50 protein-coding genes, 1 tRNA gene and 1 pseudogene (2 of these 52 only partly in view) are annotated in these 56,163 nt (G+C 68.7%); 24 read left to right on the top strand and 28 right to left on the bottom strand.

Annotated features, from left to right (window positions below; all coding sequences use genetic code 11):
- The 14 genes and pseudogenes from ACFPFG_RS05545 to ACFPFG_RS05480 form a co-directional block, all read left to right on the top strand.
- Positions 1 to 1,016: the 3' portion of a hypothetical protein gene (locus tag ACFPFG_RS05545; RefSeq protein ID WP_380105467.1), read on the top strand. Its footprint begins 910 nt before the window's first position; the window shows 1,016 of its 1,926 coding nt (coding positions 911-1,926); its start codon lies beyond the left edge, outside the window; the stop codon is at positions 1,014 to 1,016.
- Positions 1,013 to 3,037, top strand: a complete 2,025-nt coding sequence (locus ACFPFG_RS05540; protein ID WP_380105465.1) for a hypothetical protein — start codon at positions 1,013 to 1,015, stop codon at positions 3,035 to 3,037. Before ACFPFG_RS05545 ends, ACFPFG_RS05540 begins: the two co-directional genes overlap by 4 nt.
- Positions 3,038 to 3,039: 2 nt before the next feature.
- Positions 3,040 to 4,452 carry a hypothetical protein gene (locus ACFPFG_RS05535; RefSeq protein ID WP_380105463.1) on the top strand — a complete coding sequence of 471 codons (1,413 nt, stop codon included), beginning with the start codon at positions 3,040 to 3,042 and terminating at the stop codon, positions 4,450 to 4,452.
- A 54-nt stretch (positions 4,453 to 4,506) separates the two neighbouring features.
- Positions 4,507 to 4,944: a hypothetical protein gene (locus ACFPFG_RS05530; protein WP_183020557.1), complete on the top strand. Its 438-nt coding sequence runs from the start codon at positions 4,507 to 4,509 to the stop codon at positions 4,942 to 4,944.
- Positions 4,941 to 5,471 carry a hypothetical protein gene (locus tag ACFPFG_RS05525; protein ID WP_380105461.1) on the top strand — a complete coding sequence of 177 codons (531 nt, stop codon included), beginning with the start codon at positions 4,941 to 4,943 and terminating at the stop codon, positions 5,469 to 5,471. The genes ACFPFG_RS05530 and ACFPFG_RS05525 overlap by 4 nt, the downstream gene beginning before the upstream one ends.
- A gap of 13 nt (positions 5,472 to 5,484) precedes the next feature.
- Positions 5,485 to 5,991 carry a hypothetical protein gene (locus ACFPFG_RS05520; RefSeq protein ID WP_380105460.1) on the top strand — a complete coding sequence of 169 codons (507 nt, stop codon included), beginning with the start codon at positions 5,485 to 5,487 and terminating at the stop codon, positions 5,989 to 5,991.
- A 1-nt stretch (position 5,992) separates the two neighbouring features.
- On the top strand, positions 5,993 to 7,150 hold the full coding sequence (locus ACFPFG_RS05515) for a GDSL-type esterase/lipase family protein (protein WP_380105458.1): 1,158 nt from the start codon (positions 5,993 to 5,995) through the stop codon (positions 7,148 to 7,150).
- A gap of 50 nt (positions 7,151 to 7,200) precedes the next feature.
- Complete coding sequence (locus ACFPFG_RS05510; RefSeq protein ID WP_374618014.1) at positions 7,201 to 7,527, top strand: phage holin family protein; 327 nt, start codon at positions 7,201 to 7,203, stop codon at positions 7,525 to 7,527.
- Positions 7,528 to 7,538: 11 nt separating this feature from the next.
- A complete protein-coding gene (locus ACFPFG_RS05505; protein WP_380105456.1) occupies positions 7,539 to 8,057 on the top strand; it encodes a lysozyme in 519 nt (172 codons plus the stop codon).
- A 46-nt stretch (positions 8,058 to 8,103) separates the two neighbouring features.
- Entirely contained in the window at positions 8,104 to 8,403 is a 300-nt protein-coding gene (locus ACFPFG_RS05500; protein ID WP_380105454.1) for a hypothetical protein, read from the top strand.
- A gap of 3 nt (positions 8,404 to 8,406) precedes the next feature.
- A complete protein-coding gene (locus tag ACFPFG_RS05495) occupies positions 8,407 to 8,796 on the top strand; it encodes a hypothetical protein (protein WP_380105452.1) in 390 nt (129 codons plus the stop codon).
- Positions 8,793 to 9,167, top strand: a complete 375-nt coding sequence (locus ACFPFG_RS05490; protein ID WP_380105450.1) for a hypothetical protein — start codon at positions 8,793 to 8,795, stop codon at positions 9,165 to 9,167. The genes ACFPFG_RS05495 and ACFPFG_RS05490 overlap by 4 nt, the downstream gene beginning before the upstream one ends.
- Before the next feature lies 1 nt (position 9,168).
- Positions 9,169 to 9,570: a crAss001_48 related protein gene (locus tag ACFPFG_RS05485; RefSeq protein WP_380105448.1), complete on the top strand. Its 402-nt coding sequence runs from the start codon at positions 9,169 to 9,171 to the stop codon at positions 9,568 to 9,570.
- A gap of 53 nt (positions 9,571 to 9,623) precedes the next feature.
- Positions 9,624 to 10,118, top strand: a pseudogene (locus ACFPFG_RS05480) (Gp49 family protein); the annotation flags it as partial.
- A gap of 586 nt (positions 10,119 to 10,704) precedes the next feature.
- Here ACFPFG_RS05480 and ACFPFG_RS05475 read toward each other — a convergent pair.
- The 4 genes from ACFPFG_RS05475 to ACFPFG_RS05460 form a co-directional block, all read right to left on the bottom strand.
- A tRNA-Arg gene (locus ACFPFG_RS05475) sits at positions 10,705 to 10,781 on the bottom strand.
- An 85-nt stretch (positions 10,782 to 10,866) separates the two neighbouring features.
- On the bottom strand, positions 10,867 to 12,624 hold the full coding sequence (locus ACFPFG_RS05470; protein WP_380105446.1) for a M14 family metallopeptidase: 1,758 nt from the start codon (positions 12,622 to 12,624) through the stop codon (positions 10,867 to 10,869).
- Positions 12,621 to 12,770 (bottom strand): hypothetical protein, encoded by a 150-nt coding sequence (locus ACFPFG_RS05465; RefSeq protein ID WP_156517002.1) that lies wholly within the window; start codon positions 12,768 to 12,770, stop codon positions 12,621 to 12,623. Before ACFPFG_RS05465 ends, ACFPFG_RS05470 begins: the two co-directional genes overlap by 4 nt.
- A 95-nt stretch (positions 12,771 to 12,865) precedes the next feature.
- Positions 12,866 to 14,662, bottom strand: a complete 1,797-nt coding sequence (locus ACFPFG_RS05460) for a DEAD/DEAH box helicase (protein WP_183018999.1) — start codon at positions 14,660 to 14,662, stop codon at positions 12,866 to 12,868.
- 267 nt (positions 14,663 to 14,929) lie between these two features.
- Between ACFPFG_RS05460 and ettA the strand changes: the two genes are divergently transcribed.
- The 3 genes from ettA (at position 14,930) to ACFPFG_RS05445 (ending at position 20,641) form a co-directional block, all read left to right on the top strand.
- Entirely contained in the window at positions 14,930 to 16,591 is a 1,662-nt protein-coding gene (gene ettA, locus ACFPFG_RS05455) for an energy-dependent translational throttle protein EttA (protein ID WP_183019000.1), read from the top strand.
- A gap of 60 nt (positions 16,592 to 16,651) precedes the next feature.
- Positions 16,652 to 19,264 carry a DUF1631 family protein gene (locus ACFPFG_RS05450; RefSeq protein WP_380105444.1) on the top strand — a complete coding sequence of 871 codons (2,613 nt, stop codon included), beginning with the start codon at positions 16,652 to 16,654 and terminating at the stop codon, positions 19,262 to 19,264.
- A 231-nt stretch (positions 19,265 to 19,495) separates the two neighbouring features.
- On the top strand, positions 19,496 to 20,641 hold the full coding sequence (locus ACFPFG_RS05445; RefSeq protein WP_197956731.1) for an FAD-dependent monooxygenase: 1,146 nt from the start codon (positions 19,496 to 19,498) through the stop codon (positions 20,639 to 20,641).
- A gap of 6 nt (positions 20,642 to 20,647) precedes the next feature.
- On the opposite strand, the gene ACFPFG_RS05440 is transcribed toward ACFPFG_RS05445, so the two are convergent.
- The 10 genes from ACFPFG_RS05440 to ACFPFG_RS05395 form a co-directional block, all read right to left on the bottom strand.
- On the bottom strand, positions 20,648 to 21,670 hold the full coding sequence (locus ACFPFG_RS05440) for a P1 family peptidase (protein WP_380105441.1): 1,023 nt from the start codon (positions 21,668 to 21,670) through the stop codon (positions 20,648 to 20,650).
- 67 nt (positions 21,671 to 21,737) lie between these two features.
- A complete protein-coding gene (locus ACFPFG_RS05435; protein ID WP_197956730.1) occupies positions 21,738 to 22,121 on the bottom strand; it encodes a copper-binding protein in 384 nt (127 codons plus the stop codon).
- Between the two features lie 15 nt (positions 22,122 to 22,136).
- A complete protein-coding gene (locus tag ACFPFG_RS05430; RefSeq protein ID WP_374618019.1) occupies positions 22,137 to 22,667 on the bottom strand; it encodes a DUF411 domain-containing protein in 531 nt (176 codons plus the stop codon).
- Between the two features lie 34 nt (positions 22,668 to 22,701).
- A complete protein-coding gene (locus tag ACFPFG_RS05425; protein WP_374618020.1) occupies positions 22,702 to 23,193 on the bottom strand; it encodes a cupredoxin domain-containing protein in 492 nt (163 codons plus the stop codon).
- A gap of 20 nt (positions 23,194 to 23,213) precedes the next feature.
- On the bottom strand, positions 23,214 to 24,596 hold the full coding sequence (locus ACFPFG_RS05420; RefSeq protein ID WP_183019007.1) for a multicopper oxidase family protein: 1,383 nt from the start codon (positions 24,594 to 24,596) through the stop codon (positions 23,214 to 23,216).
- A 1-nt stretch (position 24,597) separates the two neighbouring features.
- Positions 24,598 to 26,046 (bottom strand): TolC family protein, encoded by a 1,449-nt coding sequence (locus ACFPFG_RS05415; protein WP_380105438.1) that lies wholly within the window; start codon positions 26,044 to 26,046, stop codon positions 24,598 to 24,600.
- Entirely contained in the window at positions 26,043 to 26,402 is a 360-nt protein-coding gene (locus ACFPFG_RS05410; RefSeq protein ID WP_380105436.1) for a hypothetical protein, read from the bottom strand. Before ACFPFG_RS05410 ends, ACFPFG_RS05415 begins: the two co-directional genes overlap by 4 nt.
- 121 nt (positions 26,403 to 26,523) lie before the next feature.
- A complete protein-coding gene (locus ACFPFG_RS05405) occupies positions 26,524 to 27,027 on the bottom strand; it encodes a hypothetical protein (protein WP_259649176.1) in 504 nt (167 codons plus the stop codon).
- A gap of 48 nt (positions 27,028 to 27,075) precedes the next feature.
- A complete protein-coding gene (locus ACFPFG_RS05400; RefSeq protein WP_380105434.1) occupies positions 27,076 to 27,462 on the bottom strand; it encodes a DUF3703 domain-containing protein in 387 nt (128 codons plus the stop codon).
- The gene (locus ACFPFG_RS05395; protein WP_380105432.1) at positions 27,459 to 29,669 is read right to left on the bottom strand and encodes a heavy metal translocating P-type ATPase; all 2,211 of its coding nucleotides are present in this window, start codon (positions 29,667 to 29,669) and stop codon (positions 27,459 to 27,461) included. The genes ACFPFG_RS05400 and ACFPFG_RS05395 overlap by 4 nt, the downstream gene beginning before the upstream one ends.
- A 39-nt stretch (positions 29,670 to 29,708) precedes the next feature.
- Between ACFPFG_RS05395 and ACFPFG_RS05390 the strand changes: the two genes are divergently transcribed.
- From ACFPFG_RS05390 to ACFPFG_RS05375, 4 genes are all read left to right on the top strand, one after another.
- Positions 29,709 to 30,173 (top strand): Cd(II)/Pb(II)-responsive transcriptional regulator, encoded by a 465-nt coding sequence (locus tag ACFPFG_RS05390; RefSeq protein WP_183019013.1) that lies wholly within the window; start codon positions 29,709 to 29,711, stop codon positions 30,171 to 30,173.
- Between the two features lie 60 nt (positions 30,174 to 30,233).
- Positions 30,234 to 31,037, top strand: a complete 804-nt coding sequence (locus ACFPFG_RS05385; RefSeq protein ID WP_183019014.1) for an MlaE family ABC transporter permease — start codon at positions 30,234 to 30,236, stop codon at positions 31,035 to 31,037.
- A gap of 65 nt (positions 31,038 to 31,102) precedes the next feature.
- On the top strand, positions 31,103 to 32,095 hold the full coding sequence (locus ACFPFG_RS05380) for an MlaD family protein (RefSeq protein WP_312375098.1): 993 nt from the start codon (positions 31,103 to 31,105) through the stop codon (positions 32,093 to 32,095).
- Entirely contained in the window at positions 32,092 to 32,826 is a 735-nt protein-coding gene (locus tag ACFPFG_RS05375; RefSeq protein ID WP_380105430.1) for a hypothetical protein, read from the top strand. The genes ACFPFG_RS05380 and ACFPFG_RS05375 overlap by 4 nt, the downstream gene beginning before the upstream one ends.
- Before the next feature lie 59 nt (positions 32,827 to 32,885).
- On the opposite strand, the gene ACFPFG_RS05370 is transcribed toward ACFPFG_RS05375, so the two are convergent.
- Together ACFPFG_RS05370 and ACFPFG_RS05365 are read right to left on the bottom strand one after the other, a co-directional pair.
- Entirely contained in the window at positions 32,886 to 33,050 is a 165-nt protein-coding gene (locus ACFPFG_RS05370; protein ID WP_183019017.1) for a hypothetical protein, read from the bottom strand.
- 234 nt (positions 33,051 to 33,284) lie between these two features.
- The gene (locus ACFPFG_RS05365) at positions 33,285 to 34,313 is read right to left on the bottom strand and encodes a porin (RefSeq protein WP_312375106.1); all 1,029 of its coding nucleotides are present in this window, start codon (positions 34,311 to 34,313) and stop codon (positions 33,285 to 33,287) included.
- Between the two features lie 526 nt (positions 34,314 to 34,839).
- On the opposite strand from ACFPFG_RS05365, the gene ACFPFG_RS05360 reads away from it, so the two are divergent.
- Positions 34,840 to 35,478: a LuxR C-terminal-related transcriptional regulator gene (locus tag ACFPFG_RS05360; RefSeq protein WP_034392075.1), complete on the top strand. Its 639-nt coding sequence runs from the start codon at positions 34,840 to 34,842 to the stop codon at positions 35,476 to 35,478.
- 24 nt (positions 35,479 to 35,502) lie between these two features.
- On the opposite strand, the gene ACFPFG_RS05355 is transcribed toward ACFPFG_RS05360, so the two are convergent.
- Entirely contained in the window at positions 35,503 to 38,154 is a 2,652-nt protein-coding gene (locus tag ACFPFG_RS05355) for a hybrid sensor histidine kinase/response regulator (protein ID WP_380105427.1), read from the bottom strand.
- 213 nt (positions 38,155 to 38,367) lie between these two features.
- Between ACFPFG_RS05355 and ACFPFG_RS05350 the strand changes: the two genes are divergently transcribed.
- Positions 38,368 to 39,714: a dicarboxylate/amino acid:cation symporter gene (locus ACFPFG_RS05350; protein ID WP_380105425.1), complete on the top strand. Its 1,347-nt coding sequence runs from the start codon at positions 38,368 to 38,370 to the stop codon at positions 39,712 to 39,714.
- A 158-nt stretch (positions 39,715 to 39,872) separates the two neighbouring features.
- Positions 39,873 to 40,847 carry a DUF4434 domain-containing protein gene (locus ACFPFG_RS05345; RefSeq protein WP_380105423.1) on the top strand — a complete coding sequence of 325 codons (975 nt, stop codon included), beginning with the start codon at positions 39,873 to 39,875 and terminating at the stop codon, positions 40,845 to 40,847.
- A 17-nt stretch (positions 40,848 to 40,864) separates the two neighbouring features.
- On the opposite strand, the gene ACFPFG_RS05340 is transcribed toward ACFPFG_RS05345, so the two are convergent.
- The 11 genes from ACFPFG_RS05340 to wecB all read right to left on the bottom strand — a co-directional run.
- Entirely contained in the window at positions 40,865 to 42,010 is a 1,146-nt protein-coding gene (locus ACFPFG_RS05340; RefSeq protein ID WP_380105421.1) for an acyl-CoA dehydrogenase family protein, read from the bottom strand.
- A gap of 26 nt (positions 42,011 to 42,036) precedes the next feature.
- On the bottom strand, positions 42,037 to 42,738 hold the full coding sequence (locus tag ACFPFG_RS05335; protein ID WP_380105419.1) for an alginate O-acetyltransferase AlgF: 702 nt from the start codon (positions 42,736 to 42,738) through the stop codon (positions 42,037 to 42,039).
- Positions 42,735 to 44,219: an AMP-binding protein gene (locus ACFPFG_RS05330; RefSeq protein WP_380105417.1), complete on the bottom strand. Its 1,485-nt coding sequence runs from the start codon at positions 44,217 to 44,219 to the stop codon at positions 42,735 to 42,737. The genes ACFPFG_RS05335 and ACFPFG_RS05330 overlap by 4 nt, the downstream gene beginning before the upstream one ends.
- Positions 44,220 to 44,276: 57 nt before the next feature.
- Positions 44,277 to 44,516 carry an acyl carrier protein gene (locus tag ACFPFG_RS05325; protein WP_012204786.1) on the bottom strand — a complete coding sequence of 80 codons (240 nt, stop codon included), beginning with the start codon at positions 44,514 to 44,516 and terminating at the stop codon, positions 44,277 to 44,279.
- Positions 44,517 to 44,537: 21 nt separating this feature from the next.
- Positions 44,538 to 46,118: an MBOAT family O-acyltransferase gene (locus tag ACFPFG_RS05320; RefSeq protein WP_374618026.1), complete on the bottom strand. Its 1,581-nt coding sequence runs from the start codon at positions 46,116 to 46,118 to the stop codon at positions 44,538 to 44,540.
- A gap of 13 nt (positions 46,119 to 46,131) precedes the next feature.
- Entirely contained in the window at positions 46,132 to 47,265 is a 1,134-nt protein-coding gene (locus ACFPFG_RS05315) for an alginate O-acetyltransferase AlgX-related protein (protein ID WP_380105414.1), read from the bottom strand.
- Between the two features lie 4 nt (positions 47,266 to 47,269).
- On the bottom strand, positions 47,270 to 48,304 hold the full coding sequence (locus ACFPFG_RS05310) for an alginate O-acetyltransferase AlgX-related protein (protein ID WP_380105412.1): 1,035 nt from the start codon (positions 48,302 to 48,304) through the stop codon (positions 47,270 to 47,272).
- 54 nt (positions 48,305 to 48,358) lie between these two features.
- Positions 48,359 to 51,229: an NfrA family protein gene (locus ACFPFG_RS05305; protein ID WP_380105410.1), complete on the bottom strand. Its 2,871-nt coding sequence runs from the start codon at positions 51,227 to 51,229 to the stop codon at positions 48,359 to 48,361.
- Positions 51,226 to 52,947, bottom strand: a complete 1,722-nt coding sequence (locus ACFPFG_RS05300) for a glycosyl transferase family protein (RefSeq protein ID WP_183019029.1) — start codon at positions 52,945 to 52,947, stop codon at positions 51,226 to 51,228. Before ACFPFG_RS05300 ends, ACFPFG_RS05305 begins: the two co-directional genes overlap by 4 nt.
- A 42-nt stretch (positions 52,948 to 52,989) precedes the next feature.
- Entirely contained in the window at positions 52,990 to 55,215 is a 2,226-nt protein-coding gene (locus ACFPFG_RS05295; RefSeq protein ID WP_380105408.1) for a hypothetical protein, read from the bottom strand.
- A 79-nt stretch (positions 55,216 to 55,294) separates the two neighbouring features.
- On the bottom strand, positions 55,295 to 56,163 hold the 3' portion of the coding sequence (wecB, locus tag ACFPFG_RS05290) for a non-hydrolyzing UDP-N-acetylglucosamine 2-epimerase (RefSeq protein ID WP_183019031.1). The gene runs 334 nt beyond the window's last position; 869 of the gene's 1,203 nt are visible here — the last part of the coding sequence; the start codon falls outside the window, past its right edge; the stop codon is at positions 55,295 to 55,297.

Below are 56,163 nucleotides of genomic sequence, written 5' to 3'. Positions count from 1 at the left end.
GCCTGCCAGCGGGGTCGGCTCCGCGCCTGCTGCGCTCGCGCGACTTCGGCGAGACCTGGAGCATCGAGAGCGCCGATTTCCTGATTGCCGACGATCCGCCAGCGCCTGACCCCCTGTTCGACGGTGTGCTGACCCAGCGCGTGAGCTGGCAGTCCATGTTCATCGCCGCGCCATTCGGAGACGGCCGCGTGGCCCTGGCCGCCCATGGCAAGAGCCTGGGCAGCTTCTCCTATGAAACGGCCGAGAACGAGAACTTCGCATCCGCGCACCGGGCCTGGCGCTTCTACGTGGCCGACAGCCACGGCAGCGGCTTTCGCAACGTGCCCTGGCCGCTGGACCAGATGCGTGGCTACTTCGAGAGCGTGCTGGACCTGGGCGGCGAGGCCGAGCGCAGCTACGAGTACCCGCTGTTCTATCCGGACCAGCGCGCTGCGCGTGCGTACTCCTTCGGGCCGGGCAACTTCACGATCTGCACCATGCGCTCGCACCTGTCCGTGCCGGGCCTGGTCTGGGGCAGCTATCCCCAGGACTACCCGGTCACGGCATGGATGACCGGCGACTACGGCCTGACCTGGACAGCCCACCTGGTGCCCGACAGCTGCAAGCCCTATGCGACACGGCTGCAGGAGCTCAAGGACGCCTACGGCATGGGCACCGGCAACGGCAGCCCGCTCAGCGACGGCTGGGCGCTGAACTGGTTCAAGCTGGGGTTCTATGAGCCTGCCGTGCCAGCCGGCGCCGAGGCCGCGCAGCCGCCGCTGGTGACAGTGATGACGCACGACGTGGTGGGGCCGCTGCTGCTGTGTGCCAGCACCGACGTGGCCGCGCCCGTCGAGAGCCTGGTGCCCATCAAGGAGCCCAGCTCCATCGACATCACCGTGGCCGCTGACCCGACCAACATCTATGCGGAATTCAGCCGCGTGCCCTACGAGTGGTTCTACACAGGAGACGCGCTCAATCCCATGTACCCGGAGCTGGTCTACCCGGGCTATCCAGAATTCGAGGTGGAACCATGACGACGCTCATCAAGTCGGAGCGCTTCGACACGCCCGAGCCATTGCCGCCCGTGCCTCCGGTGGTGCGCCGATACACGGTCACCACCCAGGTGCCGAAGTACGGCCGTATCCCGGTTTTCACGCGCGCAGAGGCGGATGTGATCCTGTACCCCAAAGTGCCAACGGCATTGGCCAGGGCGGGCATGGACCTGAACGGCAACTGGATCCTGGTGCACAACTGGTACAAGACCGTCATCACTGGCTACACGACGGTGACGGAGGTGCGCACAGATGTGATCCCGCAGCCACAGCCCACCCAACCCACGGCGACGCCGGTGCCCGATGCCTGGGATGCCACGGCCCGCTCCATCGACGCCTTCGCGGACCCGGTGCGCGCCACGTTCGCATTGGGACCGGGGACGCGCGGGGCGGTGCGGGCTGGGCTGACCTTCCTGGAAGCCAAGCCGGGCACGGAGCAGAGCCACATCATCCACGGCTTCAAGATCGAGTCCGGCATGGCCTATGTGCAGACGCAGGCGCCCGCCGGTTTCCCGCCCTCTGACGCTGCCACGGAGACCATCATGCCGGCCCGCAGCGTGGTGCCCGGCGATGTGATGCGCATTGACGTGGTTGCCGGGGTGGTCAGCTACTTCGTCAACGACCAGTTGATGGCGCGCGGGCCGTCCTTTCTGTCCAACTTCCCGGTGCACCTGGGAGCCGCCCTGTACACCACGGCGGACTCCATCCAGGGCGCCGCCATAGAGCCGCTTGGCGCCACGGGCCGGGGCCAGGCCCAGCTGAAGGTGGTAGCGGTGGGCGGCCCCACCGATGCCGGCAGGCTGAAACTGCGCCTGCAGGCCAAAGGCGGCCAGACCGGCAACGGCTTCAAGCTGCGCCTACACGCCACCGGCGGCGACAGGCCACCCGGCTACGGCCAGGCCCGGCTGCCGGCACTGCGGGCCCAGGGGTTTGGCTACACCGGGGCGACGGCACAAGCCACAGTGCGCCTGTTCTCGCGGGTGGTGTCTTTTGGCAGTGACAGGCCCTACAGTGCGGGGGCTCTGGTACTGCAGCTGGCCACCCTTGCACGCACGGAGGCACCGGCCACCGAGGTGATCGGCTCGGTCCGGGGCGTGATGGCGGTGCTGGAGTCCACGGCCACATTCCCGCACGCCGGGGCCTACGAGGTGGTGCGCGGCGGGGCACAGTTCGAGGGGGCAATCTCTCCAGTGGTGCCGCACCATGCTGCAGGCCGGGCCGCTGCAGTGTTCAAGGGATCGCGCCGCCTGCTCGATGAGTTGCTGGTGCGCTGCAGGGGCGCGGCTACGTTTGGCGCTCAGCGCCTGCTGGACGCCGCGCTGCTGGCACAGGGCCAGCTTGGTGCGCAATGGCTGGGCCTGCTGCTGGTCTCGGAGTCGCTGCACACCGTTGGCGTGGCCGGCGTGGACCTGCTGGGCCAGCGCACCGTCGGTGAGGCCTTCACCACAGGCGCCACGGGCGACATCGCAGTGCAGGCCGGCCAGGTGCTGCAGGCCGCGCTGCAGGCGCTGGGCTATGCCGGCGTGGCGGTGGGCGAACCTGGCCGCAACCTGTCGGTCTGGTCGATCAACACCGCCACGGGCGCGAGCTCGGCCTATGAGGGCTATCCCTTCAACAGCTTCGCGCGCATCGGCGGCCGGTACTTCGGCGCCACGGCGGACGGAATCTACGAGCTGGAGGGCAACGACGACGCCGGCCAGCCCATCGCAGCCCACGCCAACCTGGGTCAGCGCAATTTCGGCTCCAACCGCCTGAAGGCCTGGCCTACAGCCTACCTGGGTGTGTCCAGCCGTGGGCACATGGTGGTGCGCGTGACAACAGAACGCGAGACGTACACCTACCGGGCGCGCAGCAGCGGCCGCGACATGCAGACCCAGCGCGTGGACTTCGGCCGGGGCCTGCGCGCCAACTACATCACGCTGGAACTCATGAACGAGTGCGGCGCCGACTTCGATCTCGATGGCATCGAGTTCACGGTCGTTGAACTTGGAAGGAGGATCTGACCATGGCCACCGAAAGCACGAACATCAGCATCATCATGCTGGAGCGGATATGGGAGCTGCTGAACGGCATCATCGATGAGAAGAACAGCGCCGCCGAATCGCAGCTCAATGCAGCACTGGGAGCTGCAGGCTCCGTCGCGGTAGAGTTCGACAAAGGCGCAGCCACAGCGGCCGCCTCTGCCATCAATGCGGTTACAGCCCCAGCACTGGGGCCGATGACATCGCCCGGCACTCCGGCATTGCTGCCCTCGGCGCCAGACCCGGGCCAGGCCCCGACACCCGTGGCGATCCTGACTCCGGGCCTGGGAGCTATCGACCCGATGGCGGACTACGGCCAGGCGCCTGCATTCGACGATGCCGATGCCTTCACCATGGACAGCCTGCGCAACCTCTACGAGAACGACCGGGCCGAAATGCTGCAGCAGCTGGAGTTCTCGTTCCAGGGCTTCATGGCCGAGTACTTCCCGCCGGGTGGCTACTTCGATAAGGCCACGGCCTGGCTGGAGCGCGTGCTCGACGCCCAGGGCACCGGCATTCCCATCGCCGTGGAAAGCGCCCTGTGGGAGCGCGACCGGGCCCGGTTGACGGCTGAGGCCAGCCGCGCCGAGGACGAGGCGCTGACGATGTGGGCAGGGCGTGGCTATGCGCTGCCGCCCGGCGCCCTGGTGCACAGCACGCAGTTGATCAGGTCCGGCCTGACCAACGCCCTGGCCCAGCAGTCTCGCGACATCGCCATCAAGGTCACGGACGTGCACGTCGAGAATGCGCGCTTCGCTGTCGGCCAAGCCGCCACGATCCGCTCGCAGGCCATAGGCGCTGCTGTCGAGTACATCAAGGCCTTGATGGTCAGCCCGCAGTACGTGGGCCAGTGGCTGGGCGCGCTGCTGGACGGCCGGGCCAAGCTGGTCGGCGCCCAGGCCGACGTGTTCCGCACGCGGGCCGGCGTGGCGGTGGACGTGTTCAAGGTCGGCGCGCAGACCCAGCTCGACAAGTTCAAGACCTCGGCCGATGTGGGGATCGAGTCCGCCAAGACGCAAAACGCCACAGGCCTGGAGGCCTATCGCGTCGGCGCCGACGTGGGCCGCCAGCAATTCCAGGCCGAATTGGACCTGTACCGCAGTTCCGAGCAATTCCGGCTGGAGCACTTCAAGACGGTCGAGGACCGGGCCCTGCGCTACTTCGAAGGCGAGCTGCGCGCGGCCCAGGTCAAGGGCGAGATGCTGACTCGGGCCGGCGAGTTGGGCGCCCGTGTCAGTGAAGGCGTCTCGAAGGTGGAGCTGGAGAAGGCGCAGATGAAGGTCCAAGCCATGATGGAGGCCGCCAAGATGCTGGCTACCCAGTGCGCCGCTGCCCTGAACAACATGCAGTTGTCGGCCCAGGCCAGCAATTCGTCCACGACCAGCGGACGCATGTAGCCTGCCCCCGGCTAGGGTTCGCCTCCGGGCGGCCCTGCCGGGACACTGCGGGGCATGACAACTCCTGCCCGGCTCCAGCTGAAGATCTACCAGGGCGCCACGTTCCGCGAGGCGCTGGAGCGGCTGACCGTGCCGTACCCGGTGCGCTGGGACTGCGGCCAACTGGTGGACGCCTGCTCCGGCTTGCGCGTGCCCGATGCGGACATCACCCGCGAGGACTACACCGGCTGCACTGCGCGCATGCAGCTGCGGCGCGACATCGATGACGCACAAGTGCTGCTCGAATTGACCACAGAGAACGGTGGTATCGAACTGGATGGCGCCTGGCTGCGCCTGGTGATGACGGCCACCCAGACGGCGGCCCTGGAGTTTGGCGATCTGCCGCCGGCCTGGACTTCATGCATCGGCCAGGTCGAAGTCACGCGCCCGGGCGGCGATGTCGAACGCCAGTACGAGCTGAGCTTCGTGCTTCTGCCGGAGGGCACCCGGTGACCACCGTCGTTTCGTCCGACCTCTCTGCCGTTGTCATTGAGCGGCAGGCCTCTGTCGTGGTGACGCGCGAGGGCGGGCCAACCGTGGTGGTGCAGCAGCCGGCGCTACGCCAGGTCGTGGTGACGCGGGGCATTGAAGGCCCGCGTGGCAAGCAGGGCCTGCCTGGACCAGCCGGTGGCGAAACCACCGTCAAGGTCGGCCCGCTGCCCATCAGCGGGCACAGCGTGGTGGCTTGCAACGCCCTGGGCGAGCTGATCGCGGCCGATGCGACCAATCCAGCCCATCGTGGCGCCGTGCTGGGCATGGTGGCCGACGCATACAGCCCTGGCGATGACGCCGTGGTGCAGACCGGCTATGTGCTCGAGCACGCCGGCTGGGCTTGGACGCCCGGCCCAGTGCTGGTCGGCCTGGCCGGCCAGCTCTCCCAAGCCCCGCCCGCTGGTGCCCTGTTCGGCCAGGTGGTCGGCCAGGCGCTTTCTTCCACGCGCGTCCTGATCGACGTGCAACCCCCCATCACACTTGCATGAACAGGAGGCCGCCATGGCTGCCAAGAAATTCCTCCGCTTTGTCGGCAACGCCATCACCGAAGTGTTTGGCATTCAGTCCTCAGCCGGCGCCGCCAATGCCGGCGACATCGTCGCGCTCGACGACACGGGCCGCATTGACAACAGCATGATGCCCGTGGGCATTGGCGCCGACACAGCCGTCATCGCCGCGAGCGAGGCCCTGGCCGCAGGCGACTTCGTCAACGTCTGGAACAGCACGGGCGCCAAGGTCCGCAAGGCCGATGCCACCACAGCCGGCAAGGAAGCGCACGGCTTCGTGCTGGCGGCTGTGTCCAGTGGCGCGAACGCCACCGTCTACTTCGAAGGCACCAACACCCAGGTGGCCGGACAGACCCCGGGCCCAGTCTTCCTGCAGGCCACGGCAGGCACTGGTGGTACCACTGCCCCCAGCGCCTCGGGCAACGTGGTCCAGCGCCTGGGCGTGGCTGTCAGCGCCACCTCCGTGAACTTCGAAAGCGGCGTGCCCGTGGTGCTGGCCTGACATGTTGACGCGACGACCCCTCGTCGTGGTGGCCGGCGGCATTGCCGAACTGCCCGCCGGCGATACGCTGCAGCTCGATGCCGCATCGGGCAGCCGCTTCCTCGGAGGATTCAGCCGCTGGACGACGGCCAAGGCCCGTGGCTCATCCAGCCCTGCACGATTTGCCGTGATCGGCGACAGCAACGTTGCCGGGGAGGGCGCTGGTTCCGGCCCTCGTGGTCTCACGGGCGGCGCGGCCGCATCGTTCCCGCGCCGGCTTGCCAATGCCTTGGGATTCCAGACCGCAAGCTTCTTCGGCGATCAGAACATCACAGTGAGCCCGGCCGTTGCCCTGGCAACCTACGACCCACGCCTGTCGCTAGGGTCGGGCTGGGCGCCCGATGCATCGGTCTCATCCATCGTGGGCGGGCGCTTCCTCGTTGCTGCAGCCGGCTCCTCGGGCAAACTGGCCTTTGCCCCGGGCTCGTCAATTACGGGATTCCGGCTCTGGTATCCCACGCTGTCGGGGCTCAATACTGCGCTGTCCGTGGCCGTCGATGGCACCACCATCGATACGATCAATCAGTCCAGCTCCCCGAGCATTGCCCACCGGGACTACACCGTCTCGCCTGGCATGCACACAATAAGCATAGGGGTCGGCGCAACCGGCAGTGCTTTTGTCTCGGGCATCGAATGCTGGGACGGCTCCGCAGCGCCCGTGCTCCTGCAGGGCGGGTTTTGCACAGCGCGCGCGGCAGATCTCAACGTTGCGAGCAACCCCTGGAACAGCCGCCCTGGCGCCACAGCGCTCGCGCCAGACTACGCTCTGCTGTACTGCACCATCAACGACGCCATCGCATCGACAGATGTGGCAGCCTATTACGCTGATACGGAAGCGCTGGTGCGCAGCTTGGCCGCTACGGCTGATGGCTGCCTGTGCGTTGGATTCCCAGCGAGCACCGCAGCCGTGACATCCGGGCGGTACGACGCCTACGCCCAGGCGTTGCGCAGCATTGCAGCAGATGCCAACTGGTCGTACTTCGATGCGCGGGCCGTGCTTGGACGCTCCTACACCGTGGCTTCAGCCAAAGGCTACGCATTCGACAACTACCATCCCAGCCCAGCCGGGGCTCAAGCGCTGGCCGATGGACTGTACGCATTCCTCGCGCCGCATCTGTAGCCCCCGTGTAGGGTTCGCCAGCGCGGCCCGGCCCCGGAATCATCGGGGCCATGAAGAAATACCTCGTATCCCTGCTCGCGCTGATGGGCATCCACCAGCACTTGAGCGCCGAGCAGCGGCAGGACATTGTCGGCGCCGTCATGCATGCCACGCCCGGCGCTGCCGCAGGCGGGGTGTTCAAGATTGCAGGCCTCCCATTGAGCGACTGGCTCGTCGTGGCGTCCCTGGCTTTCGTGATCCTGCAGGCCGGCTATCTGGTCTGGAAGTGGCGCCGAGACTACCAGCGGGACCAGCAGCGGCGCGCCGACCGCGAACGGCTGGCTGGCCTTGCTCGGCTGCAGCCGGAACCGGAAACTGACATGGGGCCGCTGGCATGACAGGGCCGCGCATGCCTGCCGCTCTGCTGCGAAAGGGAGCCATCCCCGCCACGTTGCTGGCGGCACTCACCAGCCCGCTGGCCTTCCAGACCCTGGAGCGCTGGGAGGGCAATGTGCTGCAGGTCTATGCGGACCATCTGGCCGGCGGCCTGCCCACCTACTGCGCTGGCCGCACGGACCCGACTGCGGTGGAGGGCACCAAGCTGACCAGCGACCAGTGCCAGGCCATCAACAAGACCACGCTCCTCGAATATGGCTATGCCGTGCTGGGCTGCGTGAACTGGGACTACCTGACGGCGCGGCGCTTGATCGGCCTGACGGTCTTCGCCATCAACGTGGGCAAGGACGGGGCCTGCGGCTCGCAGGCGGTGCGCCAGATCAACGCGGGCGCGGTGAAAGCGGGTTGCGACCTGATCGCGCGCACGCCCGACGGTCGGCCGAATTGGTCCTATGCGGGCGGTGTGTTCGTGCAGGGCCTGCAGAACCGGCGCCAGGCCGAGCGTGCGCTCTGCCTGGAGGGTCAGCCATGAGCCCGATCTGGATTGCCATGTGGTGGTACTGGTGGAGGGGAGGGCGATGACCGTTGTTGCCTTCAAACGTCCGGAGCGGCCTCCTCAATGTCCGGAGCAGACCGAGCAGCATGGAACCGGCCCGGCCTTCTGCGTCGGTTGTGGCCACACCTGGACGGCCGTCGCACCGACTGGCACCACACAACTTGAATGCCCGGCCTGCAAAGCGCTCAAGGGGCATTGGAAGTTCGAGTTCTACCCCAGCGAGGGCCAGATGGTTCGGGAGTGCAACTGCGGGAATCAGCTTTTCTACCTGACCACGGAAGGGCATCTGTGCGCCAACTGCGGCATTTATCAGAGGTACTGAGACATGCCAGTCATCACTCCGAAACTGCTTGCCGCCGTCGTCCTCGCCCTGCTGGCCAGCCTGCTCAGCAATGTGCTGTTGACCCGGGCCTACCTGGGCCAGCGCGATGCCGCCACCACCGCGCGCGCCAGCGTGGTCGAGATGACGCAGCAGCGGGACGGCGCCCGCTACCTGGCCGCCGCCTGCAGCGATGCAGTCGATGACCTGCGCGATCTGGCCGACCGGCGCAAGAAAGAGGGCGAGGCCGCGCGAACCAGCGCAGCAGCCCAGGCCCGGACGCACGAGCGGCGCGCCGACGAGATCCTGGCCGCGCCGCCGGCCGTGCCTGGCGATGCCTGCGCGAGCGCCCAGAACCGGGTGGACAGCTGGCTGCAAGGGAGAGCGAAACCATGAAATTTCGATTTTTCGCAATTCGGCAATTCGAGGGCAGTGCGCTGCAGCGCTTCTGCGAGCGCACGACCTGGGTGCCCCATGTGCTGGTGTTGCTGAGCCTGCTGGGCTGCCAGGCCGCGCCGGCCCGCGTCGAGTTGCAGCGCGTGAATGTTCCTGTGCCCGTGGCATGCGACGAGCCAGTGCCCGAGCGCCCGGCTATGCCTACCGAGCAGCTGCGCCCAGGTGCCACGGTGGACCAGTTCACCCAGGCCGCCCAGGCCGAGATCGAGCGGCGAGAAGCCTACGAGATCAGGCTGGCCGCCGCCCTGGCCAACTGCATCCGCCCCATTTCCCCGAGCCTGCCGGCCGCAGGCACTTTCCCCAAAGACTGATATGCCCTCTACCACCGCCAAATACTTCGCCCACGCTCACCTGCCGATGAAGCTGCAAGCCGTGGCCAAGCCCCTGGGCCTGCTGGCCGCGCAGCTGGAAAGCCTGCTGCCCGATGGTCCCGAAAAGAGCGCGGGCATGCGCAAACTGCTGGAGGCTAAGGACTGTTTCGTGCGCACGGCGCTGGACATGCCCGAGCTGGCGGCCAGCAATGTGCCGCCGCACCAGCAGCGCGTGCTTGATGAAAAGGCCGAACTGGATGACCGCTCCACCAAGCTGCAGGCCTTCTTCTCGAATCCCATCTTCTCGGGACTCCCGGCGGACGAGCAGGATCGCATGCAGAAACAGGCCGTTGCGATGCAAGCCTATTCCCAAGTGCTGGGCGAGCGCATCGCCGCATTCTGAGCCGCTTCGGTCCGACGCCTGCCGGCCGCAGGCACCACCACAGAGAGCCACCCATGACAGAACAACCCACCCAGAGCGCAGCCCTGGACGCCGCGAAGACCGGCGCGCAGATCCACGCCCAGATGTTCAGCAGCGCGCTGAGCCGCATCAGCAGCCATGCCTCATCCTGCGCAGTGCACAACGAGCCCGCCATGCCGGCCGGCCCCTGCGACTGCTCCGTTGAAGCCGAGATCCAGGCCAAGGGCAAGACAGCGGCGCGGGTCACCCCCGATGACATCCAGCGGGAGATCGTGGAGGAGACCTACTTCACTGCTGCCGAAGGTCGGCACGGGCACTCGCACAAGAACCACGGCTTCGAGTACGCCGAGCCGGCCAACAGTCCCCTCAACTTGCTGACGTTCTGTGTTCTGGAGCTGCGCAACGGCTTCACGGTGACCGGCGAAAGCGCGTGCGCCAGCCCCGAGAACTTCGACGCCGAGATCGGCCGCCGCATCGCGCGCGAGAACGCCGTTCAGAAGATCTGGCCGCTTCTGGGCTTCCGGCTGCGTGACAAGCTGGCGGGCATCAACGACCCCAGCAAGGCGGAGCAGGTCCTGGGCGAGGTGCTTTCTGTGGTGCAGCACTACCTTCCGCCGGATGGTGGCACGGTCCATGAGGCGATGGACAAGATCATCGGGCTGGTTGATCCCTGGCCTCTGCATGGTCGGCCCCTGCCTTGTGGCACCAAGCCGCGCGCAGCGCAGTCCCCCATCGACGTAGCAGCTGAAGAATATGCCCGCGCCGAGCAGAACCTGAGCATCTCCAAATTGCACAGCCGTGAAGCCCAGGATGCAGTCACAGCCGCCTTTGAAGCGGAGCGTGCAGCAGAAGCGGCCTGCAAGGCAGCTCTGGGCAAGCTGGCCGAGGCGGCGCTGCCCAAGCACCCGGGCGCAACACAGGGCTGATTTTCCCGGGTCGCCTGAGTGCCCTGGGATATGTTGATTTTCCCCAGGACAGATGTAGGTGCCGCAGAACGCAAAAAAGCCCCCTCGGCTGCCATCACGGCGCCGAGGGGGCTTTTTCGTTCAGAAAGCGGATTCTTCCCAAATTCTTCCCAGGGAGACTGGGAAAAAGTGCGTTTCAGAGGGGAAAGACTGGCCTGCCCGGAGGGACTCGAACCCCCGACCTATTGCTTAGAAGGCAATTGCTCTATCCGGTTGAGCTACGGGCAGGTAAGGCCGCCGACGGGCCAGCGCGGATCATACCCGCAATGGGCGGGCGCGCAGGGCTTGGCGGCGTGCCCTGGCGCCCTTGCCGTCATTCGGCGTCTTCTTCTTCCTCGAACACCACGGAAGGAGGCGCCATGACGCGCGCCATGTCGCTCATCGTGGGCACCAGGCCGCGGGCGAGGTAGCTGTAGGGCGTGTCGGGCTCCAGCGCCGCAGCGGCAAGATTGGCCATGGGCTGGTTCATCGTCAGGTAGTAGCTGCCCACGGGCGCTTCGACGGCGCCGCGCGTGAGCGCATAGGCGCCGCTGGCGGGCGTGGCCGAGCGGGCTTCGTTGTACGAGTCGGCCAGCAGCTGGCCGGGCTCGGCCACCTTGAGCACCTGCAGGCCCAACAGGCGCAGCCTGTCCACGGCGGGCTGGGCGCTGGCGGACAGCCAGTAGCCGCAGGAGCGCGGGCGCGACAGCGTGGTGCGCGGCTGTAGCGACGCGTTCCAGTCCACGCGCACCTGCTGGTCGGCGCCCGTGTCGGGCTGGATCATGGTGAGGGTGCGCTGCTCGGGTGTCTGCTCGGCCAGCACGGCAAGTTGCTGGTGGCAGGCGAGGGAGGCGGTCTCGCGGGCCACGAAGGCTTGCACCTGGGTGAGGTCCTTGGCGCGCTCGGCGCTGGAATGCAGCATGCGTGTGGCCGCGGTGACCAGGGTGTGCACGCGCCGCTGGATGTGGGCGCGACCCAGGTCCGAGCCACGGCTGCTGACCAGGTAGCCCACCGAGTTCTTGAGCCCGCTGATGTTGCGCAGCGAATCGGGCGCGAGGCTGCCCATGGAGATGGACTTGTCCTGCAGATCCTGGCTGGTGGTGTAGTACCAGTCGCTGCTCAGTCCGGCCTGCGACAGCGCGGTACGCAGCGGCGCCGTGTACCACTCGCGCGCAGCCTTGGTCACGAATTCATTCTGGTTGGCCGTGGCCGAGTACTGCAGCAGGGCGTCATAGCGCTGTATGGCCTGGTACTTCTGCAGGAAGATGCTGGCGGCGGGGAACTCCTGCAGGTCCACCACGGCGACGGGGCGGTAGTCGCGCGCCAGCGTGGCCAGGGCCTTGGCCTCGGGCGTGTTCAGGAGCAGATGGTCATGGGCGATGTCGGTGCCGTCGGCCGCATTGCGCGTGCCGGCTTCCACGGCGTCGGGGTTGGCGCGCGGCACGAGGATCACGTTGATCTGCTGCAGCAGCGGCTCCAGCAGGCCGCCGGGAGCCAGCTCGCGGGCGATGATGAGCAAGGCCTCCGTGCCCGCAGGTTCGTCGCCGTGCTGGCCGGCCACGAGCATGACCGTGGGGCGGCGGCTGTCATAGAGCGCCGACGGCTGAATGCCGGGTGCGCGCGTGGCCACCAGGGCCTGGATGGGGCTGCCGCGCTGCGAGCTTGCGGGCTGCACGATACCCAGGCGCGTGTCGCGGCCCAGGGATTTGTTGGCCTGGCTGTTCAGCCAGGAAGACAGTTCGCTGGCCGTGGTGAACTGGTTGCGCTGCGGCGCCAGGCCCGGTGTGTCGTAGCGGGTGGCTGGATCGGGAAAGCGCGCAGCCACGGCCGCGTTGTAGGGCAGCGGGACCAGGTTGTTGGCCGGCGCGATGGGCTGCGTGGTCGCCTGGGGCACTACCGGGGTGGCCGTTGCCGGCCGGGTGGGGGCGGGCGCCTGGGGCTTGGAGGTGGTGGGCCATGGCGGCAGCGGGGTGCTGGCGCAGGCGGAAAGCAGGGCTGCGCACGCCAGGGCCGACCACCGCAACCTGTCCTGTGGCAGCTCCGAATCGGGGCGCTGGCTGGAGGGGGTGGCGTGTGGGGTCTGCAGTGTCATGGCGTGGCCTTGAGGAACCAGTCGGGAGAGTCTTTGAAATCCGGGAAAAGGGCGCGGCCTTCAATCGCCGCAGGCCGCAATGCTATCGGGATGATAGCCATGCAGGCTTGCGGCGCGCTGTCGGCTGAATGCGCAATCTGCGCCATGTGAAAAGGGCTGCAGCCCCCGGGGAGATGCAGCCCTTTTTTGCTGGCGGATTCCTCGGCTTGCCGCAGGGCGTGCCGAGTAGCCGTGGTGCAGATCAGCGACCGTAGCCGCCGCGCGAGGGGCCGCCACGGCCACCGCCGCCGAAGCCGCCGCCACCGCCGCCATTGCCGCCGCGGTTGAAGCCGCCACGGCGGCCGCGTTCGGCCATGGTGTCCACGCTGGTGCGCATCGGATCGGGCTGGCCGCCACCTGCTGCGCTGCCACGGGGGCCGCTGCTGCGTGCATGGCCCAGCTGCGTGCCCAGGTGGGCATCAGCGCGCGGGGGTTGGTCATCGAAGCGACGGGCACCGCCGCCGCCTTCGCCGTCAGGGCGCGGGCCGCGCCTGGGGGCGTTCTGGGGTGCTGCCTTGGGGCGGTGGGCGGCGCCGGAGCCATTGCCCGGACCATCGAAGCGATCGCGGCGCGGCTTGTTGCTGGCGCTGGCTCCGGCGTGGTTGCGGCCACGGCCCTGGCCGCCGGCATTGCCTTCGGAGCGGCCTTCGTCCGAGCCGGCCTTGGGAGCCTGGCCCCGGCCGCCTGCGCGGCCGCCACGGTCGGGCTGGGTGGCCTTGGTGGTGCGGATGCGGTCCATCATTTCCTGGCGCGCAGCCTTGGCGGCGGCCTGCATGACGTCACGGCTGGGCGGCTTGCCTGCACCGCCCCAGATGGTCTGGCGGCCCATGGCGATGGGTTCGGCCACTTCGTCCTCTTCAGGGCCGAAGCCTTCGAGCACCTGCACAGGGATTTCCTGCTTGGTGAAGCGCTCGATGTCCATCATGAAGCCTTCTTCGTCCATGCAGACCAGGCTGACGGCGTGGCCTTCGCGACCGGCACGGCCCGTGCGGCCGATGCGGTGCACGTAGTCCTCGGACACGTTGGGGATCTCGTAGTTCACGACGTGCGGCAACTCGTCGATATCGATGCCGCGTGCAGCGATGTCGGTGGCGACCAGGGCGCGCAGCTCGCCGGTCTTGAAGCCGGCCAGGGCCTGGGTGCGGGCGCTCTGGCTCTTGTTGCCGTGCAGCGCCATGGCGCTGATGTTGTTCTTGGTCAGGAATTCGGCAACGTTGTTGGCGCCGAACTTGGTGCGCGTGAACACCAGAACCTGGCTCCAGTTGTTCTCGTTGATGATGTGCAGCAGCACCTGTTTTTTCTTGCCGCGGCCCACGGGGTGGATCACCTGGGTGATGCGCTGGACCGTGGTGTTGCTGGGCGTGACCTGGATGGACTGCGGGTTGCGCAGCAGGCCGTTGGCCAGGTCGCGGATCTCGTCGCTGAAGGTGGCCGAGAACAGCAGGCTTTGCTTGTCCTTGGGCACCAGGGCCAGCACCTTCTTGACGTCATGGATGAAGCCCATGTCCAGCATGCGGTCGGCTTCGTCGAGCACCAGGACTTCGACGGTGGACAGGTCCATGAAACCTTGCTGCTGCAGATCCAGCAGGCGGCCCGGCGTGGCGACCAGGATGTCCACGCCCTTTTTGATGCGGTCGATCTGGGGCTTCATGCCCACGCCGCCGAAGATGACGGTGGAGTTGATGTCCAGGTACTTGGCGTAGCTGCGCACCGATTCCTCGACCTGTGCGGCGAGTTCACGCGTGGGCGTCAGCACCAGGGCGCGAATTCCCTTGCCGCCGAACTTGTTGCGCGGCACCTGGCCTTGCGAGAGGCGGTGCAGCATGGGCAGGGTGAAGGCAGCGGTCTTGCCAGTGCCGGTCTGTGCGCCTGCCAGCAGGTCGTGGCCGGCGAGCACCGCGGGGATGGCCTGTGCCTGGATGGGAGTCGGGTTCTCGTAACCCTCCTCAAGCACGGCCTTCAGAATGGCGGGAGCCAGATTCAGTTCTTCAAATGTCATGTGATCAAAGATGCGCCCGTCCGGGGCGCTGGGTATCAGCCTGTCGAGGCAACCAGGGCGGTTGCCGGACCAGTCGTAGGCGGATGAGGTTCAATGTCGGGAGCCTGGAAAACAGCGTCCATCGTCCCCAGCTGGAATGCTGATGTCACGGGCAACTGGAACCCGTGACGCAGGGTATTGTCGCATGCGCGGATAATCACGGCTGGCGTGCAACCGATTTGTTGCCCGGTTTTTGCAGAAATCAACGATTCAAGTACTCGGACCAGAATGGCTCAATACGTTTTTTCGATGAACCACCTCACCAAGACCGTGCCGCCCAAGCGGCAGATCTTGAAGGACATCTCTCTCAGCTTTTTCCCGGGCGCCAAGATCGGCGTGCTGGGACTGAACGGCTCTGGCAAGTCCTCGCTGCTCAAGATCATGGCCGGGGTGGACAAGGAATTCGAAGGCGAGGCGCTGCCCATGCAGGGCCTGTCCATCGGCTACCTGCCGCAGGAGCCTCAGCTCAATGCGGAGCACACGGTGCGCCAGGCAGTGGAAGAGGCCATGGCCGAAGTCAACGCGGCCCGTGCGCGCCTCGATGAAATCTACGCCGCCTATGCCGAGCCCGACGCCGACTTCGACGCGCTGGCTGCCGAGCAAGGCGAGCTGGAAGCCAAGATCGCCGCTGCCGGCACCGACTCCGAGCACCAGCTGGAGATTGCTGCCGACGCCCTGCGCCTGCCGGCCTGGGACGCCGTGATCGGCAAGCTGTCCGGTGGCGAAAAGCGCCGCGTGGCCTTGTGCAAGCTGCTGCTGTCCAAGCCCGACATGCTGCTGCTTGACGAACCCACCAACCACTTGGACGCCGAGTCCGTGGAATGGCTGGAGCAGTTCCTGCACCGCTTCACCGGCACCGTGGTGGCCATCACCCACGATCGCTACTTCCTGGACAACGCTGCCGAGTGGATCCTGGAACTGGACCGTGGCCACGGCATTCCCTACAAGGGCAACTACTCCGAATGGCTGTTCCAGAAGCAAAGCCGCCTGGAGTCCGAACAAAAGGGCGAGGAAGCCCGCGCCAAGGCCCTGAAGAAGGAACTGGAGTGGGTTCGCCAGAACGCCAAGGGCCGCCAGACCAAGTCCAAGGCCCGTATCGCGCGCTTCGAGGAACTGAGCGATTTCGAATACCAAAAGCGCAACGAAACCCAGGAAATCTTCATTCCTGTGGCCGAGCGACTGGGCACCCAGGTCATCGAGTTCAACAACGTCACCAAGAGCTTCGGTGACCGCGTGCTCATCGACAACCTGACCATGAACATCCCCGCTGGCGCCATCGTCGGCATCATCGGCCCCAACGGCGCCGGCAAGTCCACGCTGTTCAAGCTGATCGCGGGACGCGAGCAGGCCGATTCCGGCGAAGTCATCGTGGGCCAGACCGTGAAGATGGCCTACGTGGAGCAGACGCGTGACGCGCTGGCCAACGACAAGACGGTGTGGGAAGACATCTCGGGCGGGCTGGACATCATCAACGTCGGCAAGTTCCAGATGGCTTCGCGCGCCTATGCGGGCCGCTTCAACTTCAACGGCCAGGACCAGCAAAAGAAGGTCGGCAACCTCTCCGGTGGTGAGCGCGGCCGCCTGCACCTGGCCAAGACGCTGATCCAGGGCGGCAACGTGCTGCTGCTGGACGAGCCCTCCAACGACCTGGACGTGGAAACCCTGCGCGCGCTGGAAGATGCGCTGCTGGAGTACGCGGGCACGGTGCTGGTGATCTCCCACGATCGCTGGTTCCTCGACCGTATCGCCACGCACATCCTGGCGGCCGAAGGCGATTCGCAATGGGTGTACTTCGACGGCAACTACCAGGAGTACGAAGCCGACAAGAAGAAGCGCCTGGGCGAAGAGGGCGCCAAGCCCAAGCGCATGCGCTACAAGGCACTGAAGTAAGCATCAAAGGCAAGCCTCAAAGCGCCTCCGGCACGGGCTGGAGCCTGTATTCTTCGGGCCATGAATCCTCCACCCGTTTCTGTTGCCGCGTTGCAAGCCTGCCTGGTGCAGGCCGTGCGTGGCTCGGAGGCGCTGATCCTGCGGCTGCTGCAGCGAACGGCCCATGCCATGGAGCAGGCCGACCAGCCCGGCTCCGGCCTGCCGCGCCGCGCTGAAATCCCCGAGGCGCTGGAACTGCTTGCCCGCCACCGGGCACCCATGCTCAAGGGCTATGGGCGGGCGCTGCTGGAATGCTTTGGTCAATCCGGTGGCGCTGCTGCATGGCCGCCCGTGCCTGGCGTGTCCGGTGTGCCCGGCGCCACCGATTTCGCCTCCCTCTCCCTCCTGGACGACTCCGTGCTGCAGTCGCAGCTGGCCCACCAGCGCCTGCTGCAGCATGTGGCGCCGCAGGTGGAGATCGCGCTGGCCGAGCTCGATGCCCTGGTCAGCGCCGTCCAGGGCCTGGACCGTGTCCAGCCCGAACGCAATCCGCTGCGGCCCCACAGCTATGTGCAGGCGCTGCAGCGCGTGATCGACGACACCGGGGTGGACCCCGGCTGCGCCGCCTGCTGGCTGGGCTTCATGCGCGAGCACCTGGGTGCGCTGCTGGTGTCCGAGTACGGTCATATCGCCCAATCCCTGCGTGACCAGGGGGTTCAGCCTGCGGCCTATGGCCTGGCGCCGGTACAGGCCCTATCGCCCGACGCGGGACGCCGCCATTCCGACCTGCCGGGGCAAAGCCGCTGGCGGGCACCTTCCCACTATGGCGATGCCGTGGCCCAGAGCCGCGCCTATGGCTCCTTTGGCCAGCAGGCCCAGGAAGATGAGCTGACGCGGCGCCTGGTGGCCGCCCTGCTGTCCGATCCACGCTGGATGGATTCGCACCGCGAGGCGCCCGCTTCGGCGCCTTCTTCCATGTTGGCGCTGGCCCACCCATCCGCCTATTCCGTGCCCGGGCAGTTCGCGTCGGCCATGGACGGCACAAGCCGCCTGCAGACCACCGCCTGGCAGGGCAGCGAGACGGCACCCACCGTGCTGGCGGCGCTGCCCGAAGGCTGGACTTCGCTGAGCTGCATGGCGCTGGAGTCCGTGCAGCACCACTCGGCCCAGCTGGAGCAACTGATGCAGGCGCTGCAGCCGCCCGAGCAGCAGGAGCCCGCACCCGGCGTGCGTGCCGACGACGGCGCCGCGCTGCACACCCTGCAGCGCATGATGCGTTTCATGGCGGCCGACACGCGCCTGCTGCCTTCCGTGCAGCGCACCGTGGGCCGTCTGGAGCCGCTGCTGCAGCAACTGGTGGTCCAGGACCCGCGATTTTTCGAGGACCGCAGCCACCCTGCGCGCCAACTGCTCGATGAGCTGACGGCACGCAGCCTGTGGTTCGACAGTGAATCCGCGCCGGGCTACGGTCAATTCCTGCAGGTGGCCGATTCCGCCGCCATGCGGCTGGCGGCCCTGCAGCGTGCCGATGCGTCGGCCTTTGCCACGGTGCTGCAGCAGCTGCGCGACGGTTGGGGCGGCAGCGGCATGCAGCCCGTGGGCCCTGGCGAAGTGCCGGAAGGCGGTACGGTGACCGGGCCTGTCTCGGCTGCGCTCAGGCATGTGGAAAGGCGTGGCGTGGACCCGCGCTGGCCCGAAACCGCCATGCCCAGGGCCGAGCAGATCGCAGCCGCCATCCGGCGCCTGCCCAGCGCCCAGGGCGTGCCCGATGACATTCTGGAATTCGCCACGGGGCCCTGGGCCGAAGTGATCGCCAGCGTGCAGGAACCCGTGGACGGCAGCGAGGCCCGGGACCCTGGCGGCTATCTGGCCCTGGTGCCCAGCCTGCTGTGGAGCGTGTCGGCCCACGCGGGCCGCGATACCGACCGCCTGGTGGCGCTGGCGCCGCGCCTGCAGGCCCGGCTGCGCGCCGGTCTGCGCAGCGTGGGGCGTACGGAAGAGGAAATCCAGGCCTTTGCCGCGCGCCTGGCCGGCCTGCACCAGGATGCGCTGGATGCCGGTGTGGTCCGCCAGCCCATTGAGAGCGTGGATATTTATCTGGACTCCGTACCGCCCACCATCTACGGGTCGGACTCGGTGCTCGCGTCCTTGTCTTCCTCGACTGGCGCGGCAACGCTTGGCCAGACAACGCCCGGCTCCCTGGCGGCCCGCCTGCCGCAGTCGTTGTTTGGTGTGGCGGCCTCCATGCCGGTGCCGCTTGATGCGCAGCAGCCGATGGCGGACGATATCGGCGCGCTGACCGCGCAGGACCTGGAATTGCCCGAGGCGCTGCAGGATGAGCTGCCTGCCACCCGGGCTGCAGAGGCACCGCAGGCCTTTGCGGGGCTTGCCGCGCAGGCTGCGTTGGCTGGTGGCGACACGGCCCCGACGCCCACCGAGCCCGCCGAGCCCGCCGAGCCCGCACTGCCCCTGGAGCCACCGCCGCCGGTGGCTCCAGGGGTGTCCGAAGACTGGGCGCTGGGCACCTGGGTGGAACTGTCCAACGCCCGGCAGTGCATCCGCACCCAGCTGACCTGGGTCAGCCCGCAGCAGACGCTGTTCCTGTTCACCGCAACCGATGGCAGCACCCAGTCCATGACGCGCCGCATGCGCGACAAGCTGCTGGCGCAAGGGCAGCTGCGGCGCGTGGACTGAGGCGCTGCTGCCTGCTGACTGGTGCCGGATTGCGGCGCTTGCGGGTCTGCAATGAATCCCAAGCCTGACTTGCCATCGACGCGCAAGCGTCGATGGGGACGAATCGTGCCCAATTCGGGCCTTGTGGAGGTTGAGGCCTGGGGCCTGTCAAAAAGACAATGTCCTGCATCGGTGCGCTCCGGATCACGGGGCGCATCACCGAATAGACCCCACCAGCAGGAGACAGGAACCATGGCGCGTTTGAGGATAGGCATCGTCGGAGCAGGCATTGGCGGACTGGCGGCAGCCAATGCGCTGCACCAGGCAGGGCATGAAGTATGGGTGTTCGAGCAAAGCCGGCAGTTCCTGCGCGTGGGCGCGGACATCAACCTCACGCCCAATGCCGTGCGCGCCCTCGATGGCCTGGGCTCCGACATTGCCGCCGCCGTGCGCGCCAGCGCCGCCCGGCCCACGCACCGCATCAGCCGCAACTGGGACACGGGCGAGGAAACCTCGCGCCTGACCATGGGTGACGAGGCCGAGCGCAAGTACGGCGCCCCGCAGTTGACCATCCACCGCGCCGATCTGCTGGCCGCGCTGGCCGATGCCTTTCCGCTGGACCAGGTGCAGCTGGGCAAGCGTGCCAGCCAGATCACGCAGACGGGGCAAGGCGTGGACATCGCCTTCACCGATGGCAGCGAAGTGGCCGGGCTGGACGCACTCATTGGGGCGGACGGCATCCACTCCGTGGTGCGCGCGGCCCTGTTCGGTGCCGAGAGCCCGCGCTTCACGGGTGTGGTGGCCTTCCGCGCGGTGGTGCCCACCGAGCGCGTGCGCCATGTGCCCGACATCCAGGCCTTCACCAAATGGTGGGGCGCCACGCCGCAAAGCCAGATCGTGACCTTTCCGCTGAACCAGGGCCGCGACACCTTCATCTTCGCCACCACGGCCCAGGATTCCTGGCACGAGGAATCGTGGACCACGCCCGGCAGCGTCGAGGAGTTGCGCGGCTTCTACGCCGATTTCCATCCCGACGCCCGGGCGCTGCTCGACGCCTGCGATGGCGTGCTCAAGACCGCGCTGTACGAGCGCGATCCCCTGCCTGCTTGGTCGCAGGACCGCATCACGCTGCTGGGCGATGCCTGCCACCCGATGATGCCCTTCATGGCCCAGGGCGCAGGCATGGCCATCGAAGACGCCGTGGTGCTGGCCCGCAACCTGGATGCCGCCCCGGGTCCGCAGCAGGTGCCCGAGGCCCTGGCGCGCTACCAGGCCATGCGCATGCAGCGCACCAGCGAGATCCAGATCGGCTCGCGCGGCAACAACTGGCTGCGCGCCGGTGGCAATGCCGATGGCGTCTACGGCTACGACGCCTGGGCGGTTGCGCTGCAGGCCTGAGCCCGGTCAGGGCCGGCAGGCGGCCAGCTCCCTGGCACAGGGCAGCTCCAGCCCTTCGGCCGTGGTCAGCGACTGCGCGGCCAGCACGGCGCGCACCGTGGCCAGGGCGACGGCCTCGGCGGCCATGGCGGACAGGGTCAGCATGCCCAGCGATTGCTCGGCCAGGCCGGTGCCCAGGGCGAACAGCGTGTCGCCATCGCTCATGGTGTGCACGGGGCGTATGGCGCGTGCCAGGCCGTCATGGGATACCACGGCCAGGCGCTGGGCCTGGACCTTGGTGATGCGTGCATCGGTGGCAATCACGCCGATGGTGGTGTTGGTGCCTGCCAGCAGCGGCCGCGGCTCTTCGCCGCGCAGCAGGGCGCGGCAGGTGTCGTGCAGCTGGCGGCCATCGGGGCTGCGCGCGCCGGCCAGCAGCGCGCCGCTGTGGGGGTCGACCACATCGCCCACGGCGTTGCAGGCGATCAGCGCGCCCACGGTGACGCCGTGCACGGTGAGCGAGGCCGTGCCAATGCCGCCCTTCATGGCACGCTCCATGCCGAAGACCTTGCCCACGCAGGCGCCCATGCCGGCGCCCACATTGCCCTCGGCTGGCCGCGCGGCGCTGGCGGCCTGGCAGGCCGCATGGCCGGCATCGGCACCCGGGCGGATGCGGCTGTCGCCCACCGCCAGGTCGAACAGCACGGCGGCCGGCACGATGGGCACGCGGCCGACGCCCACATCCAGCCCTATGCCCTGCTCATCGAGCCAGCGCATGGCGCCGCTGGCCGCGTCCAGCCCCCAGGCACTGCCTCCCGACAGCATGACCGCATGCACCTGCTGCACCAGGTTGGAGGGATGCAGCAGGTCGGTCTCGCGCGTGCCGGGGGCGGCGCCACGCACATCGCAGCCGCCCACCGCGCCGCCGCGCGCCAGCACGACGGTGCAGCCCGTGGGGCGGTGGGCATCGGTATGGTGGCCCACCTCGATGCCCCGTACGCGGGTGATGGAGCCGGTGTCTGAGCCGGTGTCGGAGTCGGTGCTTGGCATGCCTTGCTCTGCTCGGTGATGGAAAGGCCTTCACCTTAGCCGAAACGGCCGCCGCAGCACCCTGCCTTCAGCGCAGCACTTCCAGCTGCGTGACCACGAAGGCGCCCTGGTCCTGCTCGGCGCGAAAGCGCACCTTGTCGCCGGCCTTGAGGGCGGGCTCGGGCGCGGCCACGCGCAGCTGGAAGACCATGGTCATGGGCGGCATGCCCAGGTTCTTGAGTTCGCCGTGGCGCAGCGTGACCTTGTTGGTGCGTGCATCCCAGCGCGTGACCTCGCCTTCGCTGAGATCCTGGCTGGAGGCGGCGGACGCGGTTTCGGCAGATTGCGCGCCATGGCCTGCATGGTCATGGGCCGTGGCCTGTGCGGCTGTCCAGGCGGGGATCAGCGCGGCGGCCAGGGCCATGCGCACGGCAAGGGCGGTACGGGAGGCAAGGGGGACTGTGTTGTGCATGGTGTGCTCCAGGGTTCAGCGGTAGCTGGTGAAGGTTCGGGTGGAAACGTCGTTGTTCATGACGTTCTTGGTGATGAGCAGCACCTCGTAGGGGTCCTTGCGGCCGCCGTACTCGGGGCCGTCCATGCCAGGGCTGCCCACGGGCATGCCGGGCACGGCAATGCCCAGCGCCTTGGGCTTTTGCTTGATCAGCTTGTGCACGTCGGCCGCAGGCACGTGGCCTTCGAGCGCATAGCCTTCGACCAGGGCCGTGTGGCAGGAGCCCAGGCGCGCCGGAATGCCCAGCCTGGCGCGCACGGCGCTGTTGCCGGTGTCGTGCACGGTGACGGCAAAGCCGTTGTGCTCCATGTGCACCACCCAGTCCTGGCAGCAGCCGCAGTTGGGGTCCTTCCAGACCTCGACGGGGATGCGGGTACTGGGTGCTTCTTTGGGCGCCGTGGGTGCAGCCGCCCACAGAGAAGGGGCGGCGAATGCCGTGCAGGCCAGGGCCATGCGGTGCAGCGCACTGCGGCGCGGGTGGGCGGATGCCATGCGTTCATGTTTCATGGTGTGCTCCTGAAGGGGGGGGAAGCGGGCGCGCTCATCGCGTCACCGTGATGGTTCCGCGCATGCCGGCCTGGTAGTGGCCGGGGATGAGGCAGGCGAAGTCGAAGCTGCCTTCGCGGTTGAAATTCCAGACCAGGTCGCCGGACTTGCCGGGCGAGACATGGGCCATGTAGGGCTCGCCGTGCTCCATGGTGGGGAACTTGAGCATCATCTGCGCGTGCTCGTCCAGCGAGGCCGGCGTGCCCAGCACGATCTCGTGCATGATCTGGCCCTTGTTGGCCACGCGCAGGCGCACCGTCTCGCCGCGCTTGACGCTGATGCGCTCTGGCGTGAAGCGCATGTTGTCGCTCATGTCCAGCGTGATGGTGCGCCGGGCGGCCGAGGCATCGCCGGCAATGCCCCAGGGCTTTTGCTCCTTGACCGCGGCGGCCTTCGGAGGGCCATCGTGGGTTTCGCTGCCATGGGCGAAGACGGCAGCGGGGCTGGCGAGCAGTGCGGTGGCGAGGAGGAAGGCAAAGGTGTTCATGAGGTACTCCTTGGATGGCATCAGTGGTGCTCATGGCCCGCACCGGGCTTGCGCACACTGGGTGCGCCGGGGGACTGGCCGGGCGTGGTCTGGCGCGGTGCGGAAGCCTCGGCCGCCGGCCCCTTCCATTCATGGGCCACGCTGCCCTTGGGGTGGGTGAACCAGCCCGGGTCGCCATAGTCGTTGGCGCCCAGCTGCTCGCGCACCTTGAGGGTGGTGAACATGCCTCCCATCTCGATGGGGCCGAAGGGGCCCGTGCCGGTCATCATCGGGAAGGTGTTGTCGGGCAAAGGCATCTCCATGGAGGCCATGTCGCCCATGCCGCGCTCGCCCATGACCATGTAGTCGGGCACGATCTTCTGGATCTTGCCGACCAGGCCCCGGTGGTCCACGCCGATCATGGTCGGCGTGTCATGACCCATGGCGCCCATGGTGTGGTGGCTCTTGTGGCAGTGCAGGGCCCAGTCGCCCAGCTCGTCGGCGATGAACTCCACCTGGCGCATCTGGCCTACGGCCACATCGGTGGTCACTTCGGGCCAGCGCGCGGACCGGGGCACGGGGCCGCCGTCCGTGCCCGTGACCTCGAACTCATGGCCGTGCACGTGAATGGGGTGGTTGGTCATGGTCAGGTTGCCCACGCGCAGGCGCACCCGGTCGCCGCGCCTGGCGACGACGGGGCTGATGGCGGGGAACACCCGGCTGTTGAAGGTCCAGATGTTGAAGTCCGTCATCTCGGCCACGCGCGGCGTCATGGAGCCGGGCTCCACGTCGTAGGCCGACAGCAGGAAGGCGTAGTCGCGCTGGACCTCGGCGATCTGCGGGTGGGCCGCCTTCGGATGCGTGATCCACAGCCCCATCATGCCCATGGCCATCTGCACCATCTCGTCGGCATGCGGGTGGTACATGAAGGTGCCGGGGCGGCGCGCCGTGAACTCGTAGACGAAGGTCTTGCCGGGTGGGATGTGCGGCTGGGTCAAGCCGCCCACGCCATCCATGCCGTTGGGCAGGCGCTGGCCGTGCCAGTGCACGGTGGTGTGCTCGGGCAGGCGGTTGGTCACGAAGATGCGGACCTTGTCGCCTTCCACGACCTCGATGGTGGGGCCGGGGCTCTGGCCGTTGTAGCCCCACATGTTGACGAAGAAGCCCGGTGCCACCTCGCGCACCACGGGCTCGGCCACCAGGTGGAATTCCTTGACGCCTGCGTTCATGCGCCAGGGCGTGGTCCAGCCGTTGAGCGTGACCACGGGGCGGTAGGGGCGGCCGTTGGGCGGTGCCAGCGGGGCGGCGGTTTCGGCCGAGGACTGGGTCGCTGCCTCGGGCAGGGCGGCCAGGGCCACGCGGCTGACGGCGGCGCTGGAGACGGCGGCCACGGCCGCGCCGGTGAAGAAGTTGCGGCGGTTCATTTCAGTGGCTCGCTGTGTTCGTGGGAGTGGGGGCGGCGGCGCCGGATGCGGCCTCGACCGTGCCTGGCGAGGTTCCCGTCAGAGCCAGCTGCAGGTCGGTGTCGGCCAGCCAGAAGTCGCGCTGGGCGTCGGTGGCGGTGGCCACGGCCTGGGCGCTGTTGCGGGCCTCGGCCAGCAACTCCCAGACGCTGACGAACATGCCGTTGTAGCGGAGCATGGTTTCGTCCTGGATGAAGCGGCGCAGCGGAAGCACCTCGGCCTGCTGCTGGTGCGCAAGATCCCAGGCCGTGCGGTAGCGCATCCAGCTGCTGCGCGCCTCGGCCCGCGCCTGGATGGCGCCTTGCTGCAACTGGGCCGCGCTGCGCTGGACCTCGGCACGTGCGCGGCCGCTGGCGGCGCCACCCCAGTCGAACAGCGGCAGGGGCAAATCGATCTCCCAGCCGCGCGTCACATCGCTGTGGCCGGTGGCTTTGTCGGTGGCGGTGTTGCGGCTGTACCCCAGGCCGATGTCGCCGAACATGGCACCCAGGCGCGCCCAGCCACGGCGTTCGGCCAGTTGGTCCAGGTCGCGGCGCAGGGCGCGCAGGTCCAGGCGCTCGCGCAGCGCGGTGGCTTCGGCGTCGTCGCCGCTGCGCAGCGCCGTGGCGGCCTGCGGCAGGGGCGGCAACTGCTCGGGCAGGCGGAAATCGATGCGCCTGCCCCACAGGCCCATCAGGCGTGCCAGCTGTTCATGCTCGGCCGTGGCGGCCAGGCGCGCACGCGCCAGCTGGGCTGCGGTGTCCTGCTGGATGCTGAGCTCGCGTGCCTGCTGCAGCCGGCTGAAGTTGCCCACTCGGGCCATGCGCCGCGCCAGCTCGGCCCCGGCCTCGGCCGCCTCGTGCATGCGCTCGCTGGACGCCAGCTGCTGGCGCGCGGCCACGGCGCGCAGCCAGGCGCGGCGCGTGTCGGCGGCCAGCCGCAGCACATCCTGCGCGGCGGTCAGCGTGGCCTGTTCCATCTGCATGCCCTGCCAGCGGCTGCGCCAGGGCAGGGTGATCAGGCTGACCAGGCCAAAGCTCAGCTGGCGCTCGATCTCGCGCTCGTCGCTGTTGACCATGCGGCCCAGGGCCAGCGTGGGGTTGGGCAGGGTCAGGGCCTGGACGCGTTCGGCATCCTGCACGCCCAGTTGGGCCAGGCGCGCTTGCAGGCCGGGGTTGTTGAGCAGTGCGATGCGCACGGACTGGTCCATGTCCAGCGGCTGGCGCAGCCACTCGTCGATACGCTGCTGCGCCGTGTCGCGGGCCTGCGGTTCGGGTTGCGGCAGCTGGGCGCCGTCCGGCAGCCGGCTGGCGGTATGGGATTGGACCGCGCCGCGCAGGCCGTCGGGCGAGATGCTGGCGCAGCCGGCCAGGGCCAGCACGGCAGCCATGGCGCCGACCAGCCGGGTGGGGGCGAAGAGGGCGCGCTTCATGGCCGGCCTCCGTGCTGCATGTGAGAGCCGTGCGGGGACGGCGCCGGAGTGGATCGGCCGGCCTGGGCTGCCTCCCAGCGCAGGATGTCCATATGGCCGTTGGGAAACTCGCCCACGGCGGCATTGGCCTGGCGCCAGTCGGTCAGTTCGGTTTCCACGGCGCCACTGGCCGGCAGCGCGGCATGGCGCAGCGGCAGGCTGGCCGCAGCCGGATCGATGGCGCCGGTCAGGCCTGCGGAGGAAGAGGCCGGGGGGTGGCTGCCGTCATGGGCTTGGGCCCAGGCAGCGGGGCTGGATGCGGCAAGGGCCGCCAGCCCGAATTGGATGAGGGGGGCGAGAAAATGCGCACGGCGCATGGTGTTCTCCTGAATGCGAAACGGACAACGCATCCGCGGCCAGACGCCCCGCCATGCCCGCAAGCGGGCTGCCCATGGAGGGGCGGCAGGGATGGCGCGGACGCACTTCGGGCGTCAGGCTTCAGGAAATGGGTGGCTTGATGGCCTGCAGCTTGGCCGCGCTGGCAAAGCGCGCGCTGCCTTGGGGGCGCAGTGCGGCGGACGGCGCTGCGCCGTCCGAACCGATCTGGCCAGGAGTGAACAGGGCTGAATGGCAGATGCCGCACAGGGTGCAGCTGGGCCCATGTTCATGTTCGCCGCAGCTGCCGCCCGGATGGCCGCCGGCCTGGGGGGCGCAGCCTGCACTGTGCTCGGCGTGTGATGCGTGATCCGGGCCGTGATCTGCGACGTGCGCCGCGTGAAGCTGCTCGGGGCTGTCCGGCGATTGCGTGATTTCCAGCGCGACTTCCCGCGCGATTGCCGACGCAATTTCCGGCGCGTGGTGGTGGAGTGCAGACGCCGGATCCAACGCTGGCGCAGATGCGGCAGCCGGCGCCAGGGCCGACATGACGGGCGCAGCCCCCATGGCCATGGCGTCGCCCAGCAGGCCACGAAGGACCAGCAGCAAGACCAGGACAATGGACAAGGGGCGGCGCATAGGCTTGGATGATACCGGACGGCGGCGCGAAGTTCCTCAGGCGCGTGAGCTTTGCCGGGGCGTGTGGCGCGTGGCGCGCAGGGCCTCGGCAATCAGGGCCGATACGGCGGGCGGCATGTCCATGGGCAGGGTGGCCGGCACCGTGGCGCGGCCTGTGTTGCCGCGCGGCAGCCGGTCCAGCAGGTGGCCTGCAGGCACCAGGGCCAGGCGCAGCAACTGGCCTGCCACCTCCCCGCCATCGCGCAGCTGCAGCGCATGGCGCAGCATCCAGCAGTGGGATCGCCAGTGCAGGCCCAGCTGCTGCTGGCCCAGCACATGGCTGGCCTCCAGCAGCAGCCAGCGCTGTGCAGGCGCCTGGTCCTGGCTTGAACGGAAACTGTGCAGCAGGTGGGCGAAGGCGGCGCGGCGCTGGGCGTCGGTCATGCCGCCTCCCTGTCGCTGCCCCAGCGGCGCAACCTCAGGCCGTTGCCGACCACCAGCAGGCTCACGCCCATGTCCGCCAGCACGGCCAGCCACATGCTGGCGTTGCCGGCCAGTGCCAGCCCGAAGAACACCAGCTTGACGCCCAACGACAGGGCGATGTTCTGCCAGAGCACGGCGTGGGCGCTGCGCGACAGTTCCACCACCTCGGGCAGGCGGCGCAGGTCGTCGTTCATCAGCACCACATCGGCGGTTTCCATGGCCATGCCCGTGCTGTGCATGCCGCCCATGGCAAAGCCGATGTCGGCCTGGGCCAGTGCGGGTGCGTCGTTGATGCCGTCGCCGGTCATGGCCGTGGGGCCGCGTGTGCGTTGCAGCTCGGCCAGGGCGTCGAGCTTGTCCTGGGGCAGCAGGCCGCCGCGCGCATCCTGGATGCCGGCTTCGGCAGCGATGGAGCGCACGGTGGCCGTGTTGTCGCCGCTGAGCACCACGGGCTGCACGCCCAGGGCCTGCAGGCGTGCCACGGCCTCGCGGGCCTGGGGCCGCAGCGGGTCGGCCACGGCGAACAGGGCCCGCACGCCGCTGCTGTCGGCCAGCAGGGTCACGGTGCGGCCCTGGGCTTCGTGCATGGCCAGGCCGGCGCGCAGCGCGGCGCTGTCCCAGCCTTGCTCCTGCACCCAGCGCAGGTTGGCCAGGGTCCAGAGCTGGCCGTCGATCTCGGCCTGCACGCCACGGCCGGGCAGGGCCAGCAGCTTGCTGACCGAGGCCCGTGCGGCATCGGCGGCCACGGCGGCATCGGCCTGGAGGCCGGAGGCAATGGCGCGCGAGACCGGGTGGTCCGAGCGGCCGGCCAGGGCCAGGGCATATGCGGCGGGCGAGCTGGAGTCATGGGCCGCATCCTCTTCGCTCCAGGATTTCCACTCGACCAGCTTGGGGCTGCCCGTGGTCAGCGTGCCGGTCTTGTCCAGTGCGATGGCGCGCAGCTTGCGGGCCGATTCCAGCGCCTGGCCGCCCTTGATCAGCAGGCCACGCCGTGCAGCCGCCGTGAGTGCGCTGACCACGGTGACAGGGGTGGACAGCACCAGGGCGCAGGGGCAGGCGATGACCAGCAGGGCCAGGGCCTGGTAGGCCGCGTCATGCCAGCTCCAGTCCATGACCAGCGGTGCCAGCACCGCCAGCGCAATGGCCAGCACCAGCACGATGGGCGTGTAGACGGCGGCAAAGCGATCGACGAAGCGCTGGGTGGGCGCCTTGGAGGCCTGGGCCTGCTCCACGGCGTGGACGATGCGTGCAATCAGGCTGTCATTGGCCGCCGAGGTGACGCGCATCTGCAGCTCGCCATCCTGGTTGATGCTGCCGGCGTAGAGCTCGTCGCCCGGGGCCTTGTCTGCCAGTGCGCTTTCTCCGGTGATGGGCGCCTGGTTGACCGAGCTTTGGCCACGGATGACCACGCCGTCCAGCGGCACGCGCGCGCCGGGGGCCACGCGCACGGTGGCCTCCAGCGCCACGTCGGCGGCGGCCACGCGCTGCACGCTGCCGTCGGGCTGGAGGATGTCTGCCGTCTCGGGCGCCATCTGCAGCAGGCTGCGGATGGCATTGCGCGCCCGGTCCATGGCCTGGTCCTCGATGCGTTCTGCCGCGGCGTACAGGGCCATGACCATGGCGGCCTCGGGCCACTGGCCGATGGCGAAGGCACCCGTGACGGCGATGGCCATCAGCGCATGGATGCCCAGCTTCAGGCGCAGCACGTCGCGTATGCCGGCCTTGTAGACGCCCAGGCCCGACAGGGCAATGGCCAGCACGGCCACGGCCATGCCGCCGTATTGCAGGGCCGGCACGCCGCCCTGGGCGCCGCTGACCCAGTGGGCGGCTTCGGCCAGCACGGCCGCAATCAGCGCGGCCGTGATGCGCGGCCAGCCGGGCAGCACGCTGTGGTCGTGGCCGGCATGGGGGTCGCTCTCGTCGTGACCGTGTTCATGGTCATGGTCGTGGTCATTGGCGTGGGCGTGATCGTGGCCATGGCCTTCGCCGTGCGCATGCGAGTGGCCTTGGGCCTTCTTGCGGGCCGGCGTGTGCTGGGTGATGGTGAAGGGCGCGCAGCAATCGGTGCCGCAGGCGGAAGACGGCGAAGTCGAGGCGGGCTTGGAAAGGGCTGGGGAGGCTTTCAGGGCCTCGTTGCCCTGAGGGCTTGGCAGGCGATTGGAGTTCATGCGAGCATTGGAAACGGTGAAGTCACTTCAAGGTCAAGCATGTCACAGCATGAATCTGCGCGCTGGCGCATCGGCGAGGCTGCCAAACGCTCCGGCGTGGCCGCCGCCAACATCCGCTACTACGAAAAGGAAAGTCTGCTCAGTGCAGGCGTGCGCGAGGACAACCAGTACCGGCTGTACAGCGACAGCGATGTGCACCGGCTGCGCTTCATCCGCCTGTGCCGCGCCATGGACATGTCGCTGGACGAGGTCCGCACCCTGCTGGCGCTGGACGGGGCCAGCAAGGCCGACTGCGTGGCCGCCAACGAAACCCTGGATGCGCATCTGGGCCATGTGCGCGAGCGCCTGGCCGAGCTGCGCGCGCTGGAGCACGAGCTGATGCAGTTGCGCAGCCAGTGCGACGGATCGGACGGCTATTGCCACCTGATCGAAGCCCTGCACGCCCAGGCTGACGAGCCGCTGGCGGCTGCCCTGGGCAGTACGGGCACCAAGCGCCATGTGTAGGCCCCCGTGTTGCGCCGGCGTCCGACGGACCGTCCCGGTACGGCTCGCTATCATCGGCCGATGAGCCTGAGCCACGCCGCCCTGTCCCTGCCCGACCGCATCTGGGCTGCGCTGCGCGACCATGCGCTGGCGTGGTGGCGCAGCGTCTACCTGGGCGCCGTGCTGCTGGTGCTGGCCATGTCGCCTTCCAGCTACCGGCGCGGCGCGCGGCGCGCCATGGCGCACCAGATCTATGTGCAGACCGGGCCCATCCTGCTGGGTTTCACGGCGCTGGCGGCGCTGTTGTGCGCGGTGATCACGCGCATCGTCATCGTCACGGCGCTCAGCTACGGGCTGTCGCGCTATGCGCTGGAGATGGTGGTGCGTGTGCTGGTGATCGAGCTGATCCCGCTGACGGCGGCGCTGTTCGTGGCCATGCGCTGCACCATTCCCAACGGCACGCTGATTGCGCAACTGCGCGCGCGCGGCCAGTTGAGGGCCTGGCAGGAGCGCGGGGCCGATCCGCTGCGCATGGCCCTGGTGCCGCGTGCCGCTGGCGGCGTGTTTGCCTCGGTCACGCTGGCCGTGCTCAGTTGCGTGGTGGCCCTGGTCACCGTCTACCTGAGCGTCTATGGCTTCACGCTGGCCGGGCTGCCCGGCTATACGCGCATCTTCGGCCAGATCTTCACGCCCGCCGTGACCCTGGTCTTCGTGCTCAAGACCTGGTTCTTCAGCCTCACCGTGGCCATCATGCCCATGGCCTCGGGCCTGTATGCGCCGCTGCGGCGCCACCGGCTGGGCGGCGCGGCGCTGGGCGGCTTTGCGCGCATGTTTGCCGTGCTGCTGGTGATCGAGGTGATCTCGCTCATGGGCAATTACTACTGAGCACGCCCGCTGAACTCCACGAACCCCACATGCACGGCAAGGCCCGTGCCAGAACAAGGAATGCCATGACCGATACGCGGCGCACGCCGCCAGACCCCTGGGACGGCGAGGAAATCGAGGCCTTGCGGCCCGTTGCCCATCTGCGCGCCAAGGCAGCGGGGCTGCTGCTGTTCACGCTGGTGCTGATCCTCGGATCGGCCCTGTATCTGCTGTATTCGCGCGGCGTGTTCGATGCCACGCAGCGCCTGGTCCTCACGGCCGACGACTCCGAGGGTGTGAGCGTTGGCATGGACATGACCTTCTCGGGCTTTCCGATCGGGCGCGTGCGCCGCATCGAGCTGGCCCAGGACGGCAATGTGCGCATCCTGATCGACGTGCCGCGCAAGGATGCGCACTGGCTGCGCGAGTCCAGCGTCTTCACCCTGGTCAAGGGGCTGGTGGGCGGCACCACCATCAAGGCCTACAGCGGCATCCTCAGCGATCCGCCGCTGCCCGACGAGGCCGTGCGCCCCGTGCTGCGCGGCGATGCCACGGCCGAGCTGCCGCAGATCATGTCCACGGCCAAGGAGGTGCTGGGCAACATCGCCCAGCTCACCGCGCCGGACTCGGCCCTGGGCGGGTCGCTGACCGAGCTGCGCGGCCTGGCCGGCCGGGTCCAGGGGCCGGGCGGCGTGCTGGGCGTGGTCATGGGCAGCGAGCAGGAGGCGCGCAAGGTGACGGCCCTGCTGGACCGCGCCAACGCCACGCTGGCCCGCATGGAGCACATGGTGGCGCGGGCCGACAGCCAGGTGTTCGACGCCGGCGGCGTCATGCCCGAGGTGCGTTCCACCGTGGTGCAGCTCAACGGCCTGCTGGCCGACACGCGCCGCACGCTGGGCAAGGTGGACGCCGTGCTGGCCGAGGCCCAGGCCGTGGGCTCCAATGCGCGCGAGGCCACGGCCGACCTGGGCGCCCTGCGCGCCGAGGTCGAGGGCAACCTGCGCCGCCTGGAAGGCGTACTGGCCGACCTGCAGCGCAAGTGGCCGTTTGCCCATCAACCGGAGTTGAAGCTGCCATGAGTGCTGCCGCCAAGAAACTTTCTGCCGCAACCCTCCTGGCGCGCCATGCCGTCGCCGGCGCCGTGCTGACCCTGGTGCTGGCCGGCTGCAGCAGCCGCCCGCCCGCGCCGGACTGGGCGCTGAATGCCGAATCGGCATCCCATCGCGCATCCACCGCCTACCTGGAAGGCCGCCAGCGCGTGCAGGCCATGGAATGGGACAAGGCCCGCGCCGAGGTGGCCGCCACGGGCCGCACCGACCTGGCTGCGCGTCTGGAACTGATGCGCTGCGCGGCCCAGGTGGCCAGTCTCGAATGGGACGACTGTCCCGGCTACCAGGCGCTGGCGCTTGACGCTGCGCCGGCCGAGGCCGCTTATGCACGCTATTTGCAAGGCATGCCCCGGCCCGAAGACATGGCGCTCTTGCCAGAGGTCCAGCGCCCCGTGGCGCAGGCCTTGCCTGGGGCGCCCGCTGCGGCGCTGGCTGCCGTGCGCGCCATCCAGGAGCCGCTGCCCCGGCTGGTGGCGGCCGGCGCGGCCTTGAGGGCGGGAGTTGCAGAGCCTGGCCTGCTGGAGCTGGGGGCGCAAACCGCCTCGGCCCAAGGCTGGCGCCGCGCGGTGATGGCCTGGCTGCTGCTGCAGGCCAGGGCCCATGAGCAGGCGGGCGAGGTGGACAAGGCCCAGGCCGTCAGGCGCAGGCTGTCGCTGCTGGAGAAGACGGCCAGCGGTGGGGGCACATCGGCCGGCAAATGAAAACAGCGCCAGTCCGAAAGGGATGGCGCTGGGCAGGCATTTGCAGGCGTTTGCAGGGCTTACATCGACGACAGCAGGGCGCCCGGGTCTTTTTGCAGCAAAGTGTCTGCGGCCGGGGCGGCGCTGTCCAGCCACAAGGTGGCAACGCTGGCAGCGACGGCAAGCACCACCGTGGCCGTGAAGGCGATGAAGGGATGACGTCCGAAGGGGCTGGGTCTGCGCATGGTGGACCTCCTGTCTGGCAGCGCAGGCAGAGCATGGGGCTGGGCCTGGACTCCATTGGACACCGGATTGCGCAGCGTGGCTGTCGGACAATCGCTTTCTCTCTTGACGTTTGTAGAAAAGTGCCGAGAGAAAATTTCTATCGCTCTTCAAGCGGCCAAAAAAAAGCGAGGCAGGGCCTCGCTGAAAGTTCGGGACGTGAATCCCTGGCCCGTGCTGGCAGGCCAGGCGTCGCCTTAGAAACGGTGGCGGATACCCGCGATCAGGCTGGTGCCCGACTTCAGGTCCGTGATGCGGTCATGCATCAGCACGGTGTACACATCGGTGCGCTTGGACAGGTAGTGGTCGTAGCCCAGGCTGGCCGTGGTGCGCGTGGAGTCCACGGCGCCGATCTCGGCCTTGGTGCGGGCCAGGGCCGCCTTGATGGTGCCGGCGCTGCTCACGGGCACATCCAGGCCCAGCGAGTAGGTGCTGTTCTTGCGGTCCAGGTCCTTGACCTTGGCCTGGCCATAGGTCGCGTACAGCTTGGCCACTTCGAAGTTGTACGTGCCGCCCAGCATCCAGTCGGTCTTGGTGGGCATCACGGCCAGGCTCACGGGGTTGCTGATCTGGGCGCGCTCGTAGAAGGCCACCAGGCTCAGGGGGCCGCCGAAGTACATGGCGTTCACGCCGATGTTCTTCTTGCCGGAATCGCCGCCCTTTTCACCGAACTGGTAGTGGACGTTGGCCTGCAGGCCGCCGAACTTGGGCGTGGTGTAGACGACCTGGTTGCTCCAGCCGGTGTCGGACGGCGTGGTCAGGTTGGCCGAGCCCCAGGCTGTCGTGCCCACGTTGGCGTGCAGCACCAGCGGGGAGATGGTGAAGGAGTCACCGAAGGGGTTGGTCAGGATGGTGGGCAGGAAGTTGGGCGCCATGCCGCGGCCCAGGCGCACCGTGCCGAAGCCGCCGGACAGGCCGACGTTGGCATCGCGCGAGAAGTACGGGTCACCATCGAAACGGCCGGGGCTGCCGGTGTCCACACGCATGAAGGCCGTCAGCTGGAAATCGACCTTCAGGCCGCCGCCCAGGTCTTCCTGGCCCTTCATGCCCCACCAGGAGGTGGTCATGCCGCCCGAACCCACGACACCCTTGCCGCTGGCGTCGCCAGCCATGCGCATGGAGCCGGCATAGGCGTCCACCAGGCCCGTCAGCTGGACCGAGCTTTGGGCCTGTGCGGCGCCGGCGCAGGCCAGTGCAGCGGCCAGTGCGATGAAGGAACGTTTCATGTTGAGGAGTCTTTCATTGTTGGAGAGTGGAAACGGGTGGCCAGTGCTGTGACCGGGGCAGACGATGAACCAATCGCCCAGGCTGGGCTACGTGGCAAACCTGGAACAGTGGCGTTTTCGCATCAGGGGCGGGCTGGCGTCGGCATGTCTTTTCGGCCTGTGTGCAAGGCGGTGTTGACTGGCTAAGCCGCGTATTACAACGCATCCGAGCCATTGCGCCGGCCAGAAAGTGGTGTGTTTGACACAGTTATGACGAAACTTAATTTGTGTTTTGCACTCTCGCGGCTTGAACACCGCCGTGCACTGGGATGGGGCCGTGGCACCAGGGCTGTGCGGCAGGTCGTTGCAAGAGGGCACATAGGTCAATTCAGGGCTCCTTGTTCGTCGGATGGAGGGCGATTTCTGCCTGTTGCCAGGCCGGTGGCTGCAACTGATTGCAAACGGCGTGCCAGCCTGCAACCCGGCCATCGGCCTCCATGGGTCCATGAGCCGGGTAGGTGTCTGCAGACGTGTCAGACTCGCGCCCATGTCCGAATCCACCCTGCTCGTTGCCGATGACCACCCGCTGTTCCGCGCCGCGGTGATCCATGTGCTGCGCGAGGCCCTGCCGCAGTTCGCCGTGCTGGAGGCCGCAAGCGCTGCGACCCTGGGCGCGGCGCTGCAGCAGCATCCCGAGATCGAGCTGGTACTGCTGGACCTGGCCATGCCGGGCGCGCGCGGTTTCTCGGCGCTGCTGCATGTGCGCGGCGAGTACCCCGATGTTCCGGTGGTGGTGATCTCGTCCAACGACCACCCGCGCGTGATCCGCCGTGCCCAGCAGTTCGGTGCCGCGGGCTTCATTCCGAAATCGGCGCCGGCCGAGGCCATAGGCACGGCGCTGCAGGAGGTGCTGGACGGCGGCAGCTGGTTCCCGCCCATGGCCGCCGAGCGCTCCGAGGCCGACGCCGCGCTGGCCGCGCGGCTGGCCCAGCTCACGCCCCAGCAGTTCCGCGTGCTGCTGTGCCTGGCCGACGGCCTGCTCAACAAGCAGATCGCCCACGAGCTGGGGCTGGCCGAGAACACCGTCAAGGTGCATGTGACGGCCATTCTCAAGAAGCTGGAGTGCTACAGCCGCACGCAGGCGGCCGTGCTGGTCAAGAGCCTGGAGAACGACGGCACGGTCTGAACTCCCTGCCGCTGCATGCCGCGCCTACCGGTGGCGCAGCAGCATCTGGCTCATGAGCGCGCGTAGCGCGGGCGGGCGCACGGGCTTGGCCAGAAAGCCCCAGCCGCGCTCGGCCGCCTGGCGGCGCACCATGCCGTCGCGCTCGGCCGTGACCAGGATCACGGGCGGCGACTGGCCCCAGCGCTGGCACAGCTGGGCGTAGACATCGGGGCCGTGCAACTGGCCCAGGCGCACATCGAGCAGCACCAGCTGCGGCGCTTCGCCGGGCGCGGCCAGCGCCAGCGCCTCGGCCGGGCCGCCGGCCAGCGGCACGCTGCAGCCCCAGCGCTGCAGCAGGGCGCGCATGGCGGTGCAGGACTGGGCATCGTCTTCCACGTACCAGGCGCTCATGCCCTGCAGTGGTGCGTCCTGGCCTGCTTCGCCGGAATGCGTGGCCGCGGCGATCTGCGGCACGGCTGCGGGATCGCCCAGCGGCACGCAGACCCAGAACACGCTGCCCCGGCCCAGGTGCGAGCGCAGGCCGATCTCGTGGCCCAGCAGGCGGCCCAGGCGCTCGACGATGGCCAGGCCCAGCCCGGCGCCACGGTCGTCGCCATGGCCTTCGTCCAGGCGGCGGAATTCCTCGAAGATCTCGTGCTGCAGGCTCTCGGGAATGCCCGGTCCCTGGTCGTGCACCTCGATGCGCAGCTGATCTGCCTGGCGCCGGCAGCCGATGACGATGCGACCCTGGCGCGTATAGCGTATGGCGTTGGACAGGAAGTTCTGCAGGATGCGGCGCAGCAGCGCCTCGTCGCTGCGCACCACGCAGCGCGTGTCCACCGCGCTCAGGCGCAGGCCCCGGCTTTCGGCCAGGATGCCGAAGTTGTGGCGCATGACCTGCAGCAGCGGGCCCAGCGCGAAGTCGCGCACGCGCACCTCCAGCTGGCCCGATTCCATGCGCGAGATGTCCAGCAGGCTGCCCAGGATGGCGTCCTGCGCGGCCAGGGCGCCGTCGATGCTGTCGGCCACATGGCGGCCCGCCTCGTCATGCAGATGGCTGCGCAGCAGGGAGCTGAACATGCGCGCGGCGTTCAGCGGCTGCAGCAGGTCGTGCACGGCGGCGGCCACGAAACGGGTCTTGTAGCGGTTGGCCTGCTCGGCCTCGCGCTTGGCTTCGGCCAGGTCGCGCGTGCGCTCGGCAATGCGCTGCTCCAGCGCATCGGCCAGCGAGCGCAGCTCGCGCGCGGCGTTCTTGTAGCTGGTGATGTCGGCGTAGCTGGTGACGAAGCCGCCATCGGGCAGCGGGTTGCCGCGGATCTCCAGCACCGTGCCGTCGTCCTTGGTGCTTTCGCGCAGGTGGGGGCTGCCGCTGCGCAGATGCTGCAGCCGCCGGTGGATGGCCTCCTCGATGGGGCCGGGCCCCAGCAGGCCGCGCCGGGCGTTGTAGCGGAACAGGTTCTCTATGGGCTGGCCGGTGCGCAGCAGCTCGGAGGGAAACCGGAACAGCTCCACGTAGCGCGAGTTCCAGGCCACCAGGTTGAGGTCGGCATCGATCACCACCACGCCCTGGGGCAGGTGCTCCAGGCTGCGGCTCAGGCCCGTGTCGGCCTGGCGCGCGGCCTGGACGATGCCGTCCTGGGCCGTGCGCAGCTCCTGGGCATGCTGGCGCAGCACGGTCTCCAGCTCCAGGCGGCTGCGCAGGCGCAGCGCGGCCAGCCGCCTGCGCTGGCGCACGAACAGCACCAGCAGGCCCAGGGCCAGCCAGCCGCCCGCGGCGGCGGCCGCCGCCCAGCGGCTGGCCACGGTGCTGGCCTGCGTGTCGTGCAGCAGGTGCAACTGCCAGTCGCTGCCGGGCAGGGGCAGGGTCTGCCACAGCGTGGTGCCGGGCAGGGCGGGCTCCTGCATCTGCACCAGGCGGCTGCCTTGCTCCAGGCCCTGGCGCACGCGGTAGCGCATGGGGTGCAGTTCCTGGTCGATGTACTGGCGCGTTGCGGCCAGGTCCGCCTCGTCGGCGGGGCTCAGGGGGGACAGCAGGCGGTAGCGCCAGTCGGGCTGGCTGGCCAGGAAGACCACGCCGTGCTCGTCCGAGGCCATGACCACGTCGGGCGTCTGCAGCCATTCGCGCTCCAGCTCCAGCAGCGCGATCTTGATCACCACCAGGCCCGCGACGGCGTTCTGTTCGTCCAGGATGGCCTGCGACAGGAAGTAGCCCGGCAGGCCGGTGGTCAGGCCGATGCCGTAGAAGCGTCCGCTGCCGCGCGACAGCGCCTGCTGCACATAGGGCCTGAAGCTGTAGTCCACGCCCACGTTGCTGCGCGTCTCGCGCCAGTTGCTGGCAGCCAGGGCCGTGCCGTGGCGGTCGATCAGGGTCAGCGTGGACGATTGGCTGGCGCCGTTGGCCTGCTCCAGCTTGCGGTTCAGGGCATCGACCTCGGCGGGAGACAGCGGGTGGGTGAGGGCGGCGCGCAGCTGCGCGTCCAGCGCCAGCACCTCGGGCAGGGTGCGGTAGCGGTCTATGCGCTGGCCCAGGGCCTGGGCGTAGAGGCTGAGCTGGCGCTGCACGCTTTCGGCCTCGCCGCGCAGGGCGCGGTGGTAGACCAGCTCACCAGCCAGCAGCATGCAGGCGAGCATGCCGCCGAACAGCAGCAGCAGGGTCCAGAAGGAACGGCGTGAAGGGCGTCGAACGGGTTGGGGCATGGTGGTCTGGACCCGATTGGGCGCCAGCTTGGTGCCTTCCAGGGGCGGGAAGGGGTTGGGGATTACCCTGATTCTGCGTGCATTCTCCCTGGGAGCGTACCTGCGCCTAATACCAATAGGTTATCGGCGCCGGAGCACGCCAGCGGTACAAACTGGACCTCGCCGCACCTTGGTGGTGCGCCCACCCCCACACAGTCCCGCCGGAGCCGCACCATGCATGCCGTCCCCACCCACGCCGCCAGCCCCGAGCGGCTGCCTTTCTACCGCCAGCTGTATTTCCAGGTGGTGGTCGCCATCGTGGCAGGCGTGCTGCTCGGCCACTTCGAGCCCCAGTACGCCGAGCAGTTCAAGCCGCTGGGCGATGCCTTCATCAAGCTGGTGAAGATGATCATCGCGCCGGTGATCTTCCTGACCATCGTCACCGGCATTGCGGGCATGACGCACCTGCGCACCGTGGGCCGCGTGTTCCTCAAGGCCATGGCCTACTTCCTGTTCTTCTCCACGCTGGCCCTGGTGGTCGGCATGGTGGTGGCGCACGTGGTGCAGCCCGGCGCAGGCATGAACATCAACCCGGCCGACCTGGACCAGGCCGCCGTCAAGGGCTATGTGGCCAAGTCGCACGAGCTGACGCTCACCGGCTTTGCCATGGACATCATCCCCAAGACGCTGGTCAGCCCCTTCGTGGGCGACAACATCCTGCAGGTTCTGTTCGTGGCCGTGCTGTTCGGCATCTCGCTGGCCATGGTCGGTGATGCGGGCAAGCCCGTGCTCAACTTCCTGGAGGCGCTGACGGCCCCCGTGTTCAAGCTGGTCGGCATCCTGATGAAGGCAGCGCCGCTGGGAGCCTTTGGCGCCATTGCCTTCACCATCGGCAAGTTCGGCCTTGGGTCGCTGGTGAACCTGGCCTGGCTGGTGGGCTCGTTCTACATCACCTCGCTGCTCTTCGTGGTGGTGGTGCTGGGCTTCGTGGCGCGGATGTGCGGCTTCTCGGTGCTCAAGCTGGCGCGCTACCTGAAGGCGGAACTGCTGCTGGTGCTGGGCACCTCGTCCTCGGAATCGGCCCTGCCTTCGCTGATGCAGAAGATGGAGCGCGCCGGCTGCGGCAAGTCCGTCGTGGGCCTGGTCGTGCCCACGGGCTACTCCTTCAACCTGGACGGCACCAACATCTACATGACGCTGGCCGCGCTGTTCATCGCCCAGGCCACCAACACCCACCTGACCCTGGGCCACGAGATCGCGCTGCTGCTGGTGGCCATGCTCAGTTCCAAGGGCGCTGCCGGCGTGACCGGCGCGGGCTTCATCACGCTGGCAGCCACGCTGGCCGTGGTGCCCGAAGTGCCCGTGGCCGGCATGGCCCTGATCCTGGGCGTGGACCGCTTCATGAGCGAGTGCCGCTCGCTGACCAACTTCATGGGCAACGCCGTGGCCACCGTGGTGGTCTCGCGCTGGGAAAACGAGCTGGACTACACCAAGCTCAACGCCGCCCTGGATGGCGCGTCCGCCATGGAGGTGAGCCCGGCAGGAACTGCTGTGCCTGCCGCTGTCGGCAAGGTTTCCTGACCCATGCCGGGGGGGCGCATGGCGCGCCCCCTGCAGGCGACAACCCTCAGCCCAGCCAGGTCAAGCCTGGCTGGGCTGCTGTCTTTTGAGGCGGCTGCCGCGCCGCTTGGCTGTATTCTTGGTGCTTCGCTTCACGCAGCCTTGCGGCCGACCCAACCATGCATTTGTCCAGACGCGAATTTCTCGGCGCCAGCGCGGCCGCCGCCTGTGCCTCGCTGGTGGGTTGCGCGGCCTCGGCGCCCGTGTCGGGCAGCTTTCTGCAGCCGTGGCGCAGCCATCTGGAGATGCCGCGCGACCAGTGGCGCCAGCGCCTGGCTGCCACCCAGGCGCTGGGCTGCCGGGAGCTGTTCGTGCAATGGAGCGGCCTGCAAGGCGATTCCGAGGCGGACAGCTGGATGCTGGCCGACGCGCAGATCGCCGACCTGTTGGACATCTGCGCCGAACTGGGCATGGGCGTGCACCTGGGCCTGCCCTATGACGAGCGCTGGTGGAAGCAGATCAGCCTTGCCAATGCCGCAGGCCCTGCGCCCTACCTGGCGCATATCGCCGAGCAGGGCGCCAGCCATATGTACGCCAGTACCTGGCCGCGCCATGCGGCGTTTCGCGGCTGGTACATCCCCTACGAGCTGGAGCAGTACCACTGGGCCGCGCCCGAGCGCATCGAGCTGCTGGTGAGTGCGCTGCAGCCGCTGGCCCAGGCGGCTGCGGCCACCTCCGGCCAGGTGCCCGGCATCTCCACCTATTTCAGCCAGCTGCAGACCCTGGGCAGCCTGCCCACGCTGTGGAGCATCCTGCTGGACCGCGTGTCCCTGCGCCCCATGGTGCAGGACGGCGTGGGCGTGGCGGGACTGCGCAACTACGAGGCGCTGGCACCGCTGCAGCAGATGCTGCTGGAGCGCAGGGCGCCGTTCGACCTCATCGTGGAACTGTTCGAGCAACTGCCGCCCACGCGGCCCGATGGCTCGGACTTCCAGGCGCGCACGGCCAGCTTCGAGCGCGTGCGCCGCCAGTGGGACGTGGCCCGCGACTACGGCGCCCAGCGCGTCGTTGCCTTCGCCATCGACCCCTGGGTGCTGAACGACACGCCAGAGGCCCGGCAACTGCTGCGCGAGTGGAAGGCCGCCGCCCGCTGAGCGCGGTGGCTGCGGGGTCAGAAGCGCTTGCCGATGATCTCTCTGAGGATCTCGCTGCTGCCCCCGAAGATCCGCAGTGCCCGTGCATCGGCCCAGGCGCGGCCAATGCCGTATTCGGCCATGTAGCCGTAGCCGCCGTGCAGTTGCAGCAGCTCGTCCAGCACCTGGCCCTGCAGCTCGGTGGCGTTGAGCTTGGCCATGGCGGCGGTGACGGAGTCCAGCGAGCCTTCCATGTGCCGGGCCAGGCAGTCGTCCAGGAAGACGCGCAGCATGGTGGTCTTGGCCAGGGCGTCGGCGAACTTGAAGCGGGTGTTCTGGTAGTCGAGCACGCGGCGCCCGAAGACCTTGCGGTTGCGCACGAACTCGGCAGCCTCGTCCAGCATGCCTTCGGTGGAGGCTGCCGCACGCAGCGCGATGGCCAGCCGTTCCTGCGCCAGCTCCTGGGTCACATGCTCGAAGGCGGCGTTCGCGCGGCCCAGCAGGTGGCCGGCCGGCAGGTGCAGCTCGTCGAAGAACAGCTCGCAGGTGTCCTGGCTGTGCTGGCCTATCTTGCGCAGGGCCGGGCCCTTGCCCAGGCCCGGCATGCCTTCTTCCACCACGAACAGCGACAGGCCGCGCGCACCCAGCTCGGGCTCGGTGCTGGCCAGCACCACCATCAGTCCGGCGTTGACGCCGTTGGTGATGAAGGTTTTCTGGCCATTGAGCACGTAGCCGTCGCCCTCGCCCCCGTTCTTGCGCCGGGCGCGCGTGCGCACGGCCTTGAGGTCGCTGCCCGCGCCGGGCTCGGTCAGGGCGATGGCGCCTATCAGCTCGCCCGTGGCCATGCGCGGCAGCCAGCGGTCCTTCTGCACCTGCGTGCCGAAGTTCCAGAGATAGGGCGCCACCATGTCGGAATGGATGGAAAAGCCGATGCCCAGGCAGTTGGCGCGCGCCAGCGCCTCGATGACCACGGCCGCGTGGCCGAAGTCGCCGCCCTGGCCGTAGGGCGGGGGCAGGTCGCAGTTGAGCAGGCCGCTGTCGCCGGCCTTGCGCCACAGGGCGCGCGGCGTGATGCCCTCGGCCTCCCAGTCATTGATGTGGGGCAGGATCTCGGTGGCCACGAATCGGTCCACCTGTTCCTTGAACAGCAGGTGGTCTTCACGCAATACGGAGCGGGTGCGCATGTCGGTATCGGTCTCCTTGGGCTGGGTCAGGGGCGATAGGTGTCGGTGGCGCTGGCCTGGCCGCGCAGCACGGGTGCGGCGGCCGTACCCGTCATGAACAGGCTGTAGTGGTCGCCCGGCTGCAACTGTGGCAGCGCCAGCGGCGCGCTGGCCGCAGTGGCGCAGGTGGCGGCGAGCTGGGCGCTGACCGGGTTGATGGAGCGGCTGGCCGATGCGGCCGGCGCCACGCCCGTGAACAGGGGCGTGCCCGCGGGCGCGACCTGCAGGCCGCCCTGGGGGCAGTCGGTGCTGAGGTTGTAGAAGCGCAGCTCGGCCTTGAGCGCGTCCTGGCTGCCGCCGGAGTCGTCGATGGCCGTGAAGCGCGCGGCCCCATTCTTGCCCTGGCGCTGCGGCACCAGGGTGGTGAAGCTGCCCGGTGCCACCTTCATGCTGCCGGCGCTCTTGCCGTCGAGCTGAATGGCAAAGGGCGTATCGCCCTTGACGATGGCGTAGCTGCTGGCCGGCTTGCTGCCTGACAGCGTCTGCTCGGGGCCGTCGGCGATCTTCACGCGCAGTTTGCCCGCTTCGGGGTGGACCACGCGCACGAAGGACGAGCCTGCGGGCGGGCGCGCCGCATAGAGCTGGGCCAGCGTGCCTTCGGCATGCGCGGCGGGCAGGCAGGAGAGCCCGGCCAGGCCGGCCAGGGCGAGCGCGACGGTGCGCATCACGGGGGAGAAAGCGGAGGTCATGCCTGCGGGTCCTTGGTTTCCTTGGCGGGACGCATGCGTGCATCGAGGTACATGCGCTCCAGTTGCTTGCGGTCGGCCTTGTCAGTCTGCGTCAGCGGGAAGCCGTGGCAGGCCAGCAGTTCCGACGGAATCATGTAGGGTGGCACCCGCTGCGACAGCAGTTCGCGCCATCCGGCCAGTGCTTCGGGCAGGGGCTGCATGCCGGGCGGGCCGCTGCGGTCCAGGTCCACGAAGCCGATCATGCGCACGATGAAGCCATCGGGCCGCTTGAGTGCCACCGCCGCGCCTGCGCGCACGCCAGGCAGGGTGGCCAGCACGGCATCGACCTCGGCCAGCTCGATGCGGTAGCCGTGCATCTTGATCTGGTCGTCGCGCCGGCCGTGGAAGGTGACCAGGTCCTCGCCGTCGATCTCGCCCAGGTCGCCCGTGCGGTAGCCGCGCTTGCCGTTGCGCATGAACATGCGTGTGGCATGCAGGTCGGGGCGGTTCAGGTAGCCGCGCATCACGTGGTCGCCGGCCACGCAGATCTCGCCTTCGTCCAGGAACACATCGGCATAGGGCTTGGCCCGGCCGATGGGAAAGGGCAGCGGCGCGCGCTGGCGCAGCGCGGGGTCGATCTCCACCCAGGTGGTGGAGCAGGTGGCCTCGGTGGGGCCGTAGGAGTTGATGATGCGCGCCTGGGGAAAGCGGCTCCACAGCGCCTCAGCCACGGTGGGCGTGAGCGATTCGGCGCCGAAGACGAAGACGCGCAGGTCGGGCAGGTGCTGCTGGTCGAAATCGGCATCCAGCAGCTGCTGGCGCACGAAGGAGGGCGTGGATGCCCAGACGTTCACATGGGTGCCCGCCAGGTAGGCGGCAAAGGCCTGGCGGTCGGCAATGGTCTCACGCGCGCACAGCACGCAGGCGCCGCCCGTGACCAGGGCGCCCATCCAGTTGAACAGCGAAAAGTCGAAGCTGAACAGCATCTGGTCCATGAAGACCGGCGCCTCGCCCAGGGACAGGCAGTCGCGTATCCAGCCGGCGAACAGGCCCAGGCTCTCCCGCCCGATCTGCACGCCCTTGGGATCGCCCGTGCTGCCCGAGGTGAACATGATGTAGGCCAGCGATTTTTCCTGCAGCGCCTGCGCGGCGATGCCGGTGTCCAGGAAGCTGCGGGCCTGCGCGTCGTAGTGCAGGCCGGCCTGCACCAGCGTGGCGATGCGCGCCATGCGCTCGGGCGGGTTGATCACGTCCACGGGAACAAAGGGCACGCCCAGGCGCAGGCAGCCGAGGATGGCCACGAGGAACGCGGTCTCCTTGTGCCCCGTGATCAGCAGCGGCTCGTCACGCCGCGCGCCGCGCGCCAGCGCCTGCTGCTCCCACTGCGCCACAGCCTGGGCCAGTTGCTGCCAGTCCAGCGTGCCGGCAGCATCGATCACGGCGGGCCGCGCGGTGTCGGCGCCGGGCTCGGTGAAGTCGAAGCGGTCAAAACTGAATCGCATGCGGGCTCCTTGTTGCGCAGGGACAAAGGGACGGGGCGGCGGCGTGCAGGTGCTGCATCAGGCCTTGCGCTGCTCGGCCACGTACTGCGCCAGCGTGTGCACGGATTCCAGGTGCAGGTCGATCTCCGATGGCGGTATCTTGACGCCGAATTCCTTTTCGATGGCCAGTGCCACGTCCACGGCGGACAGCGAGTCCACCAGGCCCGATTCGAGCAGCAGCGTATCGGGCTCGACCGAGGTCAGGATGATGGCGCCGATGATCTGGGCAATCTTGGTTTCGATGTCGTTCAGGGACATGGTTTCTCTCCAACAGGCGTTTCAGAACTGGAAATACAGGAAGCGGGTTTCCTTGTGCAGGTTGACCAGGCACAGGAAGAGCAGGAACAGGGTCACGGCCGTCCAGCCCGCGCTGGGGCGCCAGCGCATCCAGGCGCGGGGCGCTTCCTGCACCTTGAACATGGCGGGCGAGAAGCGGCCCAGGATCTGGTGGGCATTGGGCGTGAACCAGGCGATGGCCAGCAGCAGCAGGACCAGGGCCAGCTGCATATGGTGGCCTATGGCCAGGCGGATGGCATCGCCCAGTGCCAGGCCCTGGACGTGGGACAGCGACTCCAGCGCCTCCACGCCGCGCAGGCCGGCCATGCCCTTGAGCAGCAGCATGGCGTCGCCCACGCCGTGGGCGCGGAAGAAGGTCTGGGCGATGAGCACGGCGATGAAGGTGATGACAACGCACAGCGCCTGCACGCCCCGGCCCGATTTGCGTGCGGCGGCCGGCTTGCGGCTGACCACGAAGATGCGCCAGGCGTGGTTGACCGACAGGTAGAAGGCATGCAGCAGGCCGAAGATCACGTACTGCAGGCCGGCGCCGTGCCAGATGCCCGCCAACCCCATGGTGAACAGCGTGGGCACGACGATGGTGGCCGCAAAGCCGCCGGGCGTGCGCGCGGCGCTGGAGCCCACGGACAGGCCGCGCTTTTCCCGTGCGCGCGAGATGGCCATGGCCACGGGGTAGTACAGGTAGGCGGTGAGGTAGCGCGTCAGCGTCATGTGCCAGCGTGCCCAGAAGTCGATGATGCTGCCGGCCTTGTAGGGCGAGTTGAAGTTCAGCGGGAAACGGATGCCGAACATGCGCGCCAGGCCCAGCGCCATGTCCGAGTAGCCCGAGAAGTCGAAGTACAGCTGCAGCGCGTAGCTGAGGCTGGCGCCCCAGGCGGCCCAGAACTGCAGCTCGCCGGGCGCGGCGAATCCCGCGTCTGCATAGGGCGCGATCTCGTCGGCCAGCAGCACCTTCTTGGCCAGGCCGATCACGAACAGCGTGCCGCCGATGGACAGGTTGTCCGCGCGGAACCGGTAGTTATCCGGCTGCGCGAACTGCGGCATCATTTCCTTGTGGTGCAGGATGGGCCCCGCGATCAGGTGCGGGAAGAAGGTCACGAACAGCACGTAGCTGAGCAGGCTGCGTTCCTTGACGATGCCCGAGCGGCAGTCCAGCAGATAGCCGATCTGGGTGAAGGTGAAGAACGAGATGCCCAGCGGCAGGATGAGCTCGTGCATGCCGCCCTGCGTCAGCCCCCATTCGCCCAGGAAGTTGAACAGCGTGGCGAAGTACTTGTAGTGAAAAAGTGCCGTCAGGTCGGCGCCCACGCCCAGGGCGGTGACCAGCCCCTGCAGCCGCGCACGGCCGGCAAAGCGCAGGATCAGCAGGCTCACCACGTAGTTGAAGGCGATGGACAGCGCCAGCAGGGCGACGAACTGCGGGTTCCACCAGCCGTAGAAGACAAAGGACGTCAGGCACAGCCAGAACGCGGCCAGCCGCAGGCTGATGGCGCCGGCCAGGTAGTGGCCCGCCAGCGCGATGGGCAGGAACAGCAGCAGGAAAAGATAGGAATTGAACAGCATGTAGCGGGCGGGGTCACGCAGGCGGGGACGCGGCGTCCATCTCCTTGAGCGCCGCTTTTTCATCGTCCGTCAGGGGCAGGGACAGGGTGTTTTCCGAGAACTCCCAGATCACCAGCCGCAGGCTGGCCGGCCAGGAGGCGCGGCGCTTGAGCGCTGCCACCATGGCGCCGCTGAACTGGCCGCCATCCATGCTGAGGTTCCAGACTTCCTGGCCCAGCGCGCGGCCCAGCTGCGGCGCGAAATTGCTGCGCAGTCCGTTGGAGCTGCCGGCCAGCAGCACCTGCACGGGCGGCGTCTCGTCCAGCAGGCCGCCGCCGCGCACGGGGGCAATGGTCTGCGGGCGCACCTGGTCGCGCCGTGGGCGCCAGCCGGCCGGGGCATCGGCCAGGCCGGCCAGGGCCAGCAGGTCGCCGGGTAGCGGCTGCAGCGGCCCGGGCGCTGATTCCTCGAAGGCCTGGGCACCGCGCTGCCCGCCCAGCAGCGGCAGCGCGGCCTGGGCCACGGCCAGGGCGGCGGTGCGCGCGCCCTCGGCATTCATGTGCACGTCGGTGCGAAAGAAAACGGGTTGCGCCTGCTCCTGTACCTGCAGGGCGGGACGCAGATCCGCGAAGGCAATGCCGTCGGCCTGCAGGCGCTGCTGCCACAGGTCCAGGCGCTGCAGCATCACGGGTGCCACGGGCAGGCCGCACAGATGGGCGGCCTCGATGCGCGACTTGTCGGGCACGGCCACCACCAGGGTGGCAATGCCTTTGTCCTGCAACTGCCGGGTCCAGTGGCGCAGCAGGCGCTGGCGCGCCTCGAAGGGCGCGGCGCCCGTGCCGGGCTGGGGCCGCAGGCCGTCGCGGTAGAACATCCACTGCGGGCAGCCCAGGGCCACCTGCGCTCCCGTATCGCCCAGCAGGCGATAGCGCAGCGCGGCCTGGCCGGTTTCCAGCGAGGACTGCGCAGGCAGGCGCAGGCCCTTGTTCAGCGCCGCGCCCGCGCGGCCATCCAGCCAGGCGGCCAGCTGCAGCTCGCCGGCCTTGGGGCCTTGGCGGGCCAGCGTCCAGCCGCCCCAGGCCAGGCCCGACAGCAGCAGGGCGCCCCAGATCCAGGCGTTGCGCCAGTGTCCTTTGTCGGTTTGCAGTTCTTGCGCGGTGGGGTCCACGGTGTCAGCCCTTGAGCGCGGCCCGCAGCCGCTCCAGCCAGGTGGCGTTGGGCATGAGCGAGGCGTTGTCCCACTGGCCGGCCGCGTTGGGGCCGTAGCTGTAGGTGGGCTCGAACATCTGCCACACCAGCACCTGGGGCTTGTGGGACTTGAAGGCCGGCGACTCCAGGTACTCCAGCAGCATGGTCCACTGGCCCACGTTGCCGGGCTTCCAGTTCAGCGAGACCGGGCGGTCCAGCAGGTTGGAGAGCTTTTGCGGAAAGCCGAAGTAGGGCTGGACCATGCTGTGGCCGGTGACATGGACGGGGGCGGGCTCATCGTCGAGCAGGCCCTTGGCCGGAGCCTGGCGGCGCACGGTGTAGACCTCGCGGCCGATCTGCTTGCGCTCCTCGGCGGTCAGAAACAGCTCGGCCAGGTCGCCATAGCGGCGCTCGGTGACGGTGTCGCCCAGGGCCAGGCCGCTGCCGGCGCTGCCGGCCAGCTGGGGCACCTCGCCCTGGACGATGCGGGCGGTGGCCTCGGCCGTGGCGTCGGCTGCCGCCTGGGTCCAGTGCTGGTCGGTGCGGTAGAACACGTCCTTGCCGCTGTCGCGCACGGTGCGCAGCACGGCCTCGTCGTCAAAGCTGGGAAGGCCGGCGGCCTGCAGCGCCTGCAGCACCTGCTTGTAGCGGCCCTGGACATCGGCGCTCATGGCCTTGCCGTCGGGCATCTTGTCGGCATAGAAGCGCACCTTGTCGGGCAGCAGCAGCACCTGCAGCTTCACGCCGCGCGCGGCCAGCAGGTTGCGCGCCTCGGTGATCAGCCGCGTGGATTCCGTGATGCCGGCGCGGTCCACCTGGGTCAGGCTGCCCCAGCCCGGAAACAGCCAGCCGTCCTTGCCCCTGAGAACGATGGAGGAGCTGTCCTGTGCCTGTGCCGTACCCTGCGCTGCCAGCGCGCCCAGCACCAGGGCGCAGCCAGCCAGCCCGCGTGCGGCGCGCGCCATGCCCGAGCGCAGTCCGTGCAGGGCGGGGCGGGGTGCTTGCTTGGTCGAATCCATGGGAGCTTTCTCCTTTTCTCTTGTCTGTGTGGTGGCGGCGGCGGGGCAGGGCTTTCAATAGGACAGCGTCAGCGTCATGAAAAGGCCCTTGGCGCGGTCGGCCTGTCCGCCGCCGATGTTGAAGCGGTACTGCATGGACCAGTCCAGATAGGACTGGGCCGTGCTGTAGTGGCTTTCGCGGAACCATTGGCGCAGGCTGACGCCCACGCCGGCGCTGGCCGACCAGCTGCTGCCATTGCCTTGCAGGGCCAGCGTCTGTCCCTGCTGGGCGGCCAACTGGGCTGCGGTGGGCGTGGCGCCCGGGGCGGCCTGCAGGGAGCGCACATCGACGCGGTTCCTCTGCTTGATCCAGTCGGCCGCGACCACGCCGAACGGAAAGATCACCAGCCCCTGGTTGATGCCGTCGGCACGGAAGCTGCGGCCGATGCGGGCCTCGGTGGAGAAGAACCATTGCTCGCGCTTGTAGCGGCCCGAGCCGTCGCCCACCAGGGCGCCATTGGTCTGGTCGGTCAGCGTGAAGCGCGAGGCCATGCTCTGGTTCGCATAGCCGGCCTGGCTGTAGCCCTCCATGGTGAACCAGCTGGAGCGGTCCGTGCGCCGGCCCGTTCCCTCGTAGAAGCCGTGGGTGACATAGGCCAGCCAGCCGCCCTGGCCCGCGCCCGCGCTGTATTTGGCCGATATCGGGTTGCCCAGCGCCGGTCCCGTGGGGTTGAGCGGATCGCGCCCGCTCATCAGGCAGCGCAGCTGGGGCGATTCAGGCGTGATGAAGCCCGAGCGCGTGGCCGTGCCCAGGTTGAACTGGCGCTCTATGCCGAATGTCAGCGCGTACTTGGTGGACGGCGTGAAGCGCATGCCCAGTGATCCCGTGGTGGTGGGCAGGCCAGAGATGCCCCGGTTGTCGCCCGCCTGCACATTGATGGGCAGGCCGGTACAGGGGTCGATGGCGCTCTGGCCCAGCGTGGTGCCGCCGCCGTCATGCAAGGTGCTGCCCAGTCGCCCGTAGACATCGAAGATGCGGGTGGACGAGTTCAGGAAGTTGGACGGGCGCCAGTAGGCTTCGGCCGTGCCGAAGACCGCATCGCCCGCCTGCGTGAGGATGCCGTCCGAGAACGCGCGCCCCGCAGGCCGCGCACCCCGGTAGCCCATGGAGACGATGGCGCCCCATTCGCGCGCGTAGCCGGAGACGGCGCTGCGCGCGTTCTCGCGCTGGCCGGGCGTGAGTTTGGCGGTGCCGGCATCGTCCAGGTCGATGGCTTCCTTGAAGGTGCGCACGGCGCCCCGGCTGTCGCCGGTGCCGGCCAGCGCATAGCCTTCGTCCAGCATGGCGCCCGCTGGCGCCTCGCCCGTGGCGCGGGCGGCACGAAAGTCCTGCAGCGCCTTGGCCGGTTCTTCCAGGCGTGAGTACAGGTAGCCGCGCTGCATCAGCAACTGGGCATCGTCGGGGGCCAGCGACAGGGATTTGTCCAGCCGCAGCAGGGCCTGGCCCTGCTGGTCGCGGTTGCCGGCTGCCAGCGTGGTGGTCAGCAGCTTTTGCAACTGCGGGTTGTCGGGGTCCTGTTCCACCGCCATGCGTGCCTGGTCGATGGCGGCCTTGTAGTCCTGGCGTGCGTAGGCTGCATAGGCCTGTGCGCTGGGGCCGCCCGCACCCTGGGCGTCGGAGGGCTGCAGCTCGCAGACCGTGCCATAGGGCGTGTCGCGGCAGTCCTGCAGCGGGGGCGGGTAGTCGGCCATGGCCAGGGTCTGCGAGGCGCCGCGCGTATCGGCCACCATGGGCGTGTCGCGGCCGGGGCGCAGGTCATCGGCTTGCTTGAGGCGGCGGGCCACGGCTTCATCCTGTGCCGGCATGGGCGCCAGCAGTGCGCGGGCGCGCGCCGCGTCGCCAGCGGCCAGGGCTGCGTCGGCCGCGATCAGGCGCAGGTTGGCGGACTGCTTGTCGTCCAGCCAGTCCTGCTTGAGCACGGCGTCGAAGTCCTCGTTGGCCTGCGCGGTCTTGCCCTGGCGCTGGCGGATGTAGCCACGCATGCCCAGCGCGGCCGTGTCCTCGTTGTCCTGCGCCAGCGCCTCGTCTGCGGCTTTTTCCGCATCGGGCAATTGCTCGGCCAGCAGCAGCGAGGTGATCAGCAGCAGGCGGTGCGATGCCGTTCCCGGCGCCAGCGCCACCGCTTCGCGCGCAAAGGGCACGGCCTGCGCCGGGTTGTTGGCGATCAGTGCCTGGTAGGCCTTTTGCGCGGGCAGCACGGCCTGGCTGCGGCGCAGGGTCTGGCGCTTGGCCACCAGGTCGCTTTTGTTGGGAGGGTCCAGGGCCAGGGCGGCGTCTGCGGCCTCGATGGCGGCGCCCAGCTGCTCCTGCGCCTCCAGCGCGCCTATCCACAGCAGCGCCCACTGGCCCTGGCTGGGGTCCAGGCGAAAGGCCTGCTCGGCCCTGCGTGCGCTGTCCGCGTAGTTCTTGGCGTTGTAGTCGGTGTAGGCCTGCGTGGCGATGGGAAAAGCCTTGTTGTAGGCCTCGGAAGCCGTGGCCCCGGCGGGCCCGCCCGCCGCCGCCCCGCCTGCGGCCGCCGCCCGCACATTGGCTTCGGCCTGCTGCAGCGTGGCCTCGTCCAGCCCGGCGGCACGGGCCGAGGCGATGGCCTTGAGCGCTTCCTCGTTCTTGCCCTGCTTTTGCAGCGAGTAGACCAGCAGCATGCGCAGGCGCAGCAGGTCGGGGCGCAGCTGTACGGCCGATGCGGCGGCGGACGCGGCCCGCGCAAAGCGGCCGGCCTGGTAGTGGGCATAGGCCTGGTTGGCCAGTTGCCACGCGCGCCCCCTGAGGGGCGCCTCGGCCTTGACGGCCGCCACGGCCTGCGGCCAGGCCGGCGGCGTGCTCCAGCCGGCGCCCAGCAGCGCGGCCAGCGTGAGAGGGCGAACGAGGGGAGCGAGATGCTTCATGTGCCGGCCCTTGGAGTGCTTGGAATGCCTTGTGCGGGAATGTCGGGATGCACCGTGGGGTCGGTGGGCTCCCCCTGCTGGAAGCTGATGGCCTCGTGCAGCGTGGCTTCGTCCAGCCAGCCCTGCTCCATGAGAATGGCGCCCAGCGGGCGGCGTTCGCGCCGCTGGATTTCCAGCGCGCTGGCCAGCCGGGTTTCGTCGATGGCCTGCCAGGACAGCAGCAGCTCGCCCAGGCGCTGGCGCTGGTGGCTCAGCTGGTCGGTGGAGGGGAAGTCGTGCATGGTCTTGTCCCAGGCCAGCCGCTTGCCCGTGACCAGGTGGACGATGAACAGTTTCCAGGCGCGCGCTGCCGCCATGGCATTGATGAAGTTGCCGATCACCATGCGCGGGATGGACAGCAAGGCGTGCTCCCAGCCATACAGGCGAGAGACGAACCAGGCGCGCTGCACCACGCGCAGCAGCAGGGCGATGACGTTGACGCTCATCAGCGTCACCAGCCAGCCATTGGGAGCGAACAGGGACGGGTAGTACACCGTCCACCAGCCCATGTGGTCGGCCAGCAGGAAGAGCAGAAAGTTCAGCAGCAGCAGATAGGCGAGGATGGCCACGAAGGAGGTCACCAGCCCCTTGCGGTCCCGGAACAGCAGGTACTTGGTGGACAGCGGTCCGGCCCAGCCGACCTGGCTCCAGCCCTGCAGGCCGATGCCCAGCGTCCAGCGCGCCTTTTGCCGGTAGGCGGTCTTGAAGGTGTTGGGAAAGAACTCGCGTATGCCCAGCGGCATGGTCAGCGTGGAGACCTTTTCCTTGCCCAGGCCGAACAGCGGCTTGCGCCGTATCACGTAGTCCACGGGGAACTTGCCGAAGATCTGCTTCATGCCCCGGCGTGCCAGCCGCGCGCCGATGTCGTAGTCCTCGGTCAGCGTGTCGGTGTTGAAGGGCTGGTTGTGGGTCTCGGCGGCCAGTTCCTCCATCGCCTTGCGCGAAAAGCAGGTGCCCACGCCGGCCGAGGGCACCATGTGCGACATGCTCTCGCGCACCACCAGGTCCTTGGTGTGCCATTCGGCGAATTCGTCCATGTAGGTGCCGGCCACCAGCTCGTACCACTCGCGCTCCAGCGAGGTCACGGGCAGCTGGATGAAGTCCATGCGCGGCAGCAGGTAGTTGTAGTACTTGAGCTCCAGCGGATGCAGCACGTCCTCGCTGTCGTGCAGGATCACCCCGGCAAAGGGCTCGGGCTGCAGCGTGTTCTGCTGGAAGATGGCCTGCACGATCCAGTTGAGGCAGTCGGCCTTGCAGGTGGGGCCGTCGTGGGGCACCTCCACGCGGATCAGTTGGCGGTAGCGCCGGCGCATGCGCTCGACCTCGTTCTTGGTGCGTTCGTCGTTGCGGTAGGTGCCGACGAAGATCATGTAGTTCTTGTAGTCCAGCGTGCCCACCATGCTCTCCAGCATGGGCGCGATCACGTCGTACTCCAGCCAGGCCGGCACCATGATGGCCAGCGGCTTTTCCTCGACCTCCAGCAGCTGCTGCGTCTTCAGCGGCTGGTAGCGCCGCTTCACGGTCAGCGCGCGCCAGGCTTCGCGCACCCAGTACCAGGCGTCGATGAACAGGTCGTCGATGCTGGACAGCAGGATGACGACGGCCACCACGGCGCTGACGATCTCCAGCGCGTGGTAGTAGTCGGCCACCAGGTAGGGCCAGTAGAGGGAAGAGATCATGGCGATCGCCTCATGCCGTCGTCGTCGTGGCCCAGGCCGGGCTCAGTGCTTGGACTGCTTGCTGCGCGCCACCGCCCAGGCCAGCACCACCAGCAGCAGCACCACGAACAGCGCGATGGCGATGCCCGGCACGCTCCAGGACAGGAAGTTGCGCCATTCGTGGAAGGCGCTTTCGTGCGGGCCGGACGGAATGCCGGTTTCGGGATTGCTGCTGTCCACCCAGGCCAGCGGGCCGTCGCCGCCGATCACGGCGATGTTGCCGCGATTGAGCAGGAAGGGCTCGCCCAGGCCGCCCGTCCATTCGCCGATGGCATGCCACAGAACGCCCTGCTGGCCGCCTGCTGTGACCACTTCGGCCGAGGACAATTGCTTGAGTCCCTTGATGTCCAGCCAGTCCACCGACTTGCCGCGAATGCGCAACTGCTGCCGGTCCGTCACCGTCACCAGGGGCTTGGCGCCGTCCACCGGCACTTCCATGGCGACAAAGGGCATGGAGGGCCTGGCCGTTGCATCGGCCTGGGCCACGACCAGCTCGGCCTGCGAAGCCGACAGGCCGCTGGCGGCCGCCAGGTTGGCCATGCGCTCCAGCGCGGCCGGCGCCGCCGACAGATAGCTGGCCGGCACCAGCAACTGCGACTTGGCGCCCAGCAGCGGCAGCAGGCCGATGAAGCTGCCGTTGGGCTCGGCCTTGCCGGGCGTCACGTAGCTGATGGCCGGCAGCACGCTGGCGGGGTAGGGCTGGGGAATCTCGTTGCAGTCGGCCGAGTAGGGCTGGCGCTGCACGGACACCCGCAAGGTGTTGTTGATGCCCAGCGCATAGCCGGGCACACGGGCGCTCAGGCGTTCGGGCTGGCCGTTGGCCTCCAGCTGGCGGGCCGACAGCAGCATGCCGTTCCAGAACAGCGTGGCCACGGGGCGCGTGGCCGAGGCGCCGGGGGCGGCGGCCACGTACAGCGTGATCTCGCCCGGCATCTGGCCCTGCGAGGCCACGGCGCTCAGCGGGAAGTTCATCGTCCAGTCGCCGCGCGACAGCACGTCGAAGCTGTCGGGGCTGCCGCCCAGGCTGGACAGGCGTATGCCCTTGGCCTCGTCCCATTGCGGGGGCTGGGCCGCGGCCACGGTCACGTTGTCGCTGACCAGCAGGCGCTGCAGGGCGGCCTCTTGCAGGCCGGCCACGCGCGCACCCGCGTCGGCGGCCACGGCCAGCACCATCTGGCGGCCCATGGGCAGGGCGCGCAACTGCTGCGAGGCCAGCGCCTCGTTGGCCAGCGGTGCGCGCCGGGCGCGCCATTGCTGCAGGGCCTGGCCCGCATCGGGGTCGGCCGCCAGCTGGGCCTGCAGGGCCGCGAAGGCGGAGGTCAGGCGCTGCTGCAGTGCCTTGTCGGCCACCACGATGTCTCCGCTGACCTGGGCGGCGCCCAGCATGAGCAGCGCGCCCAGTTCGGCCTCACTGGCCAGCTTGTGCCGGGGCTCGGCGCCGCGCAGTGCGGCAAAGGCGGGCACGCCGGCCAGGGCGGCGGGAACCTCCAGGCCGCGCAGGTCGAGCGTTTCTCCCACGGCGGGCAATGCGTTCACCGTCATGCGCCTGTTGTTGCGCTGCAGGCTGGCGCCAATGCGCCAGGCGCTGTCGAACGAGGCCTGCTCCAGCTGCCGGCCCGCCACCAGCACGGTGGTGCGCACGGGCAGGGTGTTCCAGACATCTTCGATGCTGCGCACATCGCGCGGGTCCACGCGGTAGCTCAGCCGTGTCTGCGGCGAGATGGTCAGGGAGTTGGCCAGGGAATGGTTGTCATCGCATCGCACCTGTCCGTTGCGACTGCGCCAGTTCACGCCCAGCCGCACGAAATCGCTGGCGCGGGCCTGCTGGGCGACGGGCAGCGTGCGCTGCAGCATGCCGTCGCCATCGGGCACGGTCTGCGACACGGCGGGCGTGCCGTTGAGCGAGATCACCACGGTCGAGACACCGGGCTCGCCCTTGAGGTAGCGGCTATCGAAGGCAATGCTGGCATCGCCCAGCGGCAGGCCGCGCGGCACGGGCAGGTAGAAGTCCTGGGTGGCCGTGCCGGCCAGCACCACGGGATCGACGATGCCCAGCTCCTTGAGCGTGACGCTGCGCTGCAGCCCGTCGCTGGCGCCCAGCTGGCGTATGGCGTCACCCAGCGCCGAGGCCGATGCCGTCTGCGCGAACAGGGCGCCCAGTCCCAGCAGCGAACCCAGCGCCCAGCGGGCCCTGGTGCGGGAAAGCGATTGGCGGATGGTCGGTTGCATGGGGGCCTCTTTTCTCACTTCGGTGCTCGATTCGTAATGCGCTTCGTGGACGTGGTGCGCGGGGTGGTGCGTGCGTGGTTCAGGCCGGCGCCATTCCCTTGGTCACGGCCGCCGCGATGCCCGGGACGGCCGCGCCGCCTGTGTGGCCGGCGGCAAACTCGTCGAAGGGCTGTCCCAGCAGGGCATGCACGATGCGCTGCGAGGCCTGGCCATCGCCATAGGGATTGATGCGGCGCGCAAACGAGGCGTGGTGCCCCTCATCGGCCAGCAGCCGGTTGACCTCGGCCACGATGCGCGCGCGCTGCGTGCCCACCAGCAGCACGGTGCCGGCCGATACGGCCTCGGGCCGCTCGGTCACGTCGCGCATCACCAGCACGGGCTTGCCCAGGTAGGGCGCCTCTTCCTGCACGCCACCGGAGTCGGTCAGGATGATGTGGGCGCGCTGCATGAACCAGACGAAGTCCACATAGTCCAGCGGATCGATGAGGCGGATGTTGTCCATGCCGCCCAGCGTGCGCATGACCACTTCGCGCACGGCGGGGTTGAAGTGCACGGGGTAGACGATGAGCAGGTCCGGATGGCGCTGCGCCAGCTCGGCCAGCGCAGCGCAGATGTTCTGGAAGCCTTCGCCGAAATTCTCGCGCCGGTGTCCCGTGACCAGCAGCAGCGGGCGCTGCGCATCCACCCAGGGATGGCGCTGGGCAATGGCGCGGGCCAGCTCGGGCTGGGCATCGAGCCGGTCGCACAGCGTGGCCAGCGCATCGATGACGGTATTGCCCGTCACGGCGATGCGGCCCTGCAGGTTCTCGCCCAGCAGGTTGGCGCGCGATGTCGGCGTGGGCGCAAACATCCACTGGCTGACCACATCGACCACGCGGCGGTTCATCTCTTCGGGAAAGGGCTGGGCCAGATCGCCGGTGCGCAGGCCGGCTTCCACGTGGCCCACCG

This window comes from Delftia deserti, from assembly GCF_042653485.1.
Lineage (GTDB): Bacteria > Pseudomonadota > Gammaproteobacteria > Burkholderiales > Burkholderiaceae_C > Comamonas > Comamonas acidovorans.
Note: the sequence above shows the minus strand (reverse complement) of the source record. Positions and strands in the feature narration are given on the sequence as shown.

Coding starts and splice junctions, on each gene's coding strand:
- ACFPFG_RS05540 (WP_380105465.1), top strand. CDS start 1,013: ATGACGACGCTCATCAAGTCGGAGCGCTTCGACACGCCCGAGCCATTG.
- ACFPFG_RS05535 (WP_380105463.1), top strand. CDS start 3,040: ATGGCCACCGAAAGCACGAACATCAGCATCATCATGCTGGAGCGGATA.
- ACFPFG_RS05530 (WP_183020557.1), top strand. CDS start 4,507: ATGACAACTCCTGCCCGGCTCCAGCTGAAGATCTACCAGGGCGCCACG.
- ACFPFG_RS05520 (WP_380105460.1), top strand. CDS start 5,485: ATGGCTGCCAAGAAATTCCTCCGCTTTGTCGGCAACGCCATCACCGAA.
- ACFPFG_RS05515 (WP_380105458.1), top strand. CDS start 5,993: ATGTTGACGCGACGACCCCTCGTCGTGGTGGCCGGCGGCATTGCCGAA.
- ACFPFG_RS05510 (WP_374618014.1), top strand. CDS start 7,201: ATGAAGAAATACCTCGTATCCCTGCTCGCGCTGATGGGCATCCACCAG.
- ACFPFG_RS05505 (WP_380105456.1), top strand. CDS start 7,539: ATGCCTGCCGCTCTGCTGCGAAAGGGAGCCATCCCCGCCACGTTGCTG.
- ACFPFG_RS05500 (WP_380105454.1), top strand. CDS start 8,104: ATGACCGTTGTTGCCTTCAAACGTCCGGAGCGGCCTCCTCAATGTCCG.
- ACFPFG_RS05495 (WP_380105452.1), top strand. CDS start 8,407: ATGCCAGTCATCACTCCGAAACTGCTTGCCGCCGTCGTCCTCGCCCTG.
- ACFPFG_RS05490 (WP_380105450.1), top strand. CDS start 8,793: ATGAAATTTCGATTTTTCGCAATTCGGCAATTCGAGGGCAGTGCGCTG.
- ACFPFG_RS05485 (WP_380105448.1), top strand. CDS start 9,169: ATGCCCTCTACCACCGCCAAATACTTCGCCCACGCTCACCTGCCGATG.
- ACFPFG_RS05470 (WP_380105446.1), bottom strand. CDS start 12,624: ATGACACTGCAGACCCCACACGCCACCCCCTCCAGCCAGCGCCCCGAT.
- ACFPFG_RS05465 (WP_156517002.1), bottom strand. CDS start 12,770: ATGGCGCAGATTGCGCATTCAGCCGACAGCGCGCCGCAAGCCTGCATG.
- ACFPFG_RS05460 (WP_183018999.1), bottom strand. CDS start 14,662: ATGACATTTGAAGAACTGAATCTGGCTCCCGCCATTCTGAAGGCCGTG.
- ettA (WP_183019000.1), top strand. CDS start 14,930: ATGGCTCAATACGTTTTTTCGATGAACCACCTCACCAAGACCGTGCCG.
- ACFPFG_RS05450 (WP_380105444.1), top strand. CDS start 16,652: ATGAATCCTCCACCCGTTTCTGTTGCCGCGTTGCAAGCCTGCCTGGTG.
- ACFPFG_RS05445 (WP_197956731.1), top strand. CDS start 19,496: ATGGCGCGTTTGAGGATAGGCATCGTCGGAGCAGGCATTGGCGGACTG.
- ACFPFG_RS05440 (WP_380105441.1), bottom strand. CDS start 21,670: ATGCCAAGCACCGACTCCGACACCGGCTCAGACACCGGCTCCATCACC.
- ACFPFG_RS05435 (WP_197956730.1), bottom strand. CDS start 22,121: ATGCACAACACAGTCCCCCTTGCCTCCCGTACCGCCCTTGCCGTGCGC.
- ACFPFG_RS05430 (WP_374618019.1), bottom strand. CDS start 22,667: ATGAAACATGAACGCATGGCATCCGCCCACCCGCGCCGCAGTGCGCTG.
- ACFPFG_RS05425 (WP_374618020.1), bottom strand. CDS start 23,193: ATGAACACCTTTGCCTTCCTCCTCGCCACCGCACTGCTCGCCAGCCCC.
- ACFPFG_RS05420 (WP_183019007.1), bottom strand. CDS start 24,596: ATGAACCGCCGCAACTTCTTCACCGGCGCGGCCGTGGCCGCCGTCTCC.
- ACFPFG_RS05415 (WP_380105438.1), bottom strand. CDS start 26,046: ATGAAGCGCGCCCTCTTCGCCCCCACCCGGCTGGTCGGCGCCATGGCT.
- ACFPFG_RS05410 (WP_380105436.1), bottom strand. CDS start 26,402: ATGCGCCGTGCGCATTTTCTCGCCCCCCTCATCCAATTCGGGCTGGCG.
- ACFPFG_RS05400 (WP_380105434.1), bottom strand. CDS start 27,462: ATGACCGACGCCCAGCGCCGCGCCGCCTTCGCCCACCTGCTGCACAGT.
- ACFPFG_RS05395 (WP_380105432.1), bottom strand. CDS start 29,669: ATGAACTCCAATCGCCTGCCAAGCCCTCAGGGCAACGAGGCCCTGAAA.
- ACFPFG_RS05390 (WP_183019013.1), top strand. CDS start 29,709: ATGTCACAGCATGAATCTGCGCGCTGGCGCATCGGCGAGGCTGCCAAA.
- ACFPFG_RS05385 (WP_183019014.1), top strand. CDS start 30,234: ATGAGCCTGAGCCACGCCGCCCTGTCCCTGCCCGACCGCATCTGGGCT.
- ACFPFG_RS05380 (WP_312375098.1), top strand. CDS start 31,103: ATGACCGATACGCGGCGCACGCCGCCAGACCCCTGGGACGGCGAGGAA.
- ACFPFG_RS05375 (WP_380105430.1), top strand. CDS start 32,092: ATGAGTGCTGCCGCCAAGAAACTTTCTGCCGCAACCCTCCTGGCGCGC.
- ACFPFG_RS05370 (WP_183019017.1), bottom strand. CDS start 33,050: ATGCGCAGACCCAGCCCCTTCGGACGTCATCCCTTCATCGCCTTCACG.
- ACFPFG_RS05365 (WP_312375106.1), bottom strand. CDS start 34,313: ATGAAACGTTCCTTCATCGCACTGGCCGCTGCACTGGCCTGCGCCGGC.
- ACFPFG_RS05360 (WP_034392075.1), top strand. CDS start 34,840: ATGTCCGAATCCACCCTGCTCGTTGCCGATGACCACCCGCTGTTCCGC.
- ACFPFG_RS05355 (WP_380105427.1), bottom strand. CDS start 38,154: ATGCCCCAACCCGTTCGACGCCCTTCACGCCGTTCCTTCTGGACCCTG.
- ACFPFG_RS05350 (WP_380105425.1), top strand. CDS start 38,368: ATGCATGCCGTCCCCACCCACGCCGCCAGCCCCGAGCGGCTGCCTTTC.
- ACFPFG_RS05345 (WP_380105423.1), top strand. CDS start 39,873: ATGCATTTGTCCAGACGCGAATTTCTCGGCGCCAGCGCGGCCGCCGCC.
- ACFPFG_RS05340 (WP_380105421.1), bottom strand. CDS start 42,010: ATGCGCACCCGCTCCGTATTGCGTGAAGACCACCTGCTGTTCAAGGAA.
- ACFPFG_RS05335 (WP_380105419.1), bottom strand. CDS start 42,738: ATGACCTCCGCTTTCTCCCCCGTGATGCGCACCGTCGCGCTCGCCCTG.
- ACFPFG_RS05330 (WP_380105417.1), bottom strand. CDS start 44,219: ATGCGATTCAGTTTTGACCGCTTCGACTTCACCGAGCCCGGCGCCGAC.
- ACFPFG_RS05325 (WP_012204786.1), bottom strand. CDS start 44,516: ATGTCCCTGAACGACATCGAAACCAAGATTGCCCAGATCATCGGCGCC.
- ACFPFG_RS05320 (WP_374618026.1), bottom strand. CDS start 46,118: ATGCTGTTCAATTCCTATCTTTTCCTGCTGCTGTTCCTGCCCATCGCG.
- ACFPFG_RS05310 (WP_380105412.1), bottom strand. CDS start 48,304: ATGGATTCGACCAAGCAAGCACCCCGCCCCGCCCTGCACGGACTGCGC.
- ACFPFG_RS05305 (WP_380105410.1), bottom strand. CDS start 51,229: ATGAAGCATCTCGCTCCCCTCGTTCGCCCTCTCACGCTGGCCGCGCTG.
- ACFPFG_RS05300 (WP_183019029.1), bottom strand. CDS start 52,947: ATGATCTCTTCCCTCTACTGGCCCTACCTGGTGGCCGACTACTACCAC.
- ACFPFG_RS05295 (WP_380105408.1), bottom strand. CDS start 55,215: ATGCAACCGACCATCCGCCAATCGCTTTCCCGCACCAGGGCCCGCTGG.